Here is a 57,671-nt window from a genome sequence, read left to right on the forward strand (position 1 = left end):
TAATATATATGATAACTTTTTCATTTTATGATTGCTTAATAGATACAACATTAAAAACCCACATTTACACCAGCTGATAATACCCTCGGAATTGGATAACCGGTAAAATCACGGCCCTGGTTTAAGCCATTTAAACCTGCAAGGCCTGCCTCAGGGTTAAGCCCCGGGTATTTGGAGAAAATGAAGGCGTTTTGCGCACTCAAATAAGCTCTGAAGCTTTTAAAATATTGTGTTTTTTTAACTGGTATGGTATAGCCTAGCGTAATGTTTTTTATGGCGATGTATGATGCCTTAAATACCTGCCTGCTGGTAAAGTTCCTGAAATCGGCAGTGGTGCCGCTTCTTGTTCTTGGGTATATACCATCACCAGGATCTTCTTCAGATCTCCAGCGGTTGGCTACGCCTTTCCGAACGTTAAATACACCGTCCAGGTTTTCTGTTGATTGAAATGCGTCATCAGCAATATCATTCCCTACAGAGCCTGCAGCAACTATGCTCAGATCAAAGTTTTTGTAGGAGAAACTGTTAGTTATACCATAAACAAATGTAGGGTTAGGATTACCGATATAAGTTCTGTCATAACTATCAATCTTTCCATCCGGAACGCCATTTGGCCCGCTCACATCTTTAAAGCGCGCTGTACCAACCATGGCTGTAGCATCATGCGGCTCGGTATCAAACTGTTGCTGGGTCATGTAAACACCAGTATTAATGTAACCGTAAAACAAACCTATAGGGTGACCAACTGCTGTTCTGTTATCATCCCAGTATTCGTTGTAACCACCAATTGGCGCATCATTAGTACCCAGTTTTTTAACCATGTTCCTGTCAAAGGAAATATTGAAATTGGTATTCCATTTGAAATCACCCACCAGGTTTTTGGTACCTATAGTAAACTCATGGCCCCAAAAATCAAACCGGCCTACGTTGGATGTGATGGTTGAAAATCCTGACTGAATTGGGATATCTATTCCGTATAACAAGCCATCTGTTTTTTTCCAGTAGTAGTCATAGGTAAATGATACCCGGTTGTTAAACAAGGCCAGATCTAAACCTACATCATAGCTGGTAGTAGTTTCCCACGTTAAGCTGTTATTACCGATGCCACTAAGTGTTTTACCCGGTGTAACCTGATCACCAAAAACATAATTGCTCGTATTTACAGAAGCCAGGTAGGTATAAAAACCAATGTTATTATTTCCTACTTTACCGTAGCTGCCTCTTAATTTTAAGAAACTGATAGGCTTAACATTTTTCAGGAATGCTTCGTCAGAAGCTACCCAGCCTAATGATACTGAAGGGAAGTTTCCATATTTGTTATTATCACCAAACTTTGATGAACCATCTCGCCTGAAGGCAAATGACACTAAATATTTACTGTCATAATTATAGTTGAAACGACCGATGTACGATAATAGTGACCACTGACCAAAATTTGCTGCCGGGTCAAGATTAATATTTCCTATCCGGGTTGTGGCAGCATTTATCCATTGAATGTTATCATCAGGAAACTGGCTGGCATCAATGTAGCTGTTTTCGCCGCTGTATTTTTGAACAGTGTAACCGGCAAGTACATCAAAATTATGCTTGCCCCATAAAGTTTTTTGATAGTTCAACGTGTTTTCACTCAACCATGTTGTAAAGCTGCTGTTACTATACCTGCCAGTGGCCGGTTGCGGTGGTGCGCTGCCTAAACCACCCTGCGCTGTAGATGGTGTAAACTGTCTGTTGGTTGTATTGTTGGTGTTTACGTTGATGGTGGTTTTGAGTTTAAGGCCGTCAACTATCTTCAGCTCGGCAAAGCCGTTTGCAATTACTCTTGCTGCCTTGGTTTTGTTAACTATTTGGGTTAACACCAGGTAATAGTTAGGATTCGGGAACATGCCAGGCTGCGAAAACGACAATGGATAGGTACCGTCAGGGTTTTTATAATTTACAGTTGGGTCCATCAGGAAGGCGTTCTCAATAATATTACGGCCATTATCCAAACCCGGTACTACCTGGTTGTTGCCATAAGATACCTCTAAGTTTGCCCCAAGGGTTAACCTGTCAGACGCGGTATAAGTGTTATTAATCCTGGCATTAAAACGCTCATCGTAAGAGTTGAGCATTACACCATCCTGTTTGTTATAGTTCAGGTTTACAACTGATTTCAGATCCTTTGTGCCCGAGCTAAATGCCAGGTTATAGTTTTGCGTAAGCGCGTTGCGCAGCAAAATATTAAACCAGTTAGTACCTGTAGTACCAGCGTACTGGCTGGGGTTTTGGTATATGGCAGGTACGCCGCCAGTGTAATTTTCATATTTGGCGGCATCTTCGTAATATTCCTTTTTGTAGGTTGCAAATTCCTCCGGATTCATCAGGTCGGGCTTGCCTCTGTCAGGTACAGATTGCACACCGGTGTAGGCACTAAAATCAAGGCTTTTTACACCGTTCTTGGCTTGCTTGGTAGTTACCAGCACAACGCCATTGGCCGCGCGTGAACCATAAAGTGAGGAAGCGGAAGCATCCTTCAAAACCGATATAGATTCAATTTCATCAGGGCTTAGGGTTTGCAAACCACTTTCAGACGGGAAGCCATCAATTACAATAAGCGGATTGTTACCCGCGTTGATAGATGCCGCGCCCCGTATCCTGAACGTCATTTCGGCGCCTGGGGTACCTGAGTTTTGATTGATCTGCACACCGGCAAGTTTACCTTGTAATTTTTGACCAATGTTGGGTACTGGCATATCTTTTACTTCTGTAGCATTGATAGAGCTGATTGCGCCAGTTATTTCCCGCTTGCTCTGCGTTCCGTAACTTACCACCACTACTTCCTTTAAATTTTGCGATAAAGAGCTTAATCGTACATTGATGGGATTGCTGTTTTGTACAGTAACCTGATGCTCTTTATAGCCGATATACCTGAAAATTAACACCCCGCCAACGGGAGCACTAATTTTAAACCTGCCATTCACGTCTGTTTGGGTACCTGTTGTTGTACCCTTGAGGGAAACAGAAACCCCCATGATAGATTCGGAATTTACCGAATCCTTAACAGAACCGGTAACCGCTACCTGGGCCTGCGACCGCAAAGGAATATACATCAGTAGCCCCAGGATGAGCAGGGCTGCGTACTTCCACGGTTTAAAAAGTAAAAGTTTTTTGTTCATGAGATTTAATTGATTGGTTAACGATGGTTAAATTTTGGCATAGCAAAGCCAGGCCATTCTGGGGTGGCATTTTTTTGTTGACATTCAAAAACTTCCGGAAATTTTAAAGGCTGCCCCGGGTTTTAAAAATGAACCCGAATAATTGATGACAGATACTAAAGCAGCGGATTAAAACAAGCCATGTTTAAACAGACGCCTTATTAAGGAGGGCTACCCGAGTCAAAAAAATAATCTACAGTAGTAGTAATACTTTGTTTCATAATCAGATTTTTTAATAATTGATTTTAACTATCCGGCCGGTATAGATGCCCTGCCGGGTTAAACGGTATATAATTGTAAATCAAAATTATTCGATAGTTTAAATTTCTAAATACATTATTTGGACATTAATTTGTACTTTTTGATAATTATGCCTTAACTCAATACTGTGGCTATCTCAAATCATATCAGGCTTTTACCGGGAGATATTTCGCAAAATCAATATGTCAAAAAGTACAAAAAAAAAGCCAGCAAGTAATAACTGCTCAAATTGCATTCCCTATACTTTTGAGATTATAAACCAATTTCAAAACCTAAATGAAAAATGAATTATCGCCGCAGGATATTGCGCAATATCGCCGTGATGGCTTTTTAGTAATTGAAGATTTCCTGTCGCCAGATGAACTTGCTTTTTGGCGAACCGCCCTTGACGAAGCCGTTGCAAAACGAAACGGCAACAAAATGCCCGATCGTAAAGAGGTTTACGGTAAAGGCGATGATGCCGATAAAGCATACTATGATAATGTTTTTGACCAGCTGATTAACCTTTGGCGCGATAATGAAAAAATAAAGCAGATAATGCTTGATGAACGATTAGGTAAAATGGCCGCTGAATTAGCGGAAGTTGACGGAATACGGATATGGCATGACCAGGCATTGATTAAAAAACCCTGGGCCAACCCTACATCCTGGCATCTGGATACACCTTACTGGTCATTCAGTGATCGCCGGGCGTTATCTATCTGGGTTGCGCTTGATGATGCCACGTATGAAAACGGTTGCCTGTTCTTTATACCCGGATCTTATCAGAAAACTACTTTTGAAAATCCGGGTATCGGCAAAAATATGGGCGCCATTTTTACAACATATCCCGAATTTAAAACCAGCAAATCTACAGCTGCACCTATGAAAGCCGGTAGCTGTTCCTTTCATAACGGACTAACCATTCATGGGGCACATGCCAACATGACCCCCGGCTTCCGCAGGGCCATGACCTGTGCCTACATGCCCGATGGCAACACATTTAACGGAATACAAAACATTTTAAATGACGATGTTTTTGCCAGTCTCAAAATTGGAGATGCGCTTAACAACAATGATCAAAACCCGTTGGTTTATCACAAAGCTCAATAAATATTTAACTTTATCCTGCAAGCCCTTTATCACCCAAAATAACCACCCTATGTTTACCAAAAGAATATATACCACACTGTTGTATTTATTAGCTGTACTGCCTCCGTTAACCACTAAGGCAAGTTCAACTCATAAAATAATTGCTTATGAGCCAAAAACAGTCAGCATCAGCACCCCTAAGCTAAGCCTGGTGCTTGATTATGATAACAAGGCCAGCATTACTTCGCTGGTAATTGATGGTAAAAAGGTTATAAGCAGTGCGGATGGTATCTATACTTCGATAAAAGTTGGTGGAGTAACTTATTCTTCCTTGCATTTAAAAGGCACACCGATGTTAACAAAAACAGCAGACTCTTTTAAAATCAGCGAAATTAGTTATGGCGATAAGGGTTTGACCATCAATGAAACGTGGACATTTGTTAAAAAAGACAAATCTTTAAGATGGCTTATCGACAGAAATCTTTCAAAACCAATAAAGGCAGATGAAGCCGCAATGCCTGTTTTTAATTTTGATGATATCAACACCTGGAACGGTGCTTATCAGGGTTATGGCGGGCTAGCCTGGTTTTATTTATTTAACGAACCGCTGTGTACCTACGGTGTTCATACCCGGTCTTCAAGTTTCTGGAACAGCAAAAATGGTATCGGGCTTAATATTACGGTTGATGCACCGGGCAAAGAGGTAGCCATGAAATATACCCGCACCGCAGAAAACAAGCTGGCCTACACCATTACCGTTGCCAACCAGGAAATGCTACCCAAAGCTGATAGCGGAACCAACAGGCGCCGGTTTATCAGGAAAGCGACGGATGTATGGGCAGCCTTTAATATACCTGCAGGCAAGAGTTCGCAAAGTTTAACATTCAGTTATTTTGATTATAACGATAAATATGGCCGGGGAAAATTAGAAGGTATAAACGGCGATCAGGTAAATGCCGTGCTGAGCACCATTGCCCGCATCGGGGTAATTGATTCATTGCATTTTGGAGGAAACAGCTGGCACACGCCTTATGGCCCCGTTTGCCTGCACGAACAATATATTGCCCAACTTGGTTTAGGCATCAATGATCCTAATTACCTGAAAGGCTATAAAAGTTGTCTGGACTTTTACCGTGACCATGCCATAAAACCCGACGGGCGTGTATATCCGCGATGGGCCTACACTAACGAAGACGCCATGCCCGGACAATTTAACGAGTATGGTTTTTATGAAGCGCAATGGGGAATACTTATGGACTCGAACCCGGACTTTGTAACCAACGTTGCCGAACTTTATGATATGACTGGGGATAAAAACTGGGTGAAAACCCATCAGTTATCTTGCGAAAAAGCACTGGACTGGATACTTAAAAGAGATGGTAACGATAACGGCCTTGTTGAAATGATGACAGATAACCAGTCTCAAAAAAAGAGCAGCGACTGGATAGATATTATCTGGGCTTCATATGAAAACGCTTTTGTTAATGCCAACCTTTATCACGCGCTGGTTAAATGGGCAGATATTGAACATCAACTGAATAACCACGCCAAAGCAAAATACTATGAAGACTTTGCAGCCAAATTAAAGACCAGCTTCAATAAACCCACCACTCAGGGTGGTTTCTGGGACGAGGAAAACAAATGCTATGTTCACTGGCGGGATAAGGACGGGAGTATACATGGCCGCAATATGGTTACCCCGGTTAATTTCATGGCTATTGCTTATGATATTTGCGATGACGACAGCAGGAAAAAACTCATCCTTGATAATATTGAAACCCAGATGCAAAAAGAAAACCTATTCTTTTGGCCTCTTGCCATGACATCATATGCCCCCGGCGAAGGAAAAGAATGGCAATGGCCTTTCCCAGGTTATGAAAATGGTGACCTGTTTTTATCATGGGGCTCTGTAGCGGTTAAGGCTTATGCCAGTTACAATCCTGCGCTGGCGGTTAAATATGTGAAAAACGTACTTGAGCGCTATAGTAAAGACGGTCTTGCCTATCAACGCTATGGCCGCCTAAAACAGGATGGCCTGGGCGATGATATATTATCGGGCAATAGCCTTTCTATAGTAGGCTTATACCAGGCTATATATGGGGTAAATCCACTCTATAACCGTTTTTACCTTGATCCGCATATTACTCCGGAGCTTGCAGGTACTGAGTTGAAATACAATTTCAGAGATCAGCGTTTGAATATTAGTCTTAACAATGATAGCTATGCGGTATCAAACCAGCGTTTTAAAATCATCAGCAATAAAAACTTCGGCTTTAATGCTACTCCTAATCAACTAAGCTATTTTAACGGCAGCAACTCAACAGCTTCTTTACAGATCACAACGGATAAGCCGTTAACCATCAATGTAAGTCAATGGAGCACAGACAAAATAGAGTGGCAGCAATCGGCTCCCAAACCATCTGCAAAAGCGCTTGCCTATATAATAAGTCAGTTAAATCCTAATGCTACATACACCTTTGCGGTTGATGGCAAAGTTGTTCAGAAAATAAAGAGCGATGCAAATGGCAGCATTTCGCTCAATCATCGTATGGTACAAACTGCCGAAAAAATCAGCCTTTATAATGGAAATTAAGCTACTTAGCCCTCAGTGGGGCCATGAGCATTTAGAGCTGCAAACATTTTTGGATAAGATAAGAGTAGCCGGTTACGATGGCGTTGATACCTGGATACCCTCAAATACTGACGACAAACGGATTTTGTTTAATTACCTGCAGCAGCACCAAATGTATATGGTGAGCCATCAACATAGTGCCGAAGGCAGCACATTTAAAAAATTTAAACAATCATTCATTAAAAATCTCTATCAGTGTGCCGAGCCCGGTCCACTGCTCATTAATTCGCATACGGGCAGAGATTACTTTTCATTGCAGCAAAACCTGGAACTGGTAGATGCGGCACAGGAATTTTCTGAAAAAACGGGAATCACAGTAGCACACGAAACACATCGCGGGCGGGTGGGTTATTCGCCTCAGATGGCCGGCTCGGTATTTGAGTTACGGAGTGATTTCCGCATAACGGCCGATTTTTCACATTGGACGTGTGTTACTGAAAGCATGCTTGAAAACTTCACGGCAATAGCTGATGAAGCTATCCGCCGAAGCCGTTATATTCATGCACGGGTTGGCTTTGAACAAGGGCCGCAGGTTGCCGATCCTCGGGCCTCACAGTGGAGATACGCTCTGGATAAATTTTTACATTGGTGGGATAAAATTGTCGCTGTTAATAAGCAGTTGAACAGCAAAATATTACCTATCACAACGGAGTTTGGCCCCGTTCCCTACATGCCAGTTATCCCGTTTACGGGTGAACCTGTGGCAGATCAGTTTACCGTGAATTGTTTTATGAAGGATCTGTTAAAAAGCCGGTACGCTTCAGTATAATTGGTTTTGGTTTTTACGGAATACATTGGGCGAAACGCCATTCTTCTTTTTAAAGAGCTTGGAGAAATAAAACACAGAATCAAACCCAGTTTGGTAAGCTATTTCATTGATATTTAAAACCGTAGAGGTAAGCAGGTCTTTAGCCCGGGCCAGCCGCAGGTTTAAATGATACTGATTGGGCGATTCGCCTGTGATCTGTTTAAATGCCTTGCGAAAAGAGGAATATCCCATTGGCAACTCCGCTGCCAGCTTTTCCATATCAAGGGCATCTTCAAACGATTCCTGGATAATGAATTTTGCCTTTGATATGAGTTTCCCCACCGGGTCATTACTGTACTCCTGGTGATGGTGGGCTATGTTATTGATGAGCCCCAAAATTTGCATGGTAATGCCGGCAATATGTTGCGGATAACCCGTTAATGATGCCTGTACCGATTCAATTAAATTACGGAACATGATCAGTATATCCTTGTTTAAACCCAAAGAAACAAAAGGATTTTCCTTATCGAAAAACCCGTTGGCCATCAACTGCTCTATATAATATCCGTTAAACCCTACCCAATATTCTTCCCAGCCCGATTTAGGGTCAGGCTTGTAACGGTGCCATACACCCGGGTACAGAAAAAAACTGGTCCCGGCCGTAATATCAGTTGGCTGTGTTAATGCCGAACCATATACACCCTTCCCCTTTGAAATAAAAACTATATAATAATCATTTAGTATGCGCCCCCTGTTCCAGGTTAAATGATGACTTTGCGGGTGTACCTCGTTAGGGTAATTATCATGGGGTTCAATTTTTGAGTACCCCACGGTGGTAACATACATCCCCCACCGTTCTTCAACAGGAGTTATATTTAAGTATTTAAAATAATTATGCAGCATCCGTAATTGGTTGCGGATATACATTGGTTTATGTATGGTATCCGTATGGTTAATGAGGATTAAAATAACTAATTAAAAGCAATTATGTATACATTTTTAACTCAAAAAGCCAATCCTGATTGAAAGATATTTATTTGTATAAGATGGTTAACTTTCACCCATAGTTAAAATCTATGAATAAATTAATATCTATCAATTATTTCTATAATCAGCTATATTCAGGATAGACAAGGATGGCCATTTCAATCAAACATGGCTATCTTAGAACCTTCAACCAAAAATTCAGCTAATTTAGGTTAGCGAAACATTATCGCATTTATCCAACAACTATACCTCTTCATTCCAATGAAAAAAATCATCTCCCGGAACATCCTGACGAGCATCTTTTTAGGCCTGATCTGCCTTTGTGGCTTAAACGCTTTTAGTAAATCTATACAGCCTGAAGATGAACCCACTCCCAAAATAGTCAACATCGTTAATTTCATTCGCCTGCTTGAACCGCGTGACCCTGCAATTACCGAAGATGTTTTATACCAGACTGTGGTGAAGCAAGTAGAGATCATGAAAAAATACAATCTCGGCGGAACGTTCTTATTACAATACGACGCCCTGATTGATCCCCGGTATCAAAAATTACTGAAAGCCCTGCCACGTGATTCATTTGAAATTGGTGCCTGGTGGGAAATTCCTCAGCCTCAGGTAGAAAAAGCCGGGCTTAAATGGCGCGGCCGTTATCCCTGGGACTGGCGCGCCAATATTGGTTTCTCTACCGGTTACACACCTAAAGAGCGCGAAAAACTGATTGATGTGTATATGGCCGAATTTAAAAAGATCTTTGGTTATTACCCTAAATCTGTAGGGTCTTGGTTTATTGATAGTTATAGCCTCAATTACATGTGCCAAAAGTATCATATTGTAGCCTCAAGCAATTGTAAGGACCAATATGGTACAGATGGGTATACCTTATGGGGAGGTTATTGGAACCAGGCATACTATCCCAGCAAGATCAATTCGTACATGCCTGCCCAAAATGAAAAAAATCAGATTCCGGTACCTATTTTCAGGATGCTTGGAAGCGACCCTATTCGCCAGTACGACAATGGACTGGGAACAACCCGTCAGGGGGTGGTAACGCTTGAGCCTGTTTATAAATTTGGCGGTGGCGATGAGGCATGGGTAAACTGGTTTCTAAAATCGTTTACCGAGGATAAGGCTCTTGGATTTAATTATACCCAGGCAGGTCAGGAAAATTCCTTTACCTGGGATGCCATGGCAAAGGGATTTGAAATTCAGATGCCATTGATAGCCCGTTTAAGAGATGAGCATAAATTACGGGTTGAAACTATGGAGCAATCGGGCCTGTGGTTTAAGAAAAAGTATGCAGTAACCCCACCAACGTCCTTTACCGTGAGTAAAGACATTGACGGCAGCGATCTGAAAACTGTTTGGTTCAACAGTCGTTTTTACCGCATCAATATGCTATGGGAAAATGGCAATCTGCGTATTCGTGATATTCATCTCTTTAATGAAAACTTCCCTTCTGTTTATACCAACCAGGTGGCCACATCAAACGAGTGCACCTTTTTTACACTGCCGGTTATAGATGGATATATATGGAGTAAGCCCAATGAAATTGCCGGTTTAAGGTTAAAAGCATTGGTTGATGGTAAAGAGATCATGATCCAAGGTGGCAACCCCGTTTATACGCACACCAGTAACAGCTCATTGCATATATCATGGCCCCTTACATCTGTATCAGGTTCATTCGAGGTTGATTTGAATGAAAAACAAATTACCATGCGTTTGGTAAGCCCTAAAGCCATCACCTGGTATTTTGACCTTAATACAGCTAAAGCGGCCAAACTACCATTTGAAAATATAAATAATAAAATGATCAGCTGCCGTTTTGAGGGCATGCCATACACATTAAAAGCTATTAAAGGAACATTTGAAAAACCCGGAGCAGGAAGCGTTTTCAGGTTAAAGCCTGAGAATAACACCGTCCTGTTTGATCTGTCGGATATTAAAGGAAATTAAATTTGCCGGCAAATAAACAAGCCCCGTTTATAATAAACGGGGCTTGTTTATTTATTAGGCTTGCCTTAGAAACAAACTAATAATTACATCGGGCGAATTATCATATCGTTATGAGAGTATCACCCTTTCAATTTGATATGAAATAAAACACCATCCACACACACAACAACATAACAAATTACAAATCAACAACTTAAAAAACACAATACCGGATTGGCATTCTTTTGGTTTGGTTCATTACAAAGGTTTATATATAATCTATATGAAAATTCATCGGTTTCAACAGCAGCTTACCAGTGCTTTAAACCATCCGTCGGGTTTACTGATAACTTTAAGACACGGAAAAATACTGATTAACTCTTTGCTGGGATGGTGCAGTGCCGGGCTCATTTCCTCTTACATGCTTACGGTTGCTATAGGTATCCATTTTTACAACCAGTTATTAAGTTTATCGGCATGGATGTCAAACCTGATTCTCGTTTTATTCATTTTACTTTTTACTCTTCTGCTGTTTATCCAATACAGGTATTCTGAAAAAAGAACCGGGAATCTCCCTCCCAAAAATAACGACATCCAACTAAACCTCAGCGGATGTTATAAAACCAATCAAAAATTAATCATTGTGTACTTGATAGCCACCTTGGGAGTATGGCTATCTATCACTTTTATTCCTGCATCCGATAAGTATATCACAACAGGCAGCCTAATGATATCTGCTCTTGCCCTATATTTTTTCGGGTTATTCATGATCAGGAATCTATTAAAAACCAAATGTGCCATCAGGCAACTGATCAACAAAATCGGGTCATTGTAATAAAGCCCGAAATCGCTAATAAATCAATCATGCTTACTGTAGAAAAAATTGGGGGCACCTCTATGAGTGCCCTCCAGGATGTTATTAATAATATTATTTTTTATCAAACCCCACAAAAAGATATTTATAACCGCGTTTTTATAGTTTCTGCTTTTGCCGGGGTTACAGATATGCTATTGGAGAATAAAAAAACGGGGAGCCCAGGTGTGTACCATCGTCTTGCCAAACACCAGGACTTTAACAAATCCCTGAAATCGGTTATCACAAAATTAAAAGCCATTAATCGGGATTATGTAAGCTTAGGTCTTGATTTGGCAGCAGCCGACTTGTTTATTGAAGAGCATATTAAAACGGCCCGAAAGTTTTTATCTAATCTGGCCAATATACTGGCGTCCGGCTATGTGCGAAAAGAAAATATCCTGCAAGCTGCCCGTGAGATCCTGGCCTCCATTGGTGAAAGCCACTCGGCATTTATCCTGACAAACATATTGCTTAACAGTGGCATTCATACGCAGCTAATTGACCTTTGTGGTTTTGACGATCACCGTTCCTTTACTATTGACCAGCGTATAAGACAAGCCTTTAAAGGGATAGATCTTAAAAATAACATTTGCATTGTTACAGGGTACGCCAAAGGCACCGAAGGTATTATGCGCGAATTTGACCGGGGCTATTCGGAAGTAACTTTCAGTAAAATTGCTACACTCTTAAAACCTAAAGAGGCCATTATACACAAAGAATATCATTTATCAACAGCCGATCCGGCCATTGTAGGGGTAGAAAACTGCCTGCCGGTGGGATTTACCAATTATGACATTACCGATCAGCTGGCCGATGTAGGCATGGAGGCCATTCACCCAAAAGCTTCAAAACCCTTAGAGATCAATGGCATCAATCTGCGCATAAAAAACACCTTTCAACCTTCTCATCCCGGAACTTTGATCACCCGGGAATTTATTTGCCAGCAGAAACGCGTTGAAGTAATTACCGGGACCGACAAACTCCTGATGATAGATATTTATGACCCCCTGATGGTGGGCGCGGTTGGAAGCGATCTGAAAATTATGGAGATATTTAGTCATCACCATATCAGTTATACCTTTAAAACAACCAGCGCCAACAGTATTTCTGTAGTGATATGGGAACGGGATTATTCACGCAAACTGATCAGCGATCTGGAAGATGACTTTGAAAAAGTTACTATAGATAAAGTTGCCCTGGTCTGTTTATTGGGCACCAATATGGATCAGCCTGGATTATTGGCTAAAAGCGCGCTCTTATTAACAAACAACAAAATAAATATTATAAGCGCCGGTTTTACCATCAGAAAGGTCAATATTCAATTTATTGTGGCACGCGAAGACTTTAAACATGCCATTATAGCTCTAAATAGCAAAATGTAATTAATATGATATGAAGCTTAAATAATTCTTTTAAAAGACGAAAGGCTCGTGAATAATAATCACGAGCCTTTTGTGCTATAATAAATATTACGGCTTATTCAGCTTTCTCTTCCTCTGTACGTCTTGGGATGAAACCAGGGACACCAGTTGTCACCACGCCGTTATACCTTTCCCTGGTTTGAATATTATTGATTTCCTCAAACGCGTCTTCAGGTAAAGGAGCGATGTCAAAGTTCTCCTGTGCACGAGCCTTACTTTTTGGCGTGGTAAGTAAAGCTGTACCGCGTTGTATAGCCCATGCCAGCAGTACCTGGGCAGGTGTTTTCCCAATACGCGCGGCAATACTTAAAATAACCGGATCCTCAAGCGGACCAGGTTTTATGCCGTGCCCCAGGGGTGCAAAGGCCAAAAACGTAATATCTCTCTCCTTACAATATTCCAGCAACTCTGTTTCCGGCAAATAAGGGTGCGACTCGATCTGAACCACAGCAGGCTTAATTCTTGCCGATTCATAGATCCGCGATAATTCCTCTAAGCCTACGTCTGACAATCCTATTGCCCGGCATTTGCCACTATCTACCAGCTCTTCCATCGCTTTCCAGGTGTCAAGCAATGTAACTCCTTTATCGTAAATAACGTTGCCATTTTCATCACGAGGGTCCTGATTTTCCCCGGGTTGAAATGCGAACGGTGTATGAATAAGATAAAGATCCAGGTAATCAATCTGGAGCCTTTTCAAACTTTCCTCAAATGCAGGTCTTACGTTCTCGGGCCTATGATTCGTATTCCACAGCTTGGTAGTAACAAAAATTTCCTCCCGTGGAATGCCTTCAGCCATACCTGCTTGTAACGCCTCACCTACTTCACGCTCATTTCGGTATCGTTCTGCACAATCAAAGTGACGGAATCCAGCATCGAGAGCATCTTTGGTGGCACGCAAAGTTTCGGCGGGATCAGGGATCAGGGTACCAAACCCGAGCACCGGCATGTTAAGCGCGTTGTTTGTTCTATTCGTTTTCATGATATATTTATTTTATGTGCTTTCTTTTTTTGCCAACTAACACTGTGGCTATAGACACTTAAAAATTAAAATTAGCATGTAATTACGATATAAAGTTACAGGAAACTATGTGATGTATATCACATTTTTGGAGAAGGGTTGAGGATTTATTTCGGGCTAAAACGTCCGATTTTTTATGGATGAATGCATTTGGGGGGATAAAAGATGATTTGTTAGTTATGCTTTTACTCAAACTCTTTTATGGTTGATTTGAATTATACAGTGGGATTGGATGATTACATTCAAGATTAGCTAAGCAAATATCCTACCTTAGTATTAACCTAAAATCACATGAAACAATATCTGACACTTTTATTTTTAATAGCTTTTTTATCATCTTGTGATAAACATTCGCATAGACAAGATGAGATCTCTAGAATTGAAATAGCTACTGGTGGGTGCTTTGGTCCTTGTCAATCAACAATTGTAAGTATAGATAGCTCTCTTGATTATAGATATTTCGGGGGAGAAACTTATTTTACTTTACCGTCTGATGCTAAAATCAACGGGAAGCTTAATGGATATTATTTTGCAAAAATCACTCCTGGTTTTTGGGATACTTTAAACATTAAGCTTGATGAAATAAACTATAAAAAGCTTGATACTTCATATCAACATTCAGTTGACGACCAAAGTTTGGAAGTATTTATTCATTACAATAATAAAATCAAGCATATTAAAGCACAATCTGCGAGTTTACCAGAGAATGCTGTACACATGTTTTACTACGTGATTAACAGCTATAAGACTATAAAACCTAAACCAACTAAGGATACATTCAATTTTGAATCCGAAATACAAAGGCCTATTCCAATGCCTGATGTACATAATGTTAAATTTCCTCCACCATCGAAAGAATAGTTGAAGAATTAAAATTGAGAAGCCTTCAGATTCTAATCTAAAGGCTTCTTCAACAATCTTTCCCATGTATGGGCATAAATGTGGTCCCGACGAGAATCGAACTCATATCTAGAGTTTAGGAAACTCCTATTCTATCCGTTGAACTACGGGACCAGTATTGCTGATAAATGGCTGGGCTATTTATCAGCTTGCAAAGGTGCAAATTATAGATGAAAAATCACACCCTTGCTCATCAAATTTTTATGAGTACCGTTCAGGTTATAAATTACCTGATTACAGCTCCGTTATGGAAATCATCTACAGGAGCCACAAAGCTTAGTTTACCCTCACTATTTTCGGCCATCAGTATCATGCCTTGCGAAAATATGCCTTTAATTTCGCGTGGTTCCAGGTTTACCAAAATGCTCACCTTTTGGCCTATAATGGCTTCCGGTTCGTAATCTTCGGCAATTCCGGATACTACGGTACGTGTATCGATGCCCGTATCAATGGTCAGTTTCAGCAGCTTTTTGGTTTTAGCAATTTTTTCGGCCGTTAAAATGGTACCTGTACGAATATCCATCGTGGTGAACTTTTCGTAATTAATACTTTCTTTAGCCGGCTGTATATCTGCTGATTTCGGCGGAGCGGCAGCGGTCTTTTTTGCCAGTAACTTTTGCAATTGAAACTCAATTACCTCGTCCTCAATCTTCTCAAATAATAAAGCAGACGGGTTTAGCTGGTGTCCGTTATTAAAATATATCTCCTGATCAAAGGTGATCACCTCATTTGGCCAGTTAAGCATTCCGATGATCTTTTTGGCAGTAGCAGGTAAAAATGGCTGCGCGCAGGTGGCCAAATGTCCAATCAGCAGCAAACAATTATGCAGGGCCTGCTTAGCATCCTCCGGGTTAGTTTTAATGGTTTTCCAAGGCTCTTTTTCGGTCAGGTAACGGTTACCCAAGCGGGCAATATCCATTACGCCTTGCAAGGCCTGGCGATAACGGTAAGCTTCCAGGTTTTTTTCAATCTCATCGTAAAAACCACCGATCTCTTTACTCAGATTATCATCTGTCAGTTCAATCCTATCACCATCAGCAATAATTTTACCATCATAAAATTTATGCATCAGTATCATTACGCGGTTCACGAAGTTCCCTAATATGGCTACCAATTCGTTATTGATACGTGCCTGGTAATCTTTCCAGGTAAACTCGCTATCGCTGGTTTCCGGGAGTATAGAGGTAAGCACATAACGCAGCTCATCTTGTTTGTTTGGTAGCTCTTCCAAGTATTCATGCAACCAAACCGCATGGTTGCGCGAGGTAGAAAGTTTATCTCCTTCCAGGTTTAAAAACTCATTGGCAGGCACATTCTGCGGTAAAATATATTCGCCATGGGCATGCAGAATAGAAGGGAAAGTGATACAATGGAATACGATATTATCCTTACCTATAAAATGAATTAAACAGGAGTTATCCTGCTCATCTGCCTGTTTTTTCCAATATAGCTTCCAGTCCTTGTTATTGTCAATAGCCCATTGTTTGGTGGCCGATATATAGCCGATAGGCGCATCCATCCAAACGTATAGTTTTTTGCCTTTAGCATCTGCCAGCGGAACATCAATACCCCAGTCCAGATCGCGGGTCATGGAACGTGGCTGCAGGCCCGATTTAAGCCATGATTTGCATTGCCCCAAAACGTTCACCTTCCAGCTTCCTTCTTTAGCATCTATCCATTGCTCCAGCCATGGCTGGTATTTATCAAGTGGCAAATACCAATGTTTAGTCGGTTTTAATGTAGGTGTTTTCCCGCTTAGGGTTGATACAGGATTGATCAGGTCTGTCGGACTTAAAGAAGTTCCGCATTTTTCACACTGATCGCCGTAGGCATTTTCATTATGACAGTTAGGGCAGGTGCCAATAATGTACCTGTCGGCCAAAAACTGCTGAAAATCTTCGTCGAAATATTGTTCAGAGTATTTTTCAATAAACTCATCCTTTTCATACAGGTTCAGAAAAAACTCTTGCGACAGGTCATGATGTATTGGCGATGAGGTACGGTGATAAATATCAAATGCTATCCCAAACTGCTCAAAACTATCTTTTATTTGCTGGTGGTATTTATCAATGATGGCCTGAGGCGTAGTGTTCTCTTTTTTGGCTTTGATAGTAATGGCGGCGCCATGCTCATCAGAACCGCAAACGTATACTACATCCTTTTTTTTAAGCCTTAAATAGCGTACAAATATATCGGCCGGAATGTATGCTCCGGCAAGGTGGCCAATATGTAAGGGCCCGTTGGCATAAGGCAGGGCCGATGTAATGGTATAACGTTTATATTTGTTGAGTTGTGACATGAAATTAGCGGCATTATAAATAAGCTGCAAAGATAATTCATTTAAGTCGGAAAGTCCGGAAGTCAGAATAACAGAAAGTTTTTTATTCCATATGCATAAACCCTCAGTCAACCCGGAAATTTCAGCGTTTCCCAAACCCAGCCCTATTCCTTATTTAAAAAAGGGCGACAAAATAGCTATCACCTGCCCTGCTAAAAAGCTGCCGCAACCTATGAATGATGCCATTGCCTTATTGCAGTCCTGGGGTTTAGAAGTGGTTTTGGGCGATACTGTAACCGCTTCATACCATCAGTTTGCGGGTGATGATAACCTGCGCGCCCGTGACCTGCAGCGTTTTATTGATGATGACAGCATCAAGGCCATCATTGCGGCCCGTGGCGGATACGGTGTAATCCGGATGATTGACCAGGTTGATTTTTCCCATTTTGAACAAAACCCAAAATGGATTGTTGGCTTTAGCGATATTACTATTCTCCATACCCATCTTTTTGCTAATTACGGAGCCCAAAGTATACATGGGCAAATGCCTATAAACATTCCGGATGCGTCTGCCCGTTCGTTAGCTACGTTGAAAAAGGCATTATTTGGCGAAGAGTTAAGTTATGAATTTAAATCGCACACGTTAAACCGCAGCGGCGAAAGCAGCGGGATATTGGTAGGCGGAAACTTATCCTTACTGGTTGCTGTATCAGGCTCCGTATCTGACATTGATTATACCGGCAAGATCCTATTTATTGAAGATGTTGGCGAATACCTGTACGCTATTGACCGCATGTTGTACAACCTGAAACGCGCCGGTAAGCTGGCCAATCTTGCAGGGCTCATTGTAGGTGGTTTTAGCGAGGTAAAAGATAACGATATCCCCTTTGGCCAAACGGTACCCGAAATTATTATGGATAAAGTAAAAGAATATGATTACCCTGTATGCTTCGATTTTCCGGCCGGGCATATTCCCGATAATTGTAGCTTGATCTTTGGCCGCGAAACAAAACTAACCGTACATGATCATCAGGTTGTAGCTAATTTTAATCCTGATAAAAACTAATTCAACTTATTTACCATTACACATATGGCATTATTCAGCAATTTAAGCAATTACAAAAATTTTGGTCTTTTAATTATCCGTGCAGGGTTAGGAATCATGTTTATCTACCATGGCTATCCAAAACTTCTTGGTGGCGTACATAGTTGGGAAGGGTTGGGGCAATCAACAAGATACATAGGCATCCATTTTTTGCCCACATTATGGGGACTACTTGCTGCCCTGACAGAAGTTTTCGGTGGCTTTCTACTGATCATCGGCCTGGCATTTCGCCCGGTTTGTATATTGCTTATTTGCACGCTTATAGTTGCAGCGGCCACACACTTAGGCAAAGGCGGTGACTTAGGCGATGCATCTCATGCTATAGAAGATGCCGTTATGTTTGCTGGTTTATTATTTGTAGGCCCGGGAAAATATAGCGTTGATAAGAAATAAAATCATCCACAATAAAAAAAAGGAGCAGTCAATGACTGCTCCTTTTTTTTATTTAATTAACAACACAATTTATTTAGGCATATCTGTTTTGTCGAAAAACAACTTGGTTGTTACAACGTCACCACCAATAGCTGCTGAAGCTGCTTTATAGTTTGTTCCGTTAGTGTTTGCTTCGTCAACCGGATATTTAAAACGAACAGGGAATTCGCTAAATGCGCCAGTTGCTGGCTTATGCAATACCGGAGCGTCTAATCTTCTGGTTTCAATCCATGCATCCCAACCTCTGTTGTAGTTAGCAAGCCATTTCTGATTGGCCAGATTGGTTGCATTGTAAGGATTAGCAACTAAGTAAGCAGCTGCACCTGTGGCGGTCCAATAATCAAATGAGGCATTTACACCTGCTGCATAATAAGTAGCAGCGTCACCTGTAATGAAGCCTTTTTGAGCAGCTTCGGCTAAGTAAAACTGAATTTCTGCGTTATCAAGCAATAAGCCAGGAGCTGTTGTTGCTGTTACAATATCGCTTACGTGCGAAAAGCTGTCATAGTTTGCTTTTGATCCAGGATCTGCACCTAAAACGTTACCTGAAGCATCAAGCGCCTTAAAGTATTTAGACGCACGACCATCTTTATTTAAATTCAAAGCATCAGCAATTGTTTTACACGCAACATAGTCAAACCTACCGCTTTGAATAATATCAACCCAAATAGGGTTAGTGTTAGGTGTTGCACTCAAGTAAGCAAATGTGGCGTTATCTGCATTTGCACTGAAAACGTTGGCCGCACCTGAACCAGCAGCAGCAGCTACTGTTGTTTTAGCAAGGGCTGCGTCATAATCAGCAATGGTCATACCCATTTTCAATTTAAATGAATAGGCAAATTTTTTCCACTTAGCTACGCTACCACCGTAAATAATATCAGCTGTACCGAAACTTACTGTGCCATTTAATGCTGCAATATCAGCATCAACGCGTTTCAATAGGTCTTTATAAATTGTGGCAGCATCATCATATTTAGGGAAATTATTTTTAGGATCAAATGCCTGAGTATAAGGGCAATCACCAAAAGTTGTAACCAAATAATAAAATGAATATACCTGCAAAAGATCTACTATGGCAATAGAATTTGCTTTGGCAGCGTCGGTAGCAAAAGACTGATCAGTTGGTATAATTCCCTTCGCCAGTTGCAAATTGTTCAACACATCACGGTATAAACTATTCCACATCTGTTTATTGATGTTACGGGTGTCAAAGTTATAAAGACTCTCGTCGTTATAGGTTGTTTCCTGCCATTGCTGTTCAACCAACCTGAAAACGTTATTATTTACACTTGATGTGGTTACTGCGCTGCTAAGCTGTCTTTCAGCTTGAGTAACCAATGTAGCTGCAGGAACCGTAGGGAAAAGCTTAGGATTCGTATTTAACTTCTCGAAATCCTTTTTGCACGCCCCCAGCATAACTAATGGAAGCAGTGCTAATATATATTTTTTCATAATTGTTAAAATCTAACTTTTAGGTTTAAAGTAAACATTCTGGCTGTTGGGAAAGCACCACTTTGGTATCCTTGAAGGTTACCTGCGCTTAAGGTTTCTTCCGGATCAGAATAAGGAACATTTTTGTGAATGATCCATAAGTTTCTGCCGCTTAACGCCAAATCAACGCCTTTAACAGGACCCCATTTTGATGTTACACTTTGAGGGAATGCATAAGATAAAGAAGCCTCGCGAAGTTTAACATAGCTTGCGTCATAAACAAAGCCAGCAGCCGGATTATGCTCGTAACCATACAAACCTGAACCGGTATTATCAACCCTGATAGCATTTTTCTGACCACCTGGTGTAACACCTTGTATAATTACACCACCACCATCGGTAAGCGCATTTCTTGAAGGTTTACCTAAATCATTCAAGCCTGCAGTTTCTGGATATAAACCTGTATCCATACCATAGTATGTATCTAATGAGAATACATCACCACCTTTACGAACGTCTATCAAGAAAGATAACGTAAAGTTCTGAACACGCACAGAGTTGGTAATACCACCAATCCAATCCGGATTTATGTTACCAATTACGCTTGAGCTACCAGATTGTCTGTAATAACCAGCGTTATCACCTTCCTGATCAACAACCCTGCCACCGTCTTTTTTGGTGTACGGATTTCCGTTGATATCGGTATAAGCTGTACCACGGATATCTCCATATGGACGACCTAAAGTAGCATTCAAAGAAACACCGCCCTGGAACGAAGCTAATAAAAGGTTTTGAGCCTCCTGTCCAGATCCATCTTTATATGTTTCTAAGATTTTGTTGTTGTTTTTAGTAAAGTTTACACCTACTTTCCAGGTTACAAGTTTGCTTGAAACCGGAGTACCATTTAATGAAACCTCAATACCTTTATTCTGAACAGCTCCAGAGTTAATGTATGCAGAGTTATAACCGGTAGCTGTTGATAAAGAAACAGGAATTAACTGGTTAACTGTTTTATTTTGATAATAAGTGAAATCAAAACCGAGACGGCTGTTAAAGAATTGCATCTCTAAACCTGCTTCTTTTGATTTTGAACGTTCAGGAACTAAAGTACCGTTATTTTGAGTGGTACCAATGTTTGCCTGAGGGTTTGATCCGAATGGAGTATTTAGTGTATAAAAATTCAACGTTCTGTATGGATCACCACCATTACCTACTTCAGCATAGTTAACACGTACCTTACCATATGACAACCAGCTGTATTGTTTAAGTAATTCTGAGAAAGTAAAGCCTAAGCTAACAGCTGGGTAATAATATTTGTTGCTTGAAGACGGAAGTGCAGATGAAACGTCACGACGTAATGTTCCGTCTAAAACCAACATTTTCTTGTAAGTGAAGGTAGCTCCACCAAATATACCATCAACTTCGCCTCTGATATCACTTTCAGTTGGTGCAGCCGGTGTATTTTTAGAGTTTGATAAACTGTAAACGCCTGGTACAACCAAACCGCCGTTGGTGGTTCCGATAATTGAACCATAACGGTTTTTCCTGATGTTAACACCAGCCAAGCCTTTAAAGCTTAAATCATTAGAGATGTTTTTATCAACAGTTGCAAGGAAGTCAAGGTTGGTTTCGTTAAAGTTGATATTTCTTCTGGTGTAAGAAGGAACACCTACAGTACCAACTGCTCTTCTTTCTTCCTGGATCATGCTTGAGTTATCCACAGTTACACGTCCCAATAAATTCAACCAATCATTAACTTTGTAATTCAAGTTAACATTGCCGAAATAGTGATTACGGGTATCAGTTTCATAGTTCTGATAACGAATAAAGTAAGGATTATCCCAATAAATAGGAACCAGATTGGTAGGGCTTGCCCAGTTCCAGGTGATATTTTGACCGCCTGAAGCAAAATATTGATCTTTCAGTTCTTTAACATCATTATTTACCTGGTACCATTGTCTGAATGAGTTTAAGATGTTTTCTGCCTGATAACCACTACCGTAACGACCTAAACCGTCTGTACGGGTGTAGTTAATATTTGCACCGGCAGTTAATCTGTTAGTAATTTTGTATGTGCTACCAAAATCAATGCTATTACGCAATTCATTACTATTAGGCATAAAACCGGTTTGATTATTACGGGTATAGCCTAATTTGAATGTTCCTGTTTCGCCGCCATTGGTAATAAATAAACTTTGGTTATTAGTTACAGGGTGTGTAAAAAATGTATTTGGATCATTAGCCGCAGCAACCCAAGGAGTTGCTTTTCCAAAATTTGGAGAGTATTTGCTGAAAGCATCCCATTGGTAAACCAACAGGCTTGGATCAAATGCATGACCATAAGAAGCATCTTCAGTTAATGGATCTACCAGATCTTTAACACCGTCCCCATTAATGTCCCTGTAAAGGAAATAACCGCTTGGATCCTCATAATAAGTACCATAACCACCACCGTACTGTTTTTGATAGGTTGGCAAGGTTGACTTATCAACAGAACCAAAACCCACACTGCTGTTTAAAGTGATACCTAACCCTTTACCTGGTTTTTTTGTAGTGATCAAGATTACACCGTTGGCGCCAATTGAACCATACAATGCACTTGCTGCTGCACCTTTCAATACAGTAACAGACTCGATATCATCAGGGTTAATATCGGCAATTGGCGAACCATAGTCATAACCACCACGACCTGTTTCCACATTACCTGTATTTTGTCCGGTATTAGCACCTGCGTTATTAGTACCTGAGTTACCAGAGCCGGCACCGCCGTTGTTCATTGGCACACCATCAATCACAAACAATGCCTGGTTATTACCCAGTAATGATTTTGTACCCCTTAAAACCACGTTGGTTGAACCGCCTAAGGCGTTGTTCTGCCTGATCTCTAAACCGGCTACTTTACCAGAAAGTCCGCTTACAAAGTTTGAGCCACGTTGTTTACTAACCTCGTCGCCAACAACCTGCTGTGCAGCATAAGCCTGTTGGTTACGGTTTCTGCTTAAGCCTAACGCACCTGTTACCACAACCTCGCCTAATTGTTTGCTTGAAGTTGCAAGTCTTGCATTCACAACAGCACCGTTAACGGTGACTTCCTGTTGTGCATAGCCAATAAAGCTGAAGATTAATACTGAATTGTTTGGCACATTCAAGGAATACCTACCATTGGTGCCGGTTTGAGTACCTGTAGTAGTACCCTTTACCCTTACTGTTACTCCCGGAATGGGCAGCCCGTCTTCTTGGGCCGTAACCGTACCAGTAACTGTACGGTTTTGTGCAAATACCTGCGTTGCGCATAGCAACAGAATGCACAAACTTGCTAGTAGAAGTTTTTTCATTTGTTAATAATAAGATCAGTTAATAGTTAATTAATCATAAAAGTAATGTTACATTATTAAAAAGTCAAGAAAAATCTTCTAAATGCGTGATTTTTTTTTAATAAAGCAGCTTTTTAGTATGAAAAATAATAATTTTAGTACTATGTATTGCATAATACAATTTAAAACATATATCTTTGTATTATGATCGTCGAAAACACACAAACCCAAATGAGGAAAGGCATACTGGAGTACTGCATTCTTTCCATCATAGCTAAGGGCGAAACATATGCATCAGACATAATTTCCGAATTAAAGAAAGCCCAACTGCTTGTTGTTGAGGGCACTCTGTATCCTTTGCTAACCCGTTTAAAAAATAATGGTCTGCTTACTTACAATTGGGTCGAGTCTGTTTCGGGCCCTCCCAGAAAGTATTATGTGCTATCTGAAGAAGGCAAACTTGTGCTGGAACAGCTTGATAAAACCTGGCAGGAACTGGTTTATGCCGTTCAAACCGCTATTGGAGACAGAAAATAATAAACCTATAAAAACCTACAGATCATGAACAAAACTATCATCATAAATATAAACGGCATCGTATTTCATATAGAAGAGGATGCTTACGATGTACTTAAACTTTACATGACCGATGTAAAGCGACACTTTTCTACCTCAGACGATAGCCTCGAAATCACAACTGATATCGAAAATCGTATTGCAGAAATGTTTAACGAAACACTGGCTAACCAAAACAAACAGGTTATTGTTGAAGCCGATGTTAAACTGGTAATTGAGCAGATGGGTACGGTAGAGGATTTTGAGTTTGCCGAAAACGATGCCAGAACAACCGGAAACCCTGCATATACCTATAATACAGAACGCCGCAGGCTCTTCCGCGACCCTGACGATCACCTGGTTAGCGGCGTTGCGGCTGGTATTGCCAATTACTTTGATATACCTGCAGTTTGGATCAGGCTTGCCTTTGCTATATCCTTTGCCTTTGCAGGCAGCGGCTTCATATTGTACGTTATTCTTTGGATTGTGATCCCAAAAGCCACTTCCCGTGCCGACCGTATGGCCATGAAGGGTGAAAAACAGGATCTGAAGGGTTTTAAAAAGAGCTTTGAAGAAGAAATGAGCTCAGTAAAGGAAAACATTTCAAACTTCAGGCAGGAAGCCCGTCCATTCGTTTATAAAGCCCGTGATTTTGCCGGCGATTTCTTTACCCACCTGGGTACCTTTGTAAAGGGTGCCGGAGGTCTGCTGGTTAAACTATTGAGTATTGCAGTTTTACTGGCCTGTTTTGGCTTAGCCATTGCGCTGATTGTAGTGATCATAGCATTTTTGGCATTTGGCAAAACAGATGTATTACATATATTTCCTTTCAATATAGTTAACCAGGATACTAATCTGATATTTTTAACTGGGGGATTCTTATTACTTGCAATTCCTTTGCTCACCATCATCCTGCTCACTATCGGCTTCCTGTTTAAAAACGCAACCTTTAACCGCTCTATTGGCACTACATTACTATGTGTGTGGCTGGCTTCTTTAGGCGCTGTTATTTATTATGGAGCCAAGGCTACTGCAAACTTCAGGTATGGTGCCCGCTTAAGTAAAAATATTAATATTAAGCCAACAGCAAACAACACTTACTATCTGCAGCTTAACGATGCCAAATATTTAACCAATGAAGATAGTACCCGCCTGCGTATCAAAGAGCGCTTTAACGGTATGATCATTTTAGATGATGATTTCAATGGCAACGATATGGATTCGCCGGATAATGTGCATATAGATATAGAAAAAAGCGATGTGGCACAACCTATTTTAGTTGAGTCATTTACAGCACGGGGCCGCAACGATGAGGATGCTTTAATTAACGCCCGCAATGTTAGCTATCGCTTTTTGCAAAAAGACTCTGTATTAAAATTCGACAGAAATCTTGAAAGGCTTGACAATACTAAATGGCGCGGGCAGGAACTACACATGACCTTAAAAGTTCCGCTGAATGCCAAACTGGTAATTGATGGCAAACTTGACCGCAACATGAACTTTAACTTATATGATTGCCAGCAAAACAATACTCCACGCAATCCGGCGGGTTCAGTTTTTGTGATGAGCATGGATGGCTTGCAATGTAAAATTGATACTGTAGCCGCCGCTGCTGCTGCCAGCCGTGATTCGATAAAAAACCAACAACCTGTGGATACCGCCCAAAACAACGGGCAATAAATCAGCCCCAAATCATGAAACCATTTATAAAATATATAAGCCTGCTGCTATTTAGCGGGCTTATATTGCCTTTTTACAACTACAATATTACACATCTCCCCAAATTAAAAAAGCCCGCCCACGCCTCAACCATCCTGGTTAAAACACGCGCCTACGGATTAGGGTTTATTACGGATATAATTAAAAACTCCTTCCCGGTATTAAAAAGTTTAAACGGCGTGTAACCTTCTGCTCACTTTTGGCATCTTACTGTCAAATAAACATTAGTAGAATGATAAGGTAAATTATTCATCGGTGTTTTCAGGTCGTTTACCGGAAGTTTAGCTGTATTCGCCTAAAAGCATTACTCAAAAACTTTTTCTGTTAGCACATTTGATGTATAAAAACACAACACAATGAAAAAAGATCGCCTATAAACATATAATTACTTACAACTACCAGGGAAACAGCCCGCAACAATTAAAAACTTATTTACTGCTTTTAAAAAGAACAACTATTCTTTACTGGCAGCTTATTGCCTTTACTTTTTTAACACTATAAACATGAAAACCACAATAACTAAAATATTTTATACACTACTGCTTGTAACCATCAGCTGGAGTGTATCTTTTGCCCAGGGAGGTAAATCCGGAGGGGCCAAAGTATCCGGCTCATTGTTGAATGAACAAGGCAAACCAATGGACTATGCCACTGTGAGTCTGATCAAGGCATCTGACTCAACCATAGTTAAAGGCGCCTTGAGTAATGACAATGGTGTTTACACTTTTGATCATATCACTGCTGGTAAATATTTGGTTAGGGCCTCTGTAGTTGGATACCAAAAAGCTGTTAGTACACCATTTACGGTAACAGAAAATGCCACAACCGTTACCGCCCCTGCTTTAAGCATGCGCACAGGCAGTACCGAATTAAAAGGTGTAACTATTACGGCCAGCAAACCACTGATTGAGCGCAAGATAGACCGCACTGTAATGAATGTGGAAAACAGCGTACTTGCCGCAGGCAATACCGCGCTCGAAATATTGGCCAAAGCACCAGGTGTTACTGTTGATAAGGATGATAACATCAGCCTGAAAGGTAAACAGGGTGTAACTGTAATGATCAATGATAAGCTGACTTACCTAAGCGCAGCACAATTGGCAACCTTGTTACGTTCAACCGATGGTAATACCATTAAATCAATCGAGATCATTACCAATCCATCAGCTAAATATGATGCTGCCGGTAATTCAGGCATCATCAACATTAAACTAAAGAAAAATTCACAATCAGGCACAAATGGCAGCATCACGGTTGGGGTAGCCAGGGCCTCATTCTGGAGAGATAACACCAGCTTAAACTTAAACCATAAAGAGGGCAACCTGAATGTGTTCGGTACATTTAGCCGCGGCGATAACAAAAACACAAGAGATATATATATTGACCGCACCACCCGTGATACTACCGGCAAACCAACTTACTTTAACCAGTTTACCCGCATGCCCCATGTGTATCATTATAATAACTACCGCGTAGGTGCCGATTATGATGTAACCAGCAAAAACACCATCGGCTTTGTGGTAAGCGGCTATTCAAATTCTGAAGTGGATAATAACAATGGCAACACCAGAATTGGCTCCGTACCAAACACCATTGACTCTACTTTAACCACCATATCAACTATTGATCAAACCTATAAAAACTTTGCAGCTAACTTTAACGACCGGTTTAAAATTGATACCAGCGGTCAGGAACTAAATATTGACCTGGATTATTCTAAATTCAAGAACAATTCCATCGCACAATATGATACCCATTACTTTTTACCCGATGGTAGCCCGCAGCATGCACCGCAATTATTGCGCAACCAAACCCCATCAAACATCACTATCTATACCGGCAAGGCCGACTATACCAAGCCTTTGTCAAAAACTGTAAAATTGGAAACCGGTGTGAAGTTCAGCAGTGTTAAAACCGACAATGACCTTCAAGCTCAGATATTTGATGGCAATAGCTATATCAATGACACTACCCGTACCAATCGCTTCATTTACACTGAAAAGATAAGCGCAGGCTACCTTAACCTGAACAAACAGTTCAAAAAAACATCTATACAACTGGGTGTAAGGGCCGAGTATACACAATCTGAAGGGAATCTGTTAGGCAGCACTCCGGTAAAACGCGATTATCTTAACTTTTTCCCAAGTGCTTTCATCAACCATACACTTAACGATAAAAATGAGATCAGTCTATCATACAGTCGCCGTATCGATCGCCCCGGTTATGACGATTTGAACCCATTTGTATACTATCTTGATCCTTATACCTTTTCAAAAGGCAATGCTTTTCTGAAACCACAGTACACTAACAACTTTGAGTTTAACTATACCTATAATAAAAGCTTCAACGTAAGCTTGGGCTACAGCCGTACTACTGACGTAATCACTGAGATCATATTAACCACAGGCAATAAAACATATCAAACAAACCTTAACCTGCAAACCCAGAACTCTTATAGCGTAAACATCAACGCCCCGTATACCATTACCAAATGGTGGAGTGGAAATGTTAACGTCAACAGTTTTTACCTTGGCTTTAAATCAGATTCGGTAGGCACAGGAAAATTAAACGATGGACAAGTAACCGTACAGGTCAAAGCGACTCAAACCTTAACATTTGGCAGCTATCGTTTCGAGATCATGGGGGATTATCAATCACCGCTTACCTATGGTATATATAAAATAAGACCACGTTATGGTGTTGATGCAGGTGTAAGTCACTCATTTGCCAACAAGAAAGCAAATATAAAACTGGCACTTGATGATATTTTTTACCTTCGCCGCAACAACTTAAGCAGTCGTGCAATAGGTAATGATTTTACGATCAGACAAAATTATGATTCAAGGGTTGGTCGCCTAACTTTCACTTATAACTTTGGCAACAACAAAATAAAATCACGAGAACACCGCACCGGTGCCGAATCAGAAAAAGGCAGGGTAAAGGGAGCTAATTAGCCCCCTGCCCCTTAAAGGGTAGCCCTTTGATTAGCAACTTCAACAAAATAAAACGGCCCGCATATAATAGTGCGGGCCATTTTGTTTTTACACTCCCCCTTCAGGGGGCCGGGGGGCTCACTGCCCCACCATAAATACTGCGTTACTAAATAATAGCTTTCCGTTTTCCCAGAAACTGCGGAACAGCGGATCATCAACCATATAAACAACAGATCCCCGGCCCATGGATTGAACACCGAGCAGCAAGCCATTATTGATCTTGAGTTTTGATTGTGCACCGGCAAAGCCCGCTACGTAACTATTCTTTTTAATGGTGCCTACATTCCAGCCGTCATCGCTACCCAGCAGGTCGTAAATGTCATCATTCAGTTTCAGTGAAAAATAGTAGTTGGGCAGGCCGTAACCAAGCGGATGTGTATTATCAAGGTTGAGTTTGAATATAGCTCCTGGTATGGTGCTCCGGATAGCATCACGATTGCGGTTACCGTATAGTTTGATATTTTCTTTCTCTTTAGCCTCTGCTTTTTCGTCTTTTTTCTCCTCCTTCTTTTTAAGGGCGAAACCTTTTTTATCAATAAGCTGAGCAACAGCATTATCAACGGCAATAAGTCGGCCACCATCCTTTATCCAGCTTTGCAATTTATCTGACGGAAAATCGTCATAGTTGCCATCAGGGAAAATAGCCACATCAAAATCTGATAATCTTGTACGGCCCAGGCTTTGGTAGTTTACCAGCGTAACCGGGTACTTCAACTGCTGTTCAAACAAATGCCATACTTCGCCCATAGCTTCAGAGTTTACCCCATCACCTGCTATCAGCATAACGCGGGGTTTACGGATATATCTGATCACGTCTGATCCAAGATCAAACCCCTTATCAACAAAGCCGGATAATAATGGCACAAGAGGTTCATTGATCTCTGCGGCAATCTGGGTTATTACTTTGTCAAAATCTGCAATGTCATTACCAGCACGGGTAATCAGCAATGACCCCGGGTTAAATTTTTTGCCGGCCGCCTCAAACGCACTTTCGGTATAGCGCACCTTGATCTGTCTTTTAAGCAAGGCTGCTAAAAATTTAGCATCATTAACAGATTGCCATGTGGCGGCATAAGCATACGTACGCGTATTAACCAACGGCTGGGATTGTATTACAGCTTTGCTGCTCGCCGGTTTTAACGATGCTTTTACGCCATAAGCCTTCAACCCATAAGCATAAGGCAGTGCCCAGGCGGTAATATCATAAGTGTTTGAATCGGCTATAAATGTTTTGGGTTCAAGCAATACGTGCAGTAATGTAGCTTTAGATTGATGAGCGTTTACCACCAGATCATTGGGGCCGGGCTTATACTGTTCGGTTTTGCCGGTGAAATAATTATACCCAATTACTGTTTTATTATCCACCCCAAAACCATACTGAATACCGTTGCGGGTAAGCATTTGTGCCAGCGCGTTGATGTTATTGGTATTATCGTTTTTAATAATGTATGTTTTGTACTCGCCCGGGGGATTGCTGCGGTTATCATCATAAAACTTTTTAAACTCGGTCAATAACCTTTGTGCATTGGCCGATGCCACTTCAAGCGTGCTTAATCCTGTGGAATGATGATGTGCAATACGTTGCACCAGCGTAAGCGTATCACCACTGCGGGTAAGCACGGCAAGGCCAGCGCTGATACCTCCCTGCTCATAGGTCATGCCGATTGAGCCGTTATACAAAGGGTAAGTATCGCCATAAGATGGATACAGCAGGTCAAACTCTTGTTTGGTAAAATACATCCAGCCATTTTGATCAAAATATTTGGCGTTGTTTTTACCAATGGTGATCTGAAAATCGCGTTGCCATTTGGTAATATCCTTGTGGTAGGGCTCAGCTGCCGGGGCAAAATAGTAAGGCGCGTTATAACCCTGTTCATGATAATCTACGTGAACTTCGGGCAGCCATTGGTTAAAGAGAGCCACACGTGCTTGTGTTTCTTTTTGCGTTTGCCAGGCCCAGTCTCGGTTAAGGTCAAAAAAGTAGTGATTGGTGCGCCCGCCCGGCCATGGCTCCACATGCTCGCGAGATGTTGGATTTGCATCGGGTTCAATGCCATGAGCAGCATTATAAAAATGCACGTAGCGATCACGCCCGTCTGGGTTTAGGCAAGGATCAATAACCACCAGCATGTTTTTAAGCCAGGCTTTTGTAGTTGCATTTGAAGGATCAACCAGATCAAACAAGGTCCACATGGCTGCCTCGCTTGATGCCGGCTCGTTACCATGCACATTGTAGCTTAACCAGGTTATTACCGGGGTATTGCTAATGGCGGCACCTGTTTCCATCCCGGCAAGGCGTAAATTATTATGCCTGATCTCTTCCAGGCGGCCAATGTTTTCGTCTGATGCGATGAACATAGCCAGCAAGGGCCTGCCTTCATTGGTGGTACCAAACTGCTGCAGCTTTACATTTTTTGATGCCTGGGCAACGTATTTGAAATATTCAACAATACGGTAATGCGGTGTAAACTGGGTACCCAGCTTATAACCTAAAAATTCATCGGGCGATTGTATTTTTTGAGCAAAAACAGCCGATACTGAAACAACGGCCATTAAAACGAGCAGTAGCCTTTTTATCATGATATTTAGAGATACGGTAAGAGATAAGCTAATATGCAGAAAAAATGTGACAATGTGCAGATGGGCAAATGGGCAAATGTGTAAATGTGAGGATAGGCAAATGTGCGGATGGATCTATGCTGGTAATTCTAAAATGCTGTAAATTCAGATTCAGACAATCCACTCATCAAATAATAATCCGCACCTTTGCATAGCTGCACATTTACACATTGAATTGCACTTCTAATAACAACTATGACACCACAACAAGCCCTGCAAAAATATTTTGGTTACAATGCATTCAGGCATCAGCAGGAGGCTATTATTCAACATGTTTTAAACAAACAGGACGTGATGGCCCTTATGCCTACGGGTGGTGGTAAGTCATTATGTTACCAATTGCCTGCCATATTGCTTAACGGCCTTACCATAGTAATATCGCCGCTTATAGCTTTAATGAAAGACCAGGTTGACAGTCTCAATGTGAGTGGCATACCTGCGGCCTTTCTTAACTCGGCACAAACGCCCGATGAACAAAGGCAACTGGTTGAAAAACTAAAAAACAACCAGATCAAGCTACTGTACCTTGCTCCTGAGCGTTTATTCGGTGCCGAAAACAAGTTGGTACCTTTCTTAAAAACGCTCAATGTGGTGCAGATAGCTATTGACGAAGCTCACTGTATTTCGCAATGGGGACATGACTTCAGGCCCGAATACCTGATGCTGGCACAGCTTAAACGGGAGTTCCCTGATATTCCGGTAATTGCGCTTACTGCTACTGCCGATAAGCTCACCCAAAAAGATATTCTCGAAAAGCTCAACCTGCACAAACCGGCTGTATTTGTATCTTCATTTAACCGGGCAAATATTACCTACCGGGTTATCCCTAAAAAGAACAGCTTTAAACAGCTTATCAGTTTTTTAAACGAGCGTGCGGATGAATCGGGCATTATCTATTGTCTCTCCCGCAAATCAACTGAAGACCTGGCGGCCGACCTAAAAGACGCAGGTTTTGCTGCCGAAGCCTACCACGCAGGCCTGAGCAACGAGATTAAAGCCAAAAACCAGGAAGCCTTTTTGCGCGATGACGTAAAGATCATGGTTGCCACCATAGCTTTTGGGATGGGCATCAATAAATCAAACGTACGTTACGTGGTGCATGTTGATCTCCCTAAAAACATTGAAGGCTATTACCAGGAAACCGGTCGTGCTGGCAGGGATGGATTGCCGTCGGAGGCGCTGCTCCTTTATTCTCCGGGCGATGCCGGGAAACTGCAGCACTTCGCCCGCATTGAGGGAAATGAAGAACAAAGCCGCATCATGCTTAACAAGCTGAATGATATGGTGAAATATTGCCAGCTGCAGAGCTGCCGCAGGCAATACCTGATGCATTATTTCGACGAGTCGTTTCCACCCAATTGCGGCTCATGCGATGTTTGCCTTACCGAGTTCAAACGCTTTGATGGTACGCTGATAGCTCAAAAAGCCTTATCAGCCGTATCAAGGTTAAATGAACGCTTCGGTGTTAATTATGTGATCGATTTTTTACGCGGATCAAAAAATGAAAAGATCCGCGAGGAGCATAAACAGATCAAAACCTATGGCATTGGTGCCGACATCAGCAAAGTAGACTGGCAACGCTACATCCGCGAGCTGATTACTATGAACTATCTGCAGGTAACCGACGACGGGTACCCGATTTTAAAACTGACAGACCAAAGCTCGCTCATACTAAAAGGCCTGCAAAAGGTTGAATTTATTGAAACACAAACCACCGAAGAGCACCATACAGAAGCAGCTCCACCACATGAAGCTGAATTGTTAAGCCGCTTAAAGAATGTGCGCCGCGATATTGCAGAACTGGAGAACGTTCCTGCATATATTATTGTATCAGATGCTACCCTGTTGGAAATGGCCACCTATCTGCCGCAAAGTTTAGATGAACTCAGGCTAATATCAGGGTTTGGCGATATCAAGCTGGCCCGCTACGGCCGCGAATTGCTGCATCCAGTTAAGGATTATTGTAAGGAAAAGGGCCTGGAATCAAAAATTGCCTATAAATCACCCAAAAGGGAACGCAAAACTAAAACAGAAAAAACAAGGGCGCCACGAAGCGGCACTGATACCCGAACTGAAACTTTTAACCTCTATCAGCAAGGTAAAAATACAGCAGAAATAGCAGCAGCACGTGGCCTCTCCCAAGTTACTATTGAAAGCCATTTAAGTCATTTTATACAAACCGGCCAGTTAGATGTAAGCGAATTGGTTCATGAAAGTAAATTACCTGTTATTGTAGAAGCTGTTGAAAATTATGGAGCAGAACGTTTAGCGCCCCTGAAAGAAGTTTTGGGCGATGCCTACACCTACGGCGAAATTAAAGCGGTGATCAGCTGGATGAATTTAAACAGTAGTATCAAATAGTTAGTATTGGCTACTATGACATTATATTGTACTGTGTGCAAAAAAATTTCAACAGTTAAGAAAAATTCTTGATACTTGATACTGGCTACTTGATACAACCAATATGATCACTACCGAGCAACTTTACCAGCTATATCTGCAACACCCAATCATCAGTACCGACACCCGCAAAATTGCACCGGGCAGCTTGTTTTTTGCTTTAAAAGGCGACAAGTTTGATGCTAATACTTTTGCACAAAAAGCCATTGAAGCCGGTGCAGCCTATGCCGTAATTGATAACCCTGATTATCAATTGGGCGATCAGTACCTTCTGGTAGATGACGTTTTAAGCACACTGCAGGATCTGGCCCGCTATCATCGCCGTCAGTTAAACATTCCTGTTATTGGGCTTACCGGCACCAACGGTAAAACCACAACCAAAGAGCTGATCAACGCTGTATTATCGCAGCATTTTAAAACCCAGGCCACACAAGGCAATTTAAATAACCATATTGGTGTGCCGCTTACTATACTAACTATTGACAATACTCATAAAGCAGCAGTTATTGAAATGGGCGCCAATCATCAAAAAGAAATTGAGTTGCTGTGCAGTATCTCCCAGCCATCGCATGGTATGATCACCAACGTAGGTAAAGCGCATTTAGAGGGATTTGGGGGAGTTGAGGGTGTAAAAAAAGGAAAGGGAGAACTCTACGATTACCTGCAGAATGCCGAAGACCAGCCTGTTGCTTTTGTAAATGGAGATGATACCACTTTACTAGAAATGGCCAACGCCAGAAAATTGCCTAAAGTGGTTTATTACGGCAGTGATATAAACAGAACCCTTATTAGCGGTCAAATTATAGAAAACGCGCCTTTGCTTACCGTACAATGGAGTAACAATAAAACCGGAGATAAGCACACGACAAAAACACAGCTCACCGGCGCTTACAACCTAAATAATATATTAGCAGCAATCAGTATTGGCACCTACCTTGGTGTAACCGCTGCTGAGATCAATGCAGGGATTGAAGGCTATCAGCCTAAAAACAACCGTTCGCAAATTGTAAAAACGGAAACCAACACCCTTATTTGCGATTACTACAATGCCAACCCCAGCAGTATGGCCGTGGCTATTGAAAATATAGGTAAGATAGATGCAAAACGTAAAGTGCTCATTTTAGGCGACATGTTTGAAATGGGTGAGGAATCGGCAGCGGAGCATGCAAGTGTTATCCAAAAAGCCCTGAATACTCCTGTGGATGAACGCATTTTTATTGGGAAAGATTTTGAAAGTCAACAACCCAAAAGCGGTGAAAGTAAACAGACTGCGACCTTCTATGCTACTGCCGAAGATGCCATTGCCGGATTAAAAGCAAGTCCTATTAAAAACTCCACCATCCTCATTAAAGGTTCACGCGGAATGGCTTTGGAACGTTTGGTAGAATTATTTTAGTTATTTAGCACGAGCTCCGCTACTTCTTCACCAACCAAACTGCCCATGGCTACACCCATGCCATTACACCGTACCGCGCAAAATACATTGGGCTGTACTTGTTTTACTATGGGTGTAATTTCGTCACCAAAGCCCATGATGCCGCTCCACCAGTAATCTATTTCGGCATTTTGGCCGGGTAGTATAACTTCATTAAGATAGCTAATCAACTTATCTTGAACGGTATCGGTATGGCCAAAGTCCCAGGTTTCTTCGGCTTTGTAATCCAGATTACGCCCTCCGCCAAAAAGCACCCTGTTATCAATATTTCTGAAATAATAATAGCCCTCATCAAAATGGTATGTACCCTTTAATTTTAATCCAGGTATAGGTTTAGTGACCAGTACCTGCCCCCTTCCAGGAATCACCTTTAACTCGGGATAAAGCTGATCAGCAAAAGCATTGGTAGCCAGGATCACTTTACCAGCTTTAAAATTTCCTTGCGAAGTATGGAGGGTAATATTGTTTTCTTCATTTTTTATCTCAGAAACAGCACAGTTATTAAGCACTAATACTCCTGCATCGTATACCTTATATAATAGCGTGCGCATCATTTTACCGGTATGTATTTGGCCCTCATAGGGGTTGTATATAATACTGCCTACGTTTTTAAAGCCAAAGTCGGCAATTTTAGCATTGGCTACTGCATAAATGTCAGCTTTACCTATGGCTTGTTCTAATAATTTATTAAGATGATCTATCTGACCGATACAGGTTTCAGCATCTTCAAGCTCATCCTGCATAAACAGCTCATGACCACCATGCTGGTAATATTCAATATTTTCATCACCAAGGTTTTCCCTCAACCTTTGCAAGCCCAGCCATTTATAGGCAACAAGGTTCATCGCTTCCTCTTCTGACGATTGATTTATTGCCGAAATTTGTTCGGAAACTGTACCAAAACACGCGAAACCAGCGTTTTTAGTACTGGCGCCTGATGGTAAAAAGCCCCGCTCCAAAACTAAAACCTTAAGGTTTGGCTGTTGCTTTTTAAGATGCAGGGCTGCGCTTAGGCCAACCAGACCACTGCCAATAATGATCACATCGGCATGGTCAATAAAGGCGGTGTGTTCCCAATAGGAAAATGAAGGTTCCATATAAATCAAATGTAGAGATTGCGAATTATTAGCTAACAATAAAAAAAGCCAGAACGAGAAATTGTTGTGTAAAATCCAGTTATTTTTAACACAATTTCATGCATTTTAACTTAAATCGGAATACTTTTTGAACAGGGATTGATACGTTCATAAACAATTTAACAAATATCACTACCAAAATGAATCACTTATCGTTAATTACGGGATATATAGGTTACAACTCTGCATGGTTCCTGATGATTGCAGTTGCCCTGGTAAGTTTTATAGTACAGTGGCGGTTCAGAAGTAAATTCAAACAATACTCAGAAATAGCGCTGCTCTCCGGTCTGTCGGGCCAGGAAGTGGCTGTGAAAATGCTGCGCGCCCATGGCATATTTGATGTGCAGGTACTCTCTGCTGAGGGGCAGCTTACCGACCACTATAACCCCGAAACAAAAACAGTTAATTTAAGTCCTGATGTATATCATAGCCGCAGCATAGCAGCTGCCGCCGTTGCCGCGCACGAGTGCGGGCATGCCGTACAGCATGCGCAGGCTTATGGATGGTTGAGTTTCCGCTCGGCAATGGTGCCGATTATCAATGTAGCCTCTACCCTAACCCAGTGGACGCTATTTATTGGCATTATGCTGTTGTTTTTTACTAACAATCCATTCGTATTAGCTATTGGCGTGGCGGCTCTTGCGTTGGTTACTTTTTTTAGTTTTATAACACTTCCTGTTGAGTTTGATGCCAGCCGAAGGGCGCTGGCATGGCTTGATAATAACTACAGCATTATGCAAACCACCCAGGAGCATGAACAAGCCAAAGACGCCTTATGGTGGGCAGCCATGACCTACGTTGTTGCCGCTTTGAGCGCATTGGCTACACTGGTTTATTATGCTTCGTTCTTGTTTAACAGGCGAAACTGATTGATAGAAACAAGGGGTTAGAGTCAAGAAACAGGACCATAGTTTATTATTAAAAGCAAAAGCCCTGATAGGTTAACCTATCAGGGCTTTTATATATTTTTTCTTAATTCTTGCCTCTAATCTCTTGTTTCTCAAATAATGCTTAGTTCATCCTATAAGGTGCAATCAGATAAAATTCGGGGATCTGTACGTTGAAACTGGCATTATCAAGCAGGCGGGTCATCTGGTACTCACCTTTCATGCTGCCCATATCTGTTTTCAGGTTACAGCCAGATACATATTCATGAGCATGGCCCGGTTCAATAACCGGCTGCTGGCCCACTACACCTTCGCCTTCCACTTCGCGTTTTGCACCATTTGAATCAAAAATATACCAATGCCTGCTAATAAGTTGTATTGCGTAATTGCTCATATTTTCGATGTTTACCTTGTATGCAAACATGAAATGGTCATTGGCCGGATTTGAGTATTCTGGCTGATATATGGTTTCTATGGAAACCTTAACGCCCTCTGTTATAGTGGTAACCATGCGAATTGTCTCTGTTAAATTTCAAATATAAAGTATCTGAACAAATATTACGCCATCTCAATGGCATATTTTTCATCAATTTCTGCCAAAATTTCGTACAATTCTTCCAGTGTGCCCGCAGTTACCAAACGCATGCGGTATTCTTTAAAGTGATCTATTCCCTTAAAATAGTTGGAGTAATGCCTGCGCATTTCAAAAATACCGGTTTTAGGCCCTTTCCATTCTATTGATTTTTGCAGGTGCGCGGTACACGCGGCAATACGCTCGGTAACGATTGGTTTTTCAAGGTATTCGCCGGTTGCAAAAAAATGTTTGATCTCGCGGAAGATCCAGGGATAACCTATGGCGGCACGGCCGATCATCATGCCATCAACACCATATTCCAGGCGCCAGTTGGCTGCTTTTTCGGGCGAATCGATATCTCCGTTACCAAAAATAGGTATTTTGATGCGAGGGTTCTTTTTGATATCACGTATCAGCGACCAATCGGCCACTCCCTTATACATTTGGGCTCGTGTACGGCCATGTATGGTAAGTGCCTTTATGCCTACATCCTGTAGGCGTTCGGCTACTTCATAAACATTTTTGGTGCTATCATCCCAGCCCAGGCGCGTTTTTACGGTTACCGGAAGGTGAGTTGCATTAACCACAGCCTTAGTCATTGCCACCATTTTATCAATATCCTGTAAAAGGCTTGCACCGGCACCGCGGCAGGCCACCTGTTTTACAGGGCAGCCATAATTAATATCCATGAGGTCGGGGCCGGCAAGTGAAGCTATTTCGGTAGCCTCACGCATGTGGTCAATATCGCTGCCAAAAATCTGGATGCCTATCGGGCGTTCGTATTCAAACACATCCAGCTTTTTACGACTTTTGGCTGCATCACGTATCAATCCCTCAGACGAGATGAACTCTGTGTACATCATATCCGCGCCGTTTTGCTTGCACACATAACGGAAGGGAGGATCGCTCACATCTTCCATTGGAGCCAGCAACAGCGGGAACTCTCCTAAATCAATATTTCCTATTTGTACAGACATGCTTATCTTTAGGCCTGCAAAAATACGAATTTTACATCAAATGATAAAAGAGCCCTACAAGGAATTAAAACCCAATCAATTAAACATTACCCCACTGTTACAATTGGTTATCATATTTTTTTCGATATTTTTTGTTTGCATTATTGGCTTTTTCATTGCCCAGGGAATCATTACACTGCTATACGGTTCACAAACCGCCGCTGATGTATCCAGCTTTAATTTAACAAACCCGCATGTAAAAAGCGGTTTATGGATATTACAAATCGTTAGCACCACTTTACCATTATTTATTGTGCCCGTAGTTTTTGCACGTTTTATAGCCCGCGATACACCTGACTATTTAAAAACTAATTTTAATTTCCCATCTATTTTATTCCTGCTGGTGTTTTCCATTATGTTGTTTTCATCACCGGTTATGGAGGTATTAGTTAATATCAATCAAAAACTAAGTCTCCCCACGCCGTTAAAAACAGTTGAAGATTTGATGCGCCTGATGGAGCAGCAGGCCCAGAAAGCCACAGATGCCATGCTAAGTATGAAAACCTTTGGCGACATGCTTTTTGCATTGCTGGTTGTGGCCCTGTTAACCGCCATTGCCGAGGAGTTTTTATTTAGAGGCTGTGTACAAACTATTTTAGTAAAATGGACCCATAACGCGCATGCGGCTATCTGGATCACGGCTATATTGTTCAGCGCTTTTCATCTCGAATTCTTTTCCTTTTTACCAAGGGTAGCTTTGGGGGTGTTTTTTGGCTATTTTGTAGTGTGGAGCGGCAGCATCTGGACCAGTGTTTGGGCACATTTTTTAAACAACGGCTCGGCAGTGGTAATCACCTACCTTTATCACCATAAACAGATTAGCTTAAGTCCTGATGATCAGCATGTATTTAATTATAGCAGCTATGCTTTTAGCTTAATAATTATTTTAATTTTGCTTTATATATACAGGAATATTGCACTCAAAAGGCCCATGTTTGATTTTTAATGGAAAAAGGCTGGATCAAATTCTTTACGTCGTCCAATTTTTATCAGTCAGAAATTGTGAAGCAAGTGCTTACAGGGCATCATATTGATACAGTTTTACTAAATAAGCAAGATTCATCGCACAAGGCTTTCGGCGATATTGAAGTATATATTCACCAGGAGGATTTTAGCAAAGCCATTGAGATCATGATCCTCAATCAAATTAATTTATGAAAGTACGCGCCATTACCGGCTTCTTTTTTGTTATTGTAATGCTTGGCTCAGTTTTACTGGGCTCCTATGTATTTAGTGTATTTTACCTCGTATTAACCTCGTTTTGCCTGTTTGAGTTTTACAAACTGGTGCGCGAGGGAGGTTTTAAACCCAGCCTTGAAAGCGGCCTCATTAACGGTTTTTTAGTATTCCTTTTTTTTGCGGTACAATGTTACTTCCCCGCGTGGAGATACATATTTTTTCTGCCGGTAACTTTAAGCGCTGTTTATATCCAGGAACTTTATAAAAACAAACCAGCCCCTTTCAGTAACCTCGGTTATACTTTTTTGGGAATATTTTTGGCAGTAGTGCCTTTCTTATTCTTCCACGCTATGGCTTTTATAAATGGCAATTTTAATTTTCATTTGCCATTGGGTTTCCTGGTAATGCTCTGGAGCAATGACACCGGCGCTTATTTAGCCGGGCGCGCCTTTGGCTGTACCAAGCTGTTTGAACGCCATTCGCCTAAAAAAACATGGGAAGGCTTTTTTGGAGGCGTTATCATCAGTGCTGTTGCAGGAGCCATATTCAGTCATTATTATCATGAACTCAGCTGGAAACAATGGGTAAGTATAGCTGTTTTAATATCGTGCTTTGGCACCATGGGCGATCTGGTTGAATCAATGTTCAAACGCAGCATCAACGTGAAAGACAGTGGAGGCATACTACCAGGACATGGTGGCCTTCTTGACCGGTTTGACGGACTGTTATTAGCCGCTCCTGTTGTTTACGCATACCTATACTTCATTTCAAATTAGTAGTTTTGTAATAAATCATCTATAAATATGACTTTTCATAAAGAAGGATATACCTCACTGGCGCTAACTATATTGTTCCTGATGGTATTAAATGCCTTAATACAGTTTTATCTTCCACAGGCGCATACGCTAAAATGGATAGTTTACATTTTTTCGTTCATGTTTCTGGCGGTTATCGTGCAGTTTTTCCGCAGTCCATTCTTTCACGTTAATACTGATGAAACAACTGTTTTATGCCCTGCAGACGGCAAGGTGGTAGTAATTGAAGAAACCGAGGAAACCGAATATTTAAAAGATAAACGTATCCAGTTATCGGTATTCATGTCGCCGGTAAACGTACACGTAAATCGCAACCCTGTAGCCGGCGTGGTAAGCTATTTTAAATATCACAAGGGCAAATACCTGGTGGCTTGGCACCCAAAATCATCAACAGAAAACGAGCGTACCACCATCTGTGTGCAAAACAGCGAGGGAGTTTCTGTACTTTTCAGGCAGATAGCTGGCGCACTGGCCCGCCGTATTGTGTGGTATGTAAAAGAAGGCGACATTGTTGAACAAGGACAGCAGTTTGGCTTTATTAAATTTGGCTCGAGGGTGGATGTGTTTTTACCACTGGGTTCAAAAATATTGGTAAACATTGGCGATGTAGTAAAAGGTGGCCGCACTTTGCTTGCCGAGCTACCGAGCGCTTCAACAGCTGCCGCTACAGAAACTGCTGCAATCAAACCTATATCCATGGAGAGCCTTACTACTCCCACACCTCACGCCCAGCCTACGGTTGATGAAGAACCAACCATCATTGAAAATGAAGGGCATCAACAAGAGCTACCACTGGTAATTGATCATCCTAAAGCAGAAGCGCCTGAAAAAAAGGCGGCTAAAAAACCTGCTGCTACCAAAGCGGTAAAATCAAAAGATAAGAAAGAAGAATAATTCTTTAGCTAAATTATATATTGAAAAGAGCTGGTTATTATCAACCGGCTCTTTTTGTTTTAAGGAATCCCCTAGGGAGCCAAAGATCTCATTATTGAATATCTATAAACAGGATACCCCAATAAGGTATTAAGCAGCTATACAATTTCAGTAACCGGCCTGTGCAGTTATCAACAACCGAAATCAATCGTGTATAAAAAGATAAAACCTCAGCGGAGCACAATTTAACATCAATCCGCAAATTAGGATTACGGGCACAGCATGACACTATCTGCTTTACTGAGCGAATAATATATATTTACGTAAGATGACTTACTGGCAGTTAGATATTGAGGAGGCAACAATGGCCACTCTCATACAAAGATCGACTATAGCAATACATAATGCTAATCACCCTTTGCTAAGCTTGGAATAATTAATCACTAAAGCACATTCGCTTAATAGTATCGAAAACTGATGGGGAGAGAAAACTACCTGAACTTAATTTTAGTCATAAAAAATACCTTCCCGAAATAAATTCCAGAAAGGTCTTTTAAATATCAAGTAGTTACCTGTTAAAAACAGGAACGGATAATTAAACTCTTTTTGATTTGATACGAGCTGCTTTACCGGTAAGTTCGCGCAGATAGTATAATTTAGAACGACGTACTTTACCTACGCTGTTCACTTCAATTTTATCAATGTTTGGAGAGTTAATAGGGAAGATACGCTCAACGCCTATTCCGTTAGAAACTTTACGAACGGTAAATGTTTCAGTTGTACCAACGCTGTTACGTTGAATAACAACACCTTGATAAAGCTGTACACGCTCTTTATTTCCTTCTCTGATTTTATAATGTACACTTACAGTATCACCAGCCTTAAAGGAAGGAAACTGCTTTTTTTCTACTGATTGCTCTTCAACAAATTTTACTAAATCCATGATTTTTAGCTCTTAAAGCGATTTTTAGCCCGTAAAAATCGGATTGCAATTATAGGGATTATTTTTAATATATGAAAGTGTATTTTAAAAATTTCCACATTTTGTTTTTTGTTAATAAAATGTGGCCAATTTTGTTAGTTATGCCTGTTTCTTTAAACCACAAAAAACGGTTCATACTATCAACTTAATTTAACGCCGTGTTTTTTTACTCCAGCAGATCGGGCCTGCGCGTCCTGGTGCGCTCCAGAGCCTGCTCAAAGCGCCATTTCTCAATTTCGGGTGTATTACCGCTCAACAGAATATCGGGTACCTTGTGGCCGTTCCAGTCGGCCGGGCGGGTATATACCGGTGCATCAAGCATATCATCCTGAAATGAATCGCTCAGGGCCGATGTTTCGTCACTCAACACACCGGGGATAAGCCTTACAACAGCATCAACCAAAACCGCGGCAGGCAGTTCGCCGCCCGATAGTACGTAATCGCCAATGGAAATTTCGCGAGTTACATAAATATCACGGATGCGTTGGTCGATCCCTTTATAATGACCGCATAAAATAATGATATTGCCTTTTATAGAAAGCTGGTTGGCTATGGCCTGGTTCAATCTTTCACCATCCGGCGACATGAAGATCACTTCATCATACTCACGCTCGGCCTTTAGCTTTTCAATACAAGCCGCAAATGGGGGTATGGTCATTACCATGCCGCTGCCTCCGCCGTATGGATAATCGTCAACGCTTTTTTGTTTGCTGGTAGAGTAATCGCGCAGATTATGCACGTATATTTCGGCTATACCCTTCTTTTGCGCCCGCTGCAAAATAGAATGAGCAAACGGACTGGTAAGCAGATCGGGCAAAACAGAGATGATATCAAAACGCATGTGCAAATATGCAGATTATTGATTGATGTGCAGATATGCGAATGTGTAGATTTTAAATTGCAGATGATCAGATCAAAGAATCAGCACATCTGCACATTCACACATCCGCACATTAAAATCATCCTCCATGCTGGTATATTCCCCACAAATTACCCGCGGGGTCAGTAAAGTGAGCGGTTATTTCTGAGGCATTCTCGTCTACGGGTTTAATTATTACCCCGCCATTGGCTTTAATAAGCCCGACTGCGGCATTGGCGTCATCAACCATAATCGAGATTACAAAACCAGCAGTAATCATCGGCTTGGGGCCTATAACCCATGTACCGCTTACCTGGCCCACGCCATCGTCAAAGGAAGTATTCCCCGCATTGTCCGATCTGATCTGCCAGCCAAAAACTTTCTGGAAAAATGCGGCGGATACCGCGACGTCTGTCGCCGGTATTTCTATATAACATATTTTACCATTGCCGTAGGTGGGTTCATTTGCCATGACAATCTGCGTTAAAGTGAATACTTATTTTCTCTTATCAAATAGCTTTTTCAATAAGCCATTGATGCCCAAAAGGGTCAACTATTTCACCCTGGCGATAGCCGTAATCATAATCCTGCACGGGCGATTGCAATTGAGCTCCGCTTTGTATGGCCTGTTCAATCACAGCATGTACATCGTCAACAAAAAGACCTATGGTTACCGTGGTTGAATGATGCTTATCCGGGCTAACAGCCGCTATACGCTGCGTTTGTTCATGCAGATGAAACAGGGCTCCATTTATACTCAATTCAGACACATGGATAGTGCCGTCATCATTACTAAAACGCCGCAGCTCGGTAGCGCCAAAGGCATTCATGTAAAAACTAATATCAGTTACACCATTAGGGATAACTAATTGCGGCGCAAAGGTGGGTTTAGTTTCCATAATTACCTTAATATTGAATATATACCTTTTAAAAAATATTTTTAATCTGATTCATTGAAGGAATTATTCCTAAAAAATAAATTGTAAAGATCAAGAAGGCAATCATAAAGATCAAAATAGGCCAAAGATGTTTTGGTTCTAATTTAATTCGTGGATTTGGTTGAAATGGATTAGAAGCAATCATTATAAACAATAACCAAGTAATACCTCCGAAAACAATACCTAAAATCCTATAAAATATTGACCTTTTTAAATACCAAGGAAAAATTAAGATAAATAATAAGCCAAATGTCAAAATAATCAACACTAATCGTTGAAAAAGTATTCGTCTTCTTAAGTTGATGTCAATGACCTGAAATGTATATCTTAAATTTAAATCTACAACTTTTTCAAAAGGAATAACAAGACAATCCCCAGGGACTTCTTTGAATTGACCTGAGGACTGGGAATACCTTTTTGCACCAGTTAAATAGATTGTTTCTAAATCCCCTGTTTTTTGAGATATGGTATGTTGAGTTAAAAACCCCGAAACCATTTTGTTTTTTTCAGAACCATCTTCAATTACAACATCAACCATTGTGGAAAGCCATTTTCCCTTATTTAATGATTTAAACTCCCGCATTGAAACGATTTCACCTCGAAAATAGTAATTCCAGTGATTAGAGAAACGAAAGACAGGAACCTTGACGTCTATTTTTAAAATTCTTATGAGGAAATGAAAAAAAGAACCTAAAAAAAACGCAACAAAAATCAAACAAGCTAAATAACCGAGAATATAGGTTAAATGCTGATATGTAATATCAGGCATTTTGTTGCTCGCTATATTGGTATATATGGTGTTTATTTTGCCTTTAATGCCCGTAAAAGTGAACCCAAAAGAACGACTATAAAACAAAAAAGTTATAATCTGTACAATTATACCCCAAAAAATACTCGTAATAAGCCTATCAGCAAACAACCCAACTCCAAATTGCTTTGCAAACTGTCCTTGAAAATAAAAACGTTTAAAAACTACACCGGGAAAGATGAGCCAAACAATAATAATTATGCTACTTATTGTAAATTGTCCTTCCACGGAAAATTAAGAAACCAATGTTATCTTTTCATTATTGGAGAGAACTATAGTTTCTTCTTTACTACTATCATTTTTCAATTTCTCTACAGCTTCAATATACTTTTTCCTGTCAACGTCATTTGCAAAGATTTTTTTGCATCCTCACTCATAACGTCCATATCGGAAATAAAGTAAGAGCTTAAGATATCCCCCATTCTTTGAGTTATTAGCTTAATTATTCCCATAATATAAATAGTAATGATGATGATTTATTAACGGAGAAATAAGAATAATGTTGGCAAACAACACCCCCACATTAACCTTACACACAAATTTAATTATTTTCTCTTAAAAATACAATCATTAAAAAAATCCTTTGCCTGGGCAATTATCCTTCCAGATATACATCAAGCAAGCCTTCGGGCAGGTCGATATAAATTTCGCCGGCTTCCACATCAATCCCTTTAATGATCTCCACATTTAGCGGAAACAGGATCTCTTTGTTTTGATATTGCACGGTAGCTATCAGCTGCTGTGGGTATTCCTGAACTTCCAATATCTCACCCAATTCGCCATGCGCCTCATCAATGGCAATAAAGCCCTTTACATCGTTCAGTGTAAATTCGCTTTTTTTCTTCTTTGGCTTTAGCTTGTTTGGCAGATAAATATCCCTTTTTACCAGTGTAGAGGCTTTTTCAATAGTGTCCACATCTTCCAGGTATAAATAGGCGTTACTTTTTTGCAGGTATTTGATGGATGCAACAAAATAAGGAATCAGCTTACCGGCCATGTCAATAAAAACGGCGTCGAACTTAATAGCCTCCAGGTTATCGAAATCCACATATACCTGCATTTCGCCTTTCAGCCCCTTGGTTTTTAATATACTGCCTACCCTAAAGCAATCTTCAGTTTTCATGAAAAATCGGGATTAAAAAATAATGGCGAAGAACCTATATGTAGGAGCTTCGCCATTAAATAAATTTTGATAATAAAATTATTCTGCGCTTTCAGCAGCATCAGTTTCAGCAGCAGCTTCTTCAGCCGGAGCTTCTACTTCTTCTGCAACTGGTGCATTTTTAGCAGCAATAGCGGCAGCTTTTTCTTCTTTCTTTTTAGCTTCAGCAGCTAAAGCAGCTTTGCGAGCCTCGTCTTTTGCTGATAACAAGCTTGATTTTTTGCCAGAGATTTTACCGTCTTTTTGTTCAGTCCACTCAGCAAATTTAGCTGCTGCTTGTTCTTCAGTTAAAGCTCCTTTTTTAACACCACCTTCTAAGTGTTTTTTGTACAATACACCTTTGTATGAAAGGATAGCACGACAAGTGTCAGTTGGCTGGGCACCTGTGTTAACCCACTCTAAAGTTTTTTCGAAGTTAATGTCGATAGTTGCAGGGTTGGTGTTTGGGTTGTATGAACCTAAACGCTCAATGAAACGACCGTCGCGTGGAGCGCGGGCATCTGCTACTACGATGTAGTAAAAAGGTTTACCTTTTTTACCGTGTCTTTGCAGTCTGATTTTAGTTGCCATTTTTAAATTTTATGTATTCAACATGTCCCCGGAGTTCTTTCTGCGGGGATGCAAAGGTATAAATTATTTGTAATAAACTAAAACACTTGTAATTAATTATTTATTAAGCACTAACGTATTGGCTTTGATCAGAAAAAATCGCAATTTCAACCGCATGAGCATCAACAGAAAATTACGCGTAGCCATTGATATGGATGAAGTAATGGCCGATACCATTGCCAAATTTATTGACCTGTACGAAATCAGGCATCAAACCAAAATATCACTGGGCGATATGCGCGGTAAAGAGTTCAATGAAATATTGCCGCCCCACCTAAGCGCTACTCTAAGGCAATACATTAATGAAAAAGGTTTTTTCAGAGATCTGCCTGTAATGCCTGGAAGTCAGGAAGTAATCAAAGCCTTAACAGAAAAGTATGATGTATATGTAGCATCGGCCGCTATGGAATTTAAAAACTCACTGGAGGATAAGCTGGAATGGCTTAATGAACACTTTCCATTCATTTCCTGGACCAACATTATCTTTTGCGGACATAAGATATTGGATGCCGATATTATAATTGACGACCGTATAAAAAACTTTGTAACCTTCAAAGGCCGAAAGCTGCTGTTTACCTCGCCTCACAACATGCTTATTACGGATTTTGAACGCGTAAACACCTGGGATGAAGTAGCAGCTAAATTATTACATTAAATACTATTATATTTAGAATAAATCATCTACATTTAATAGATTGCTTTATTCCTTTCTTTTAAAAGTATGTTTAACCATACATCCGCCGTGCTGAATGATTGTGTGCTTGCTTATGACCTTACGGAGCAAAGGTATCTTTTTATAAGCCCGGAAGTTTACACCATTTTAGGCCTAAGCCCTCAACAACTGTATCATGATAATAACCTTTGGGAAACCCTCATTAAACCAAATGAACTTGCAGAGGTAAAGGAGGCTCTAAAAAATCTTTACATAAACCAACCTCTTGAACTAACTTACACGATTAATACTCCACAGCAAACAACTAAAAAAATACTCGATAAAAAAAGGTTTTATATTGATGCTGCAACGGGCCATTCTGTTATGCTAAGTATTATTACTGATGAAGTACCTGCCAATAATAAGACCACAGCAGCAGAGACCTTCAATCAACCGGCAAACGTTTCTGATGATTCGGGATTTGGCAAGCAGTTTTTAAATTTGCTGATTGATTCAAAAACCAGCTTCCTGATAAGGATAGATGTAAACGGCAACTATAGCTTTATTAACGGGCAATATACCAAGATCTTTGGCTACAAACCGGAGGACTTATTGGGAAAACATTTCTCGGTAACTACCGTGCCCGAAGAGGTTCATCTTTGCGAGGATGCCTTTATCAAATGCATCAACAACCCCGGCAAAATTATTTCGCTGCTGCATAAAAAGCCGGATATATATGGCAATTTGCATGATACCGAATGGGAATTTATTTCGGTGGTTAACAAGTATGGCACCGTTTGCGAAATACAGGGTATTGGGCAGGATGTTACCAATCGGCTTAAAACCGAGCGGCAACTGCTTCAGCAAAACAAACGCATCAATGATATGGCCTCGTTAAGCTCGCATGAACTCCGGAGGCCTGTAGCCAGTATGCTCGGGCTTATCAATATTATGGATAAGGAAAACCTTCACAATCCGGAGAATAAACAGATTATGGACTACCTGCAAATCGTAAGCACCGAAATTGACGAGGTAATACGCACTATTGTTGATAACGCCTTTACCGGAAACAATTCCTGACCGCGATAATTACATTGACAATACCTCAACCAGCTTTAGCAGGTTAGGGTTTATCTCCACATGGTGTTTAATGGCGTGCTCAAACGGTGTATAGGCAATTTCATTGTGGATAATGCCTATCATTTCGTTACGATGGCCATCTCTTAAAGCCTCAACAGCTGCAGCTCCTACCCTGCTTGCCAGCACCCTGTCCATACAGCTTGGCGCGCCACCACGCTGAATGTGACCAAGTATAGAGATACGGGTATCGTAATGAGGGAACTTCTCCTGAACTAAACGACCAACTTCAAATGCGCCACCGGCTTCTTCACCTTCGGCAACAATTACAATTCTTGAAGTTTTATCTTTGCGGCCATGTTCAAGGCGGTTAAATAAACCTTCCATGCCGCCTTTGCTTTCAGGTATCAATATAGCTTCGGCACCCGTTGCAATACCTGTACGTAAGGCTATAAGGCCCGAGTCGCGGCCCATTACTTCAACAATAAATAAGCGGTCATGTGATTCGGCTGTATCCCTGATCTTATCTACAGCTTCAACAACTGTATTTATAGCAGTGTCATAACCAATGGTAAAATCGGTACCCAGCAAATCGTTATCAATAGTACCTGGCAAACCAATTACTGGTATTTCATACTCGCTACCAAATACTTTTGCGCCGGTGAAAGTACCATCACCACCAATAGCTATCAGAGCATCTATTTCGTGTTTTTGTAATTGGTCATAAGCTTGTTTGCGTCCTTCAGGAGTTCTGAAGTTGTCGCAGCGCGCAGTTTTTAAAATGGTACCTCCGCGTTGAATAATATTGGAAACCGATTTACGGTTCATGGGTATAAAATCGCCTTTGGTCATGCCGTCATAACCACGGCGAATGCCAACAACTTCAATATTATAGTATATAGCCGTACGTACTACCGCCCTTATGGCAGCATTCATTCCCGGCGCATCGCCACCTGAGGTAAATAATCCGATTTTTTTAATCTGCGTCATTTTTTATACTGATACGGGCAATTAGGAACCCTACCTTAAAAAATTTAAATAATTAGTTCAGTGTGTTTCAAAACTATCACCAAATAAAAACGCGGCTAAGCTTTAAAACTTGCCGCGAATTTACATTTTATTTTTTTACACAGGGACTACTTTTTAAAAGCCGATATGCCGCTGTCTAAATATTGCAGATAACTTGAAATATCATAGTTTGCCGGTGATGTAGGGATTTCCTTACCGCTGGCATCTTTCAATAAATTGCCATCGCTGTCAAGCATTACATATAGCGGCTGCGAGTTTGAGTTAAACCTTTTGGCTTCCAGATCGCTCCATTTACCGCCCAATGTGGTTATTTTTTTACCGCTGTAATCTGATACAAACTGCTCCTGCAATGGCAGAGCCGCCTTATCATCTACTACAAGCTGCAGCAAAATAAAATCATTCTTTAGCCTGCTGAACACTTGCGGATCCGACCAAACATTGGCTTCCATTTTACGGCAGTTAACGCAGTTAAACCCTGTAAAATCAATCAGTATAGGTTTGTGCGTGGCTTTTGATACCTGCAGGGCCTGGTCATAATCATACCAGGAATCAAGCCCCCGGGTTTTTATACGGGTGTAGTTAGCCGCGTATTTCTTCTCGCCAATACTTGATGATATTGCAGCGGCAGCTGATGCCGGTGCAGATGAAGATCCGCCACCATCCGGCACACTTGATAAATTAAAATCCTGTGTTGCCTCTGGCGGTAAAAACGCGCTAATAGATTTTAATGGAGCACCCCATAAGCCCGGTATCATGTATATCACAAACGCGAAGGTTATGATAGCCAAAAATATTCGGGGTATGCTGAGGTAAGGTACATCACTATCATGCGAAAACTTGATTTTACCAATCAGGTATAAACCAACCATTAACCCAATGGCTATCCAGAGTGATAAAAATATTTCTCTGTCAAACCAGTTCCAATGATAGGCCAGGTCAACATTTGATAAAAATTTTAAAGCGAAAGCCAGTTCTAAAAACCCTAAAACCACCTTAACGCTGTTTAACCAGCCGCCAGATTTTGGCAAACTTTTTAATGCCGAAGGGAACAGCGCGAAAAGCGTAAATGGCAATGCCAATGCCAGCGAAAAGCCAAACATACCTATCGCAGGGCCAAGCCTATCTCCTTTTGAAGCTGCATCTACTAATAGTGTACCAATAATTGGGCCTGTACATGAAAACGATACCACTACCAGGGTTGATGCCATGAAGAATATGCCTGCAAGGCCCCCTTTATCAGCATTTTCATCCAGTTTATTTGCTAATGAACTGGGTAAAGTAATTTCAAATGCACCCAGGAACGATATACCAAAAACAATAAGCAGTAAAAAGAAAAATATATTGAATATGCCGTTTGTTGCAAGTTGGTTAAGCGCATCTGATCCAAAAATTATTGATATCAGCAAACCCAGGGTTACATAAATAACAATAATAGATGCACCATATATAAGCGACTGCCCTATGGCTTTGCGGCGGCTGCCGCTCTTTTTGGTAAAAAAGCTTACTGTTAATGGCAACAATGGGTATATACAAGGCAGTATAACCGCGGTAAAGCCACCCAGCAGGCCAAATATAAATATCTGCCAAAGGGTTTTAGGCTTTTCAGATGTTGGAGCGCTCTGACTTACCGCCGGTTTAGCAGCTACAGTTTTAGCTGCAGAATCGGCAGCCTTTTTTCGTATAGCTATGCTATCAGCAGCGGTTGGTATATCAGTAAATTGAACATCACTTGTTGATACGGTATCAACGTTGTTTTTTTGCGCTGCCAAAGCGGTTGTAGTTCCGGTGGTGCAAAAAATTGCTATTGCCGCTATTAAAACAAGCAATACACGCAGGCAGGGGAACCTATTTAATAATTTCATTTGCTAAATCCTTAAGGGTAATTATTTGCCTAAAGGAATAGTAAAATCAACATCTTCCGGCGGAAGGCATTTTTTGTCGTTACAGGTCATGTAGGTAAGTTTACCTGTTACCTTATCAACCTTGCCTGCTGCTTTGATACTTATTTTTTGTTGAAAAACCACCTCTTTTTCAAAGTAGCTAACATTCATGTTAAATGCTTTCTCAAATTTGGTGATAGGAGCCGGTTCAGTGGTTTTGCCAACCGGTGCGTATAATTTTGAAGGAGTAAACTCAAATGAGGTTTTTATAGGGCCGCCATCTTTAACATTAAGCGAGTATATATGCCAGCCGGGTTGAATGGTAGCTTTTAAAAGCACAACGGCTTCTTTATCATTCAATTTTTTTGCCGCGTATGACCATCTTACGGGCGTCTCGATCTGGGCATAGGCCCCTGCGCTTAGTACCAGCGCAACAATAACCAACAGTACTCTCTTCATTTAATTATTTATTTAAAAATTCAATTTGTTTTAAATTAAACTCCTGCAGCCCCTGGCTGCTTTCAACAACCAGCAACCCTTCATCCTTCACATTTCTGATGATGCCTTCAAAAACTACATCATTTGACCTGAAACGTTTTACCTGATTTAGCCAATATAACCTCGCCAGGTAAGTATCTCTAACAAATAAAAGCTTACCGGCCTTTAAATTAAGGTAATAAGCTTCAATATGACTGCAAATTTCAGATAATATTGTTTTTAAATCATAATCCCTGTGTAAGATTTGCTTCACAGAGATGGCGATCCCGGCGTCGGGATCAAAATTATCCTGATTTATGTTAAGTCCTATGCCAATTATTGCATTTTTTATCTGATTTCCCTGCAAGTGGGTTTCTATCAATATGCCGCCAAGCTTACGGTCGTCATAATAAATATCATTGGGCCATTTTATTTTCAATTTATCACCCAGGTAAGGCCTCAGCGCATCGTGAACACCAAGGCTCACTACCCGGTTCAGATCAAACTGGTTGGCTACGGCCAAAAACAAGGGGTTCAGCAAAATACTGAATGTTAGGTTTTTTCCGGGTTCACTATGCCATTTATTTTGTTGCTGACCGCGGCCGGCATATTGGCTTTCTGCCATAATGACCGTACCTTCAGGCAATGGCTTGGAATTTGACAGTAATGTTTTGAGGAAAGTGTTTGTTGAATCAACTTCTTTAATTGTTACTAAATTTTGACCAACAAATAATCCCGAAAATATGTTATTTTGCAAAGTATAATAATTTTTAACTCAAAAACGTTCAAAACTAATTCTTTTTGATGGTAAAAAACAAAGTGTTAAATCAATCAACCTATATTTCTGAACTTGCCATACATGGCATACAGGAAAAAAAGGGGAACGATATTGTAAGGTTAGACCTTCGTAACATATTCAGTTCCGTGTCAGATTATTTTGTGATCTGTCATGCCGATTCATCTACCCAGGTAAAAGCGATAGCTAATAGTATTGAAGATGAAATTTTCAAAGCAACACAGCAGGAGCCCTGGCGAAAAGAAGGACTTGAATACGGAGAGTGGATACTGCTTGATTATGTGGATGTTGTGATCCACGTTTTCAGAACCGACAAACGTGAATTTTACGGCGTGGAGGATTTGTGGGGCGATGCCGAAATTAAATCTTATAAAAGTGCTTAAACATTCGTCACAAAAACCCTTCAGGGCGAGTCATGGTACTAACCCTTTGCAAAATTTTTAAATTATAGATTGTAAGTTTGAGCTCCTAACAAAGAAATGAAAGATAAAGATAATAAATCAGAAAGTCCGAAACCTATCAGAAAGATGCTTAATAAAAAAACACCACCAAAACCACCTAAGTTTAACATTATGTGGCTTTATGGCATTGTTATTTTAGCATTTTTGCTGGTACCCACACTGTTAAGCGGCGGCTCAGGCAAAAACATCAACTTCCAGGATTTTGAGGCAATGCTTAAGCAAAATGATGTTGATAAGCTGGTAGCCTACAAAAGCGGCGATCTGGTTGTTGCCGAGGTTTACATTAAAAAAGAGAGTTTGAAAAAACCTCAGTATGCCAATGCCGGTAAAGAACAGCGCTTATTCAACGCGGCCAACAATGGCCCTCAGTATACTTTTACCGATGCATCATACGAAAGCCTAAAGCAATCAGTACTGAATGCTGAAAAGGATATGCCCGAAGATCAAAAGGTTCCTATCCAGTATGAGCAAGGCCACGAAAGCTTTTTATCAAACTGGCTGGTTCAGGGTGTTATCATGGTGATCCTCTTTGCAGGTGTATGGATATTTATCATGCGCCGCATGAGCGGTGGCTCTGGCGGTGGCCCGGGTGGCCAGATATTCAATATCGGCAAATCAAAAGCTACTTTGTTTGATAAAGAGGCCCAGGTATCGGTAACGTTTAACGATGTGGCCGGTTTGGAAGAAGCAAAGCAAGAAGTAATGGAAATTGTTGATTTCCTAAAAAATCCTAAAAAATATACTAACCTGGGTGGTAAAATACCTAAAGGCGCATTGTTGGTAGGTTCGCCGGGTACAGGTAAAACCTTATTGGCCAAAGCTGTTGCCGGTGAAGCGCAGGTGCCATTCTTCTCTCTGTCAGGTTCTGACTTTGTGGAGATGTTTGTGGGCGTCGGCGCGTCACGAGTTCGTGATCTGTTCCGCCAGGCTAAAGACAAGGCCCCTTGTATCATATTTATTGACGAGATTGATGCTATTGGCCGTGCCCGTGGTAAAAACAATATTGTAGGCGGTAATGACGAGCGCGAAAACACACTGAACCAGTTACTGGTTGAAATGGATGGTTTCGGAACCGACTCGGGTATTATCATTCTGGCAGCCACCAACCGTCCTGACGTGCTTGACTCTGCGCTGCTGCGCCCGGGCCGTTTTGACAGGCAGGTATCTATCGATAAACCTGACTTGGTTGGTCGTGAGCAAATATTTAAAGTACACTTGAAACCGGTTAAACTGGCAGATGGTGTCGATGCTAAAAAATTATCAGCCCAAACACCAGGTTTTGCCGGTGCTGAAATAGCCAATGTTTGTAACGAAGCTGCTTTGATTGCTGCCCGTAAAAACAAAGAGGCTGTTGATATGCAGGATTTTCAGGATGCTATTGACCGTGTGATTGGCGGTTTGGAAAAGAAAAACAAGATCATATCTCCAGAAGAAAAACGTATTGTGGCTTACCACGAAGCTGGTCACGCTATTGCGGGCTGGTTCCTGGAACATGCCGATCCATTGGTAAAGGTATCCATAGTTCCGCGTGGTGTTGCCGCGCTGGGTTATGCCCAATACCTGCCAAAAGAGCAATTCCTGTACACCACAGAGCAGCTGCTTGATGGTATGTGTATGACACTAGGTGGCCGTGTTGCCGAAGATCTTACTTTCGGTAAAATATCTACCGGTGCACAAAATGACCTGGAGCGTATTACCAAGCTGGCTTATGCCATGGTAACTATTTATGGTATGAACACCAAAGTTGGTAACGTATCATTTAACGACACCCAGGGCGAGTACCAGTTTAACAAACCATATTCAGAAAAAACATCTGAATTGATTGATGACGAAGTACGCAACCAGATAGCCGAAGTTTACGAACGTACCAAACAACTGCTTACCGATAAACGCGAAGGACTGGAAAAACTGGCCAACAAGTTATTGGAAAAAGAGATCCTGTTCCAGTCAGACCTGGAAGAGATCCTGGGCAAACGTCCGTTTGATCACCGTACCACTTATGATGAGTTTGTGAACGGCACTGAAGAATCAAACCAGGAGCCGGTGGCTCAAAACCTGATTCATGAGGGTGTAAGCGATCATTCAGGTACCTTTAACCGTAATCCGGAAGAAAAGGACGCCAGCGGAACTGAGAGCAAGTAAAATAAAACATACTAAACAAAGCCATCAGCCAAAGCTGGTGGCTTTATTTTTTTAACTATGAGGGATATCACTACATCAAAAGAAAAACTGCTCAAAAAGATACGTAAGGCTCTTCTGGAAAAAAGGGACAACCCATACCCCCAACTGGAAGATCTGCCGCATTACGCACCAGCCGATGAAATTCCCGAAGTAATTTTTGCCGAACAATTCACGGCCGTGAACGGCCAGTTTATTTTTTGCGAAGATGAGATACAATTCATTGAAACCCTGCTTACCCTTGCCGAAGAGCGAAACTGGCGCAAGATATATTGTTGGGAACCTAGCCTGCAGGAAGTACTTACCCGTTTTGAATATCCTTTTTACGAAACTGATAAAGATTTTGAACAAGCCGATGTAGGCTTCACTTTCTGTGAGGCCCTCATTGCCCGCAATGGCAGCATCTTGCTTTCAAATGGCAACATGGCTGGCCGTCGCCTCAGTATATATCCCCCTGTACATATTGTGTTGGCCTACACCTCACAAATGGTGCTTGACCTTAAAGATGGTTTTAAACTCCTCAAAAACAAGTATGGCTCAAACTTGCCATCGATGATAAGCAACGTTACCGGACCAAGCCGAACCGCTGATATTGAGAAAACACTTGTACTTGGCGCTCATGGCCCTAAGGAGCTTTTTGTGTTTCTGTTGGATGATAGTAACAACGATTGAGCTACAAAAAGTTAACCCAATATTAAATCACATCTCTTATAATAAACAATAGTTCAGATACTTAACTTTTGTTTAGATATTCTATTCAGTCTGAAAATTTGTACGTTATTTAACTACGTATTTAGTAGATTGCCGCAAAAAAACCAACGTTATGGAACAAATTGATTTAGACATTGCTAAAAAAATGGTAGACAACTACCAAGAAACAAGGAAAAAGCTAATTGATAAAACACACAATATTAATGATACTGAGTCTATCTGGATACCACTTGATCATTTTAAAAGCTTTATCAATAATTTACCTGAAAATGCAAGCGGTGTAAGGATCTATCTGGCAGCTTACGATGATACCGAACCACACTACCCAAACCAAACCACAGCTATTTTGATGGGCACAGTTAGCAGCGGCGATGACCACACAGATGTTATAGCCAGTGATGGTACATTGGATGATGGCGATCGTGGCATGGAGCCTTATAACAAGGGCAAAGCTTGTCCACCGTTTTGCTCGTAAGCCAGGGCTAATGCCAATAGATTACTTAACAAAAAGCTAAAAGGATATTTCTATTTTAGCTTTTTGTTTTATAAGGATCGCTATACGCCGGCTCATGTTAGATTATCTGTACTTCTTTTTTGAGATACTCGCTTTAATAAGCTGCTTATATTCCTATAGAAAGCTCGATCAAAATTTTAAACTGTTTCTCCCTTTCCTCCTGTTCATCGTTATTTACGAATTTGCCAACATTTTTAACTGGCTCATGTGGAACCACTCAAACGCCTGGTGCAATAACCTGGAGGGTATTGTTGAGCTAACTGTTTACGGCTGGTTCATGGCTTCGTTAGATAAAAGGCCATCATACCGCAAAAAGGTTTACTGGGCGGTTGCAGCCGGTATTGCTATAACCCTGGTTGACATGTTTTTTATACAGGGCTTCTGGAATTTAGGTACTATCGGCATTGTGGTACAAAATACTATACAGGCAACTTTGGTATGTATTTATTACCGCAATTTGATAAATAACACCGATGAGTATCTTGACCTGTTAAGCTACCCCCCGTTTTATGCAACCATAGGTTTGTTATTTTATTCGTTAGCCAACTTTTTTTACTACGCTGTTTTTAGCTACATGCTTTATAAAAATAATTATCACTTTTATATTTTGGCAAGGGTAATTACAGACATAGGCTGCGTATTCATATATTCACTTTTAGCTGTCTCATTTTTATGCTTTTCAAGGACGAAGAAGTTATCCTGATTTTGATTGCAGGCACAGCTATGTTAATGTTGCTTGGCGTATTTATTGTGA

At 41.0% G+C, this 57,671-nt stretch carries 49 protein-coding genes, 1 tRNA gene and 1 pseudogene (2 of these 51 only partly in view); 28 read left to right on the forward strand and 23 right to left on the reverse strand.

Annotated features, from left to right (window positions below):
- Together QWZ01_RS19995 and QWZ01_RS20000 are read right to left on the reverse strand one after the other, a co-directional pair.
- Positions 1-24, reverse strand: partial view of a RagB/SusD family nutrient uptake outer membrane protein gene (locus QWZ01_RS19995; RefSeq protein WP_290326422.1) — the beginning only. The gene continues 1,521 nt to the left of window position 1, outside the view; the window shows 24 of its 1,545 coding nt (coding positions 1-24); the start codon lies at positions 22-24; its stop codon lies off the left edge, out of view.
- A gap of 26 nt (positions 25-50) precedes the next feature.
- Positions 51-3,155 (reverse strand): SusC/RagA family TonB-linked outer membrane protein, encoded by a 3,105-nt coding sequence (locus QWZ01_RS20000; protein WP_290326424.1) that lies wholly within the window; start codon positions 3,153-3,155, stop codon positions 51-53.
- A 576-nt stretch (positions 3,156-3,731) separates the two neighbouring features.
- Between QWZ01_RS20000 and QWZ01_RS20005 the strand changes: the two genes are divergently transcribed.
- Genes QWZ01_RS20005 through QWZ01_RS20015 form a run of 3 tightly spaced genes read left to right on the forward strand, consistent with a single transcriptional unit; the run spans position 3,732 to position 7,927 of the window.
- A complete protein-coding gene (locus QWZ01_RS20005) occupies positions 3,732-4,547 on the forward strand; it encodes a phytanoyl-CoA dioxygenase family protein (RefSeq protein WP_290326426.1) in 816 nt (271 codons plus the stop codon).
- A gap of 49 nt (positions 4,548-4,596) precedes the next feature.
- Positions 4,597-7,119 carry an alpha-L-rhamnosidase-related protein gene (locus QWZ01_RS20010; protein WP_290326428.1) on the forward strand — a complete coding sequence of 841 codons (2,523 nt, stop codon included), beginning with the start codon at positions 4,597-4,599 and terminating at the stop codon, positions 7,117-7,119.
- Positions 7,109-7,927, forward strand: a complete 819-nt coding sequence (locus tag QWZ01_RS20015) for an apurinic/apyrimidinic endonuclease family protein (protein WP_290326430.1) — start codon at positions 7,109-7,111, stop codon at positions 7,925-7,927. Before QWZ01_RS20010 ends, QWZ01_RS20015 begins: the two co-directional genes overlap by 11 nt.
- Here QWZ01_RS20015 and QWZ01_RS20020 read toward each other — a convergent pair.
- Positions 7,919-8,833, reverse strand: a complete 915-nt coding sequence (locus tag QWZ01_RS20020; RefSeq protein WP_290326432.1) for a helix-turn-helix domain-containing protein — start codon at positions 8,831-8,833, stop codon at positions 7,919-7,921. The two genes, QWZ01_RS20015 and QWZ01_RS20020, sit on opposite strands and share 9 nt — an antisense overlap.
- Before the next feature lie 321 nt (positions 8,834-9,154).
- Between QWZ01_RS20020 and QWZ01_RS20025 the strand changes: the two genes are divergently transcribed.
- The 3 genes from QWZ01_RS20025 (at position 9,155) to QWZ01_RS20035 (ending at position 13,063) form a co-directional block, all read left to right on the forward strand.
- Positions 9,155-10,846, forward strand: a complete 1,692-nt coding sequence (locus tag QWZ01_RS20025) for a DUF3863 domain-containing protein (protein WP_290326434.1) — start codon at positions 9,155-9,157, stop codon at positions 10,844-10,846.
- A 262-nt stretch (positions 10,847-11,108) separates the two neighbouring features.
- The gene (locus QWZ01_RS20030) at positions 11,109-11,660 is read left to right on the forward strand and encodes a hypothetical protein (protein ID WP_290326436.1); all 552 of its coding nucleotides are present in this window, start codon (positions 11,109-11,111) and stop codon (positions 11,658-11,660) included.
- A 29-nt stretch (positions 11,661-11,689) separates the two neighbouring features.
- A complete protein-coding gene (locus QWZ01_RS20035) occupies positions 11,690-13,063 on the forward strand; it encodes an aspartate kinase (protein ID WP_290326438.1) in 1,374 nt (457 codons plus the stop codon).
- A 94-nt stretch (positions 13,064-13,157) separates the two neighbouring features.
- On the opposite strand, the gene QWZ01_RS20040 is transcribed toward QWZ01_RS20035, so the two are convergent.
- Positions 13,158-14,084, reverse strand: a complete 927-nt coding sequence (locus tag QWZ01_RS20040; RefSeq protein ID WP_290326440.1) for an aldo/keto reductase — start codon at positions 14,082-14,084, stop codon at positions 13,158-13,160.
- 330 nt (positions 14,085-14,414) lie between these two features.
- Here QWZ01_RS20040 and QWZ01_RS20045 point away from each other — a divergent pair, with 330 nt between their 5' ends.
- A complete protein-coding gene (locus tag QWZ01_RS20045) occupies positions 14,415-14,984 on the forward strand; it encodes a DUF6438 domain-containing protein (RefSeq protein WP_290326442.1) in 570 nt (189 codons plus the stop codon).
- An 81-nt stretch (positions 14,985-15,065) separates the two neighbouring features.
- Here the strand turns inward: QWZ01_RS20045 and QWZ01_RS20050 are convergent.
- Positions 15,066-15,137, reverse strand: a tRNA-Arg gene (locus tag QWZ01_RS20050).
- A gap of 112 nt (positions 15,138-15,249) precedes the next feature.
- Positions 15,250-17,322, reverse strand: coding sequence for a methionine--tRNA ligase (gene metG, locus QWZ01_RS20055; protein WP_290326444.1), 2,073 nt, complete (start codon positions 17,320-17,322; stop codon positions 15,250-15,252).
- A 91-nt stretch (positions 17,323-17,413) separates the two neighbouring features.
- Here metG and QWZ01_RS20060 point away from each other — a divergent pair, with 91 nt between their 5' ends.
- Both QWZ01_RS20060 and QWZ01_RS20065 read left to right on the forward strand, forming a co-directional pair.
- Positions 17,414-18,367 (forward strand): S66 peptidase family protein, encoded by a 954-nt coding sequence (locus QWZ01_RS20060; RefSeq protein ID WP_290326445.1) that lies wholly within the window; start codon positions 17,414-17,416, stop codon positions 18,365-18,367.
- 24 nt (positions 18,368-18,391) lie between these two features.
- On the forward strand, positions 18,392-18,799 hold the full coding sequence (locus QWZ01_RS20065; protein ID WP_290326447.1) for a DoxX family protein: 408 nt from the start codon (positions 18,392-18,394) through the stop codon (positions 18,797-18,799).
- Between the two features lie 69 nt (positions 18,800-18,868).
- On the opposite strand, the gene QWZ01_RS20070 is transcribed toward QWZ01_RS20065, so the two are convergent.
- Positions 18,869-20,290: a SusD/RagB family nutrient-binding outer membrane lipoprotein gene (locus QWZ01_RS20070; RefSeq protein WP_290326449.1), complete on the reverse strand. Its 1,422-nt coding sequence runs from the start codon at positions 20,288-20,290 to the stop codon at positions 18,869-18,871.
- A 5-nt stretch (positions 20,291-20,295) separates the two neighbouring features.
- On the reverse strand, positions 20,296-23,604 hold the full coding sequence (locus QWZ01_RS20075; protein WP_290326451.1) for a SusC/RagA family TonB-linked outer membrane protein: 3,309 nt from the start codon (positions 23,602-23,604) through the stop codon (positions 20,296-20,298).
- Between the two features lie 183 nt (positions 23,605-23,787).
- Here QWZ01_RS20075 and QWZ01_RS20080 point away from each other — a divergent pair, with 183 nt between their 5' ends.
- The 4 genes from QWZ01_RS20080 (at position 23,788) to QWZ01_RS20095 (ending at position 28,811) form a co-directional block, all read left to right on the forward strand.
- Positions 23,788-24,120, forward strand: coding sequence for a PadR family transcriptional regulator (locus tag QWZ01_RS20080; RefSeq protein WP_290326453.1), 333 nt, complete (start codon positions 23,788-23,790; stop codon positions 24,118-24,120).
- 24 nt (positions 24,121-24,144) lie between these two features.
- Positions 24,145-25,818 carry a PspC domain-containing protein gene (locus tag QWZ01_RS20085; RefSeq protein ID WP_290326455.1) on the forward strand — a complete coding sequence of 558 codons (1,674 nt, stop codon included), beginning with the start codon at positions 24,145-24,147 and terminating at the stop codon, positions 25,816-25,818.
- A 14-nt stretch (positions 25,819-25,832) separates the two neighbouring features.
- A complete protein-coding gene (locus QWZ01_RS20090) occupies positions 25,833-26,042 on the forward strand; it encodes a hypothetical protein (RefSeq protein ID WP_290326457.1) in 210 nt (69 codons plus the stop codon).
- Between the two features lie 318 nt (positions 26,043-26,360).
- Complete coding sequence (locus tag QWZ01_RS20095; protein ID WP_290326459.1) at positions 26,361-28,811, forward strand: TonB-dependent receptor domain-containing protein; 2,451 nt, start codon at positions 26,361-26,363, stop codon at positions 28,809-28,811.
- Between the two features lie 117 nt (positions 28,812-28,928).
- Here QWZ01_RS20095 and QWZ01_RS20100 read toward each other — a convergent pair whose 3' ends face one another.
- A complete protein-coding gene (locus tag QWZ01_RS20100) occupies positions 28,929-31,430 on the reverse strand; it encodes a M14 metallopeptidase family protein (RefSeq protein WP_290326461.1) in 2,502 nt (833 codons plus the stop codon).
- Positions 31,431-31,664: 234 nt separating this feature from the next.
- Between QWZ01_RS20100 and recQ the strand changes: the two genes are divergently transcribed.
- Entirely contained in the window at positions 31,665-33,830 is a 2,166-nt protein-coding gene (recQ, locus tag QWZ01_RS20105) for a DNA helicase RecQ (protein WP_290326463.1), read from the forward strand.
- Between the two features lie 103 nt (positions 33,831-33,933).
- The gene (locus tag QWZ01_RS20110; protein WP_353959422.1) at positions 33,934-35,265 is read left to right on the forward strand and encodes a UDP-N-acetylmuramoyl-tripeptide--D-alanyl-D-alanine ligase; all 1,332 of its coding nucleotides are present in this window, start codon (positions 33,934-33,936) and stop codon (positions 35,263-35,265) included.
- Here QWZ01_RS20110 and QWZ01_RS20115 read toward each other — a convergent pair.
- On the reverse strand, positions 35,262-36,401 hold the full coding sequence (locus QWZ01_RS20115) for an NAD(P)/FAD-dependent oxidoreductase (RefSeq protein WP_290326465.1): 1,140 nt from the start codon (positions 36,399-36,401) through the stop codon (positions 35,262-35,264). The two genes, QWZ01_RS20110 and QWZ01_RS20115, sit on opposite strands and share 4 nt — an antisense overlap.
- A gap of 179 nt (positions 36,402-36,580) precedes the next feature.
- Here QWZ01_RS20115 and QWZ01_RS20120 point away from each other — a divergent pair, with 179 nt between their 5' ends.
- Positions 36,581-37,309 carry a zinc metallopeptidase gene (locus QWZ01_RS20120; RefSeq protein WP_290326467.1) on the forward strand — a complete coding sequence of 243 codons (729 nt, stop codon included), beginning with the start codon at positions 36,581-36,583 and terminating at the stop codon, positions 37,307-37,309.
- A 142-nt stretch (positions 37,310-37,451) separates the two neighbouring features.
- Here QWZ01_RS20120 and apaG read toward each other — a convergent pair whose 3' ends face one another.
- On the reverse strand, positions 37,452-37,838 hold the full coding sequence (gene apaG, locus QWZ01_RS20125; protein ID WP_290326484.1) for a Co2+/Mg2+ efflux facilitator ApaG/CorD: 387 nt from the start codon (positions 37,836-37,838) through the stop codon (positions 37,452-37,454).
- A 47-nt stretch (positions 37,839-37,885) separates the two neighbouring features.
- Positions 37,886-38,878, reverse strand: coding sequence for a tRNA dihydrouridine synthase DusB (gene dusB, locus QWZ01_RS20130; RefSeq protein ID WP_290326486.1), 993 nt, complete (start codon positions 38,876-38,878; stop codon positions 37,886-37,888).
- Positions 38,879-38,918: 40 nt separating this feature from the next.
- Here dusB and QWZ01_RS20135 point away from each other — a divergent pair, with 40 nt between their 5' ends.
- The 4 genes and pseudogenes from QWZ01_RS20135 to QWZ01_RS20150 form a co-directional block, all read left to right on the forward strand.
- On the forward strand, positions 38,919-39,863 hold the full coding sequence (locus tag QWZ01_RS20135; protein ID WP_290326488.1) for a CPBP family intramembrane glutamic endopeptidase: 945 nt from the start codon (positions 38,919-38,921) through the stop codon (positions 39,861-39,863).
- On the forward strand, positions 39,863-40,075 hold the full coding sequence (locus tag QWZ01_RS20140; RefSeq protein WP_290326491.1) for a putative signal transducing protein: 213 nt from the start codon (positions 39,863-39,865) through the stop codon (positions 40,073-40,075). The genes QWZ01_RS20135 and QWZ01_RS20140 overlap by 1 nt, the downstream gene beginning before the upstream one ends.
- Positions 40,072-40,872, forward strand: a complete 801-nt coding sequence (locus QWZ01_RS20145; protein ID WP_290326492.1) for a phosphatidate cytidylyltransferase — start codon at positions 40,072-40,074, stop codon at positions 40,870-40,872. The genes QWZ01_RS20140 and QWZ01_RS20145 overlap by 4 nt, the downstream gene beginning before the upstream one ends.
- A gap of 27 nt (positions 40,873-40,899) precedes the next feature.
- Positions 40,900-41,553, forward strand: a pseudogene (locus QWZ01_RS20150) (phosphatidylserine decarboxylase family protein); the annotation flags it as partial.
- A gap of 826 nt (positions 41,554-42,379) precedes the next feature.
- On the opposite strand, the gene rplS reads toward QWZ01_RS20150, so the two are convergent.
- The 7 genes from rplS to QWZ01_RS20185 all read right to left on the reverse strand — a co-directional run bounded on the left by rplS (position 42,380) and on the right by QWZ01_RS20185 (position 47,103).
- The gene (gene rplS / locus QWZ01_RS20155) at positions 42,380-42,727 is read right to left on the reverse strand and encodes a 50S ribosomal protein L19 (RefSeq protein WP_290326494.1); all 348 of its coding nucleotides are present in this window, start codon (positions 42,725-42,727) and stop codon (positions 42,380-42,382) included.
- Between the two features lie 205 nt (positions 42,728-42,932).
- Positions 42,933-43,607: a tRNA (guanosine(37)-N1)-methyltransferase TrmD gene (gene trmD, locus QWZ01_RS20160; protein WP_290326497.1), complete on the reverse strand. Its 675-nt coding sequence runs from the start codon at positions 43,605-43,607 to the stop codon at positions 42,933-42,935.
- A gap of 118 nt (positions 43,608-43,725) precedes the next feature.
- Positions 43,726-44,097, reverse strand: a complete 372-nt coding sequence (locus tag QWZ01_RS20165) for a VOC family protein (protein ID WP_290326499.1) — start codon at positions 44,095-44,097, stop codon at positions 43,726-43,728.
- Positions 44,098-44,134: 37 nt separating this feature from the next.
- Positions 44,135-44,524 carry a VOC family protein gene (locus QWZ01_RS20170; protein WP_290326501.1) on the reverse strand — a complete coding sequence of 130 codons (390 nt, stop codon included), beginning with the start codon at positions 44,522-44,524 and terminating at the stop codon, positions 44,135-44,137.
- A gap of 28 nt (positions 44,525-44,552) precedes the next feature.
- A complete protein-coding gene (locus QWZ01_RS20175) occupies positions 44,553-45,599 on the reverse strand; it encodes a hypothetical protein (RefSeq protein WP_290326504.1) in 1,047 nt (348 codons plus the stop codon).
- 367 nt (positions 45,600-45,966) lie between these two features.
- A complete protein-coding gene (gene rimM / locus QWZ01_RS20180) occupies positions 45,967-46,494 on the reverse strand; it encodes a ribosome maturation factor RimM (RefSeq protein WP_290326506.1) in 528 nt (175 codons plus the stop codon).
- Between the two features lie 78 nt (positions 46,495-46,572).
- Positions 46,573-47,103 carry a 30S ribosomal protein S16 gene (locus tag QWZ01_RS20185; RefSeq protein WP_290326509.1) on the reverse strand — a complete coding sequence of 177 codons (531 nt, stop codon included), beginning with the start codon at positions 47,101-47,103 and terminating at the stop codon, positions 46,573-46,575.
- 154 nt (positions 47,104-47,257) lie between these two features.
- Here QWZ01_RS20185 and QWZ01_RS20190 point away from each other — a divergent pair, with 154 nt between their 5' ends.
- Both QWZ01_RS20190 and QWZ01_RS20195 read left to right on the forward strand, forming a co-directional pair.
- Positions 47,258-47,797 carry a 5' nucleotidase, NT5C type gene (locus tag QWZ01_RS20190; protein WP_290326511.1) on the forward strand — a complete coding sequence of 180 codons (540 nt, stop codon included), beginning with the start codon at positions 47,258-47,260 and terminating at the stop codon, positions 47,795-47,797.
- 66 nt (positions 47,798-47,863) lie between these two features.
- Positions 47,864-48,874, forward strand: a complete 1,011-nt coding sequence (locus QWZ01_RS20195) for a PAS domain S-box protein (RefSeq protein ID WP_290326512.1) — start codon at positions 47,864-47,866, stop codon at positions 48,872-48,874.
- 9 nt (positions 48,875-48,883) lie between these two features.
- Here QWZ01_RS20195 and pfkA read toward each other — a convergent pair whose 3' ends face one another.
- The 4 genes from pfkA to QWZ01_RS20215 all read right to left on the reverse strand — a co-directional run bounded on the left by pfkA (position 48,884) and on the right by QWZ01_RS20215 (position 53,014).
- The gene (gene pfkA / locus QWZ01_RS20200; protein WP_290326514.1) at positions 48,884-49,861 is read right to left on the reverse strand and encodes a 6-phosphofructokinase; all 978 of its coding nucleotides are present in this window, start codon (positions 49,859-49,861) and stop codon (positions 48,884-48,886) included.
- 146 nt (positions 49,862-50,007) lie between these two features.
- Entirely contained in the window at positions 50,008-51,762 is a 1,755-nt protein-coding gene (locus QWZ01_RS20205) for a protein-disulfide reductase DsbD family protein (protein WP_290326516.1), read from the reverse strand.
- Between the two features lie 21 nt (positions 51,763-51,783).
- Positions 51,784-52,239 (reverse strand): protein-disulfide reductase DsbD N-terminal domain-containing protein, encoded by a 456-nt coding sequence (locus QWZ01_RS20210; RefSeq protein WP_290326518.1) that lies wholly within the window; start codon positions 52,237-52,239, stop codon positions 51,784-51,786.
- 4 nt (positions 52,240-52,243) lie between these two features.
- The gene (locus QWZ01_RS20215; protein WP_290326520.1) at positions 52,244-53,014 is read right to left on the reverse strand and encodes a biotin--[acetyl-CoA-carboxylase] ligase; all 771 of its coding nucleotides are present in this window, start codon (positions 53,012-53,014) and stop codon (positions 52,244-52,246) included.
- Positions 53,015-53,061: 47 nt separating this feature from the next.
- On the opposite strand from QWZ01_RS20215, the gene rsfS reads away from it, so the two are divergent.
- From rsfS to QWZ01_RS20245, 6 genes are all read left to right on the forward strand, one after another.
- On the forward strand, positions 53,062-53,436 hold the full coding sequence (gene rsfS, locus QWZ01_RS20220; RefSeq protein ID WP_290326521.1) for a ribosome silencing factor: 375 nt from the start codon (positions 53,062-53,064) through the stop codon (positions 53,434-53,436).
- Between the two features lie 96 nt (positions 53,437-53,532).
- Positions 53,533-55,656: an ATP-dependent zinc metalloprotease FtsH gene (gene ftsH, locus QWZ01_RS20225; protein ID WP_290326522.1), complete on the forward strand. Its 2,124-nt coding sequence runs from the start codon at positions 53,533-53,535 to the stop codon at positions 55,654-55,656.
- 57 nt (positions 55,657-55,713) lie between these two features.
- Positions 55,714-56,364 carry a LutC/YkgG family protein gene (locus QWZ01_RS20230; protein WP_290326523.1) on the forward strand — a complete coding sequence of 217 codons (651 nt, stop codon included), beginning with the start codon at positions 55,714-55,716 and terminating at the stop codon, positions 56,362-56,364.
- 151 nt (positions 56,365-56,515) lie between these two features.
- Positions 56,516-56,878, forward strand: a complete 363-nt coding sequence (locus tag QWZ01_RS20235) for a hypothetical protein (RefSeq protein ID WP_290326525.1) — start codon at positions 56,516-56,518, stop codon at positions 56,876-56,878.
- A gap of 94 nt (positions 56,879-56,972) precedes the next feature.
- The gene (locus QWZ01_RS20240) at positions 56,973-57,620 is read left to right on the forward strand and encodes a hypothetical protein (protein ID WP_290326526.1); all 648 of its coding nucleotides are present in this window, start codon (positions 56,973-56,975) and stop codon (positions 57,618-57,620) included.
- Positions 57,590-57,671, forward strand: the start of a protein-coding gene (locus QWZ01_RS20245) for a sensor histidine kinase (protein WP_290326528.1). Its footprint extends 749 nt past the window's final position; the window shows 82 of its 831 coding nt (coding positions 1-82); the start codon lies at positions 57,590-57,592; its stop codon lies off the right edge, out of view. Before QWZ01_RS20240 ends, QWZ01_RS20245 begins: the two co-directional genes overlap by 31 nt.

The sequence above is a fragment of the Mucilaginibacter aquaedulcis genome (assembly GCF_030409325.1).
In the GTDB taxonomy this organism is placed as follows: Bacteria; Bacteroidota; Bacteroidia; order Sphingobacteriales; family Sphingobacteriaceae; genus Mucilaginibacter; species Mucilaginibacter aquaedulcis.

Bases quoted from the DNA above. Each gene is read 5' to 3' on its own strand.
- QWZ01_RS20000 (WP_290326424.1), bottom strand. From the start codon at position 3,155: ATGAACAAAAAACTTTTACTTTTTAAACCGTGGAAGTACGCAGCCCTG.
- QWZ01_RS20005 (WP_290326426.1), top strand. From the start codon at position 3,732: ATGAAAAATGAATTATCGCCGCAGGATATTGCGCAATATCGCCGTGAT.
- QWZ01_RS20010 (WP_290326428.1), top strand. From the start codon at position 4,597: ATGTTTACCAAAAGAATATATACCACACTGTTGTATTTATTAGCTGTA.
- QWZ01_RS20015 (WP_290326430.1), top strand. From the start codon at position 7,109: ATGGAAATTAAGCTACTTAGCCCTCAGTGGGGCCATGAGCATTTAGAG.
- QWZ01_RS20020 (WP_290326432.1), bottom strand. From the start codon at position 8,833: ATGTATATCCGCAACCAATTACGGATGCTGCATAATTATTTTAAATAC.
- QWZ01_RS20025 (WP_290326434.1), top strand. From the start codon at position 9,155: ATGAAAAAAATCATCTCCCGGAACATCCTGACGAGCATCTTTTTAGGC.
- QWZ01_RS20030 (WP_290326436.1), top strand. From the start codon at position 11,109: ATGAAAATTCATCGGTTTCAACAGCAGCTTACCAGTGCTTTAAACCAT.
- QWZ01_RS20035 (WP_290326438.1), top strand. From the start codon at position 11,690: ATGCTTACTGTAGAAAAAATTGGGGGCACCTCTATGAGTGCCCTCCAG.
- QWZ01_RS20040 (WP_290326440.1), bottom strand. From the start codon at position 14,084: ATGAAAACGAATAGAACAAACAACGCGCTTAACATGCCGGTGCTCGGG.
- QWZ01_RS20045 (WP_290326442.1), top strand. From the start codon at position 14,415: ATGAAACAATATCTGACACTTTTATTTTTAATAGCTTTTTTATCATCT.
- metG (WP_290326444.1), bottom strand. From the start codon at position 17,322: ATGTCACAACTCAACAAATATAAACGTTATACCATTACATCGGCCCTG.
- QWZ01_RS20060 (WP_290326445.1), top strand. From the start codon at position 17,414: ATGCATAAACCCTCAGTCAACCCGGAAATTTCAGCGTTTCCCAAACCC.
- QWZ01_RS20065 (WP_290326447.1), top strand. From the start codon at position 18,392: ATGGCATTATTCAGCAATTTAAGCAATTACAAAAATTTTGGTCTTTTA.
- QWZ01_RS20070 (WP_290326449.1), bottom strand. From the start codon at position 20,290: ATGAAAAAATATATATTAGCACTGCTTCCATTAGTTATGCTGGGGGCG.
- QWZ01_RS20075 (WP_290326451.1), bottom strand. From the start codon at position 23,604: ATGAAAAAACTTCTACTAGCAAGTTTGTGCATTCTGTTGCTATGCGCA.
- QWZ01_RS20080 (WP_290326453.1), top strand. From the start codon at position 23,788: ATGATCGTCGAAAACACACAAACCCAAATGAGGAAAGGCATACTGGAG.
- QWZ01_RS20085 (WP_290326455.1), top strand. From the start codon at position 24,145: ATGAACAAAACTATCATCATAAATATAAACGGCATCGTATTTCATATA.
- QWZ01_RS20090 (WP_290326457.1), top strand. From the start codon at position 25,833: ATGAAACCATTTATAAAATATATAAGCCTGCTGCTATTTAGCGGGCTT.
- QWZ01_RS20095 (WP_290326459.1), top strand. From the start codon at position 26,361: ATGAAAACCACAATAACTAAAATATTTTATACACTACTGCTTGTAACC.
- QWZ01_RS20100 (WP_290326461.1), bottom strand. From the start codon at position 31,430: ATGATAAAAAGGCTACTGCTCGTTTTAATGGCCGTTGTTTCAGTATCG.
- recQ (WP_290326463.1), top strand. From the start codon at position 31,665: ATGACACCACAACAAGCCCTGCAAAAATATTTTGGTTACAATGCATTC.
- QWZ01_RS20110 (WP_353959422.1), top strand. From the start codon at position 33,934: ATGATCACTACCGAGCAACTTTACCAGCTATATCTGCAACACCCAATC.
- QWZ01_RS20115 (WP_290326465.1), bottom strand. From the start codon at position 36,401: ATGGAACCTTCATTTTCCTATTGGGAACACACCGCCTTTATTGACCAT.
- QWZ01_RS20120 (WP_290326467.1), top strand. From the start codon at position 36,581: ATGAATCACTTATCGTTAATTACGGGATATATAGGTTACAACTCTGCA.
- apaG (WP_290326484.1), bottom strand. From the start codon at position 37,838: ATGGTTACCACTATAACAGAGGGCGTTAAGGTTTCCATAGAAACCATA.
- dusB (WP_290326486.1), bottom strand. From the start codon at position 38,878: ATGTCTGTACAAATAGGAAATATTGATTTAGGAGAGTTCCCGCTGTTG.
- QWZ01_RS20135 (WP_290326488.1), top strand. From the start codon at position 38,919: ATGATAAAAGAGCCCTACAAGGAATTAAAACCCAATCAATTAAACATT.
- QWZ01_RS20140 (WP_290326491.1), top strand. From the start codon at position 39,863: ATGGAAAAAGGCTGGATCAAATTCTTTACGTCGTCCAATTTTTATCAG.
- QWZ01_RS20145 (WP_290326492.1), top strand. From the start codon at position 40,072: ATGAAAGTACGCGCCATTACCGGCTTCTTTTTTGTTATTGTAATGCTT.
- rplS (WP_290326494.1), bottom strand. From the start codon at position 42,727: ATGGATTTAGTAAAATTTGTTGAAGAGCAATCAGTAGAAAAAAAGCAG.
- trmD (WP_290326497.1), bottom strand. From the start codon at position 43,607: ATGCGTTTTGATATCATCTCTGTTTTGCCCGATCTGCTTACCAGTCCG.
- QWZ01_RS20165 (WP_290326499.1), bottom strand. From the start codon at position 44,097: ATGGCAAATGAACCCACCTACGGCAATGGTAAAATATGTTATATAGAA.
- QWZ01_RS20170 (WP_290326501.1), bottom strand. From the start codon at position 44,524: ATGGAAACTAAACCCACCTTTGCGCCGCAATTAGTTATCCCTAATGGT.
- rimM (WP_290326506.1), bottom strand. From the start codon at position 46,494: ATGAAAACTGAAGATTGCTTTAGGGTAGGCAGTATATTAAAAACCAAG.
- QWZ01_RS20185 (WP_290326509.1), bottom strand. From the start codon at position 47,103: ATGGCAACTAAAATCAGACTGCAAAGACACGGTAAAAAAGGTAAACCT.
- QWZ01_RS20190 (WP_290326511.1), top strand. From the start codon at position 47,258: ATGAGCATCAACAGAAAATTACGCGTAGCCATTGATATGGATGAAGTA.
- QWZ01_RS20195 (WP_290326512.1), top strand. From the start codon at position 47,864: ATGTTTAACCATACATCCGCCGTGCTGAATGATTGTGTGCTTGCTTAT.
- pfkA (WP_290326514.1), bottom strand. From the start codon at position 49,861: ATGACGCAGATTAAAAAAATCGGATTATTTACCTCAGGTGGCGATGCG.
- QWZ01_RS20205 (WP_290326516.1), bottom strand. From the start codon at position 51,762: ATGAAATTATTAAATAGGTTCCCCTGCCTGCGTGTATTGCTTGTTTTA.
- QWZ01_RS20210 (WP_290326518.1), bottom strand. From the start codon at position 52,239: ATGAAGAGAGTACTGTTGGTTATTGTTGCGCTGGTACTAAGCGCAGGG.
- rsfS (WP_290326521.1), top strand. From the start codon at position 53,062: ATGGTAAAAAACAAAGTGTTAAATCAATCAACCTATATTTCTGAACTT.
- ftsH (WP_290326522.1), top strand. From the start codon at position 53,533: ATGAAAGATAAAGATAATAAATCAGAAAGTCCGAAACCTATCAGAAAG.
- QWZ01_RS20230 (WP_290326523.1), top strand. From the start codon at position 55,714: ATGAGGGATATCACTACATCAAAAGAAAAACTGCTCAAAAAGATACGT.
- QWZ01_RS20235 (WP_290326525.1), top strand. From the start codon at position 56,516: ATGGAACAAATTGATTTAGACATTGCTAAAAAAATGGTAGACAACTAC.
- QWZ01_RS20240 (WP_290326526.1), top strand. From the start codon at position 56,973: ATGTTAGATTATCTGTACTTCTTTTTTGAGATACTCGCTTTAATAAGC.